Consider the following 55,546-nt stretch of genomic DNA (forward strand, 5'->3'; position numbering starts at 1 on the left):
CGTGCGGAGTAGTTGATTGCGCCGCCTGCGGCCCACGCACAATAGCGCTGCCCGTCTCAAGCGGCTCGGGCCACGTTAGGCGGTTGGCGACGCGGAGTCAAGTAGCGGTGGACGTGCGGCGTCGGCGGGGGACGTGCGGGCGGTAGGGGCTGACCGTGGGGTCGTCGGCGATCCAGTAGCGCCACGGGTGGTCGGCCCCGTCTCCGCCGACTCCGGTGCGCGGGCCGCTGCGCACCAAGTCCGGGGCCGGCGGGCGGCCGTGCAGCAGGGAGAGGGGGGCGTCGCCGCCGGCGCACAGGTCGGTGCCGTCGAGACCGCGGTCGATGTCGAGGGCGGTGGCCAGGCGGGCGGGGCCCTTGGCCAGTTCTCTGGTGTTGCGGGCCTTGGGGCGGCGGCCGGCGGCCAGCTCCGCGCCCGTGAGGATCTCGCCGGCCCGCAGCAGCACTCCGCTCGCCTTGCCCTCGGGGCAGCAGACCGCGTTGAGGCTGAACCACATCCCGTAGATGAAGTAGACGTACGCATGGCCGGGCGGGCCGAACATGGTGGCGTTGCGCGCGGTGCGGCCGCGGTAGGCGTGCGAGCCGGGGTCGTTCTCGCCGTCGTAGGCCTCGGCCTCGGTCAGCCGGAGTTCGATCGGACCGTCCGGGGTGTTGCGGAGAAGGGTGCGGCCCAGCAGATCGGGGGCCACCTCCACGACGGGACGGGCGAAGAAGTCACGGGTGAGGGGCATTCGTTCCGGTACGTCGGCCATGCGGACCGAGAGTAGTGCAGCTGCTCGGGAAGGCGGCTGGCCATGGGGGCGTCGCAGTTGGGAAGGTGTGGCCGTGGAACCGGGTCGCCTGGTTCCACGTTCGTAGGAAGCGCACCGGGAGCACGGTGCGCGACAGAAGACAGGCGTTCCGCCTGGGGAGGACGAGCATGGGATTCAAGAAGCTGCTGGCGAGCCTGGGGGCCGGGGGCGCGTCGGTGGAGACGGTGCTCTTCGAGGAGAACGTGGTCCCCGGCGGGGTCGTGCAGGGCGAGGTGCGGATCCAGGGCGGGTCCGTGGCACAGCAGGTCGAGGGGCTCTCGGTCGGGCTGCAGGCGCGCGTCGAGATCGAGAGCGGCGACGAGGAGTACAAGCGGAACATCGAGTTCACCAAGGTGCAGCTGGGCGGTGCGTTCGAGGTGCAGCCCGGCGCGGCGCACACCGTGCCGTTCGGGCTGGAGATTCCGTGGGAGACCCCGGTCACCACGTTCCTGGGGACGCATCTGCACGGGATGAACGTCGGGGTGACGACGGAGCTGGCGATCGCCCGCGCCGTGGACTCCAGTGACCTCGACCCGGTGAACGTGCACCCGCTGCCGGCGCAGCAGGCGATCCTGGACGCGTTCGGGCAGCTCGGGTTCCGCTTCAAGTCGGCCGATCTGGAGAAGGGCCACATCCGGGGGACCCGGCAGCGGCTGCCCTTCTACCAGGAGATCGAGTTCCACGCGCCGCAGCAGTACCGCGGGCTGAACCAGGTCGAGCTGTCGTTCGTGGCGGACGACCGGGAGATGGACGTCATCCTGGAGATGGACAAGAAGCCGGGGCTGTTCACCGAGGGGTCGGACACCTACCGGTCGTTCACGGTGGGGCTGAACGACTTCGAGGGGACCGACTGGGCGGCTTACCTCAACCAGTGGCTGGCGGAGGTCGGCGGTAAGCGGAACTGGCTCTAACCTGGCCGGACAGGTATCAGCAAGCGATCAGGAGGTGTTGTGGTGTCCGAGCTGAAGCGGCGGCCGCTCCCGCACGATTTCCATCCGCCGGTGCCGTCGTTCACGGTGCTGAGCGAGGAGATGGAAGAGGGCGGGGCGCTCCGTGCCGAGCAGGTCTTCGCCGAGGGGAACCGTTCGCCGCAGCTGCGGTGGGAGGGTGCTCCCACGGGGACCAAGAGCTACGCCGTCACCTGCTACGACCCGGACGCGCCGACGGGCAGCGGCTTTTGGCACTGGACGCTGTTCGACATCCCGGCGTCGGTGACGGAGCTGCCGGCCGGTGCCGGGTCCGGTGAGATGAAGGGGCTGCCCGAGGGCGCCGTGCACGTCCGTAACGACTACGGGACGCGCGACTTCGGGGGCGCGGCCCCGCCGCCCGGGGACGGTCCGCACCGCTATGTGTTCACGGTGTACGCGGTGGACCAGGAGAAGCTCGGTCCGGACGCGGATGCCTCGCCCGCCGTGGTGGGCTTCAATCTGCGGTTCCACACGATCGGGCGGGCCCAGCTGATCGCGGAGCACGAGGTGCCCGCGGCGGGCTGAGCGCCGTAATTCCGTTGCGCCCCGGCGCTTCCCCCACGCACAGTGGTGTCCGTGCCGCCGCCCCTCACCGGGACGGCGGGCAGTCGGTACCGCAGTGGCGGGAGCGGCGGGGCGCAGGTGTGTCGTCCGCCTCCCCCGTGCCCCGGGCACGGGAGGTGTCTCCACCCTGAGCCCGCATCGAGCCGGGCGTCCTCGCCGGCTGCCGTTCGCTCCGGGTCCCGTATGTTCACGGGGGTGGGACCCGGGGCGTACTCATGTCGTGATGCGCGCGTCGCCGCGGCACCTCCTTTTCATCTGCTGATCGCTCTCCATTTCCCTTGTGGCACACGGAAATTGCGTTGTTCGGGGAATACCTGCCGCTGCACAGTGGAGCAACTTCGCCACGGGGGCGGAGCGGTCCGGAAGGTGGACGGGATGCGCGAGACGCTGGTGCTGAATGCGAGCTTCGAGCCGCTGTCGACGGTCTCGCTGCGGCGCGCGGTGGTGCTGGTCATGCAGGACAAGGCCGTCGTCGAGCACGCGCATCCGGGGCTGCGCATCCGGGCCGCCGCGGTGGACGTCCCGGTGCCGCAGGTGATCAGGCTCAGCAGGTACGTACGGGTGCCGTTCCGAAGACGGGCGCCGTGGTCGCGCCGGGGTGTGCTGGTGCGTGACCAGCACCGGTGCGCGTACTGCGGGCGCCGGGCGACGACGGTGGACCATCTCGTGCCGCGGTCGCACGGTGGTGGGGACACCTGGCTGAATACCGTCGCCTCGTGTGCGGAGGACAACCACCGCAAGGCGGACCGCACGCCGGAGCAGGCGGGGATGCAGCTGCTGCGGCGGCCGTTCGAGCCGACGCCGGCGGACGCGCTGCTGTCGACGCTGGGGGTGTCGGTGCGCGAAGGGCTGCCGGAGTGGCTGCCGCTGCCCGCGTAGCCGTGGTGAGCCGTCGCCCGACTCGCCTTATTTCAGGACGAGTTGGGCGATGGCCAGCAGCCCGACGATGACGATGACGGCGCGCAGGGCGGTGGGCGGCAGCAGGCGGCCCACCTTGGCGCCGAGCTGGCCGCCGAGGGTGGAGCCGACCGCGATCAACGCGACGGCGGTCCAGTCGAAGTGCGCGACGAAGAGGAAGAAGACCGCCGCGACGCCGTTGACGATCGCGGCGAGGACGTTCTTGAGGGCGTTGACGCGCTGCAGGTCCTCGCTGAGCAGCAGGCCCATCAGGGAGAGGTAGAGCACGCCCTGAGCGGCGCCGAAGTAGCCGCCGTAGGCGCTGGCGAGCAGCAGCCCGAGCAGCAGGGCCCAGCCGCCGTCGCGGGCGGCGGTGGTGCCGTTGCGCTCGCGGCGGGCGCGGAGTGCGGCGGCGAGCCGGGGTTGGGCGATGACGAGCACCAGCGCGACGGCGATCAGCACCGGGACGATCGTGTCGAAGGCCTTCGAGGGCAGGGCGAGCAGCAGGATGGCGCCGCCCAGCCCGCCGATCAGTGCGGTGAGGCCGAAGCGCAGCACGCGGCCGCGCTGGCCGACGAGTTCCCGGCGGTAGCCGAAGGCGCCGCTGAGTGAGCCGGGCACCAGGCCGAGGGTGTTGGAGACATTGGCCGTGACCGGGGGCAGGCCGAAGGCGAGCAGCACCGGGAAGGTGATCAAGGTGCCCGAGCCGACGATGGTGTTGATCGTGCCGGCGCCGAGTCCCGCGGCGAAAACGGCTACTGCTTCCCAGATGGTCACGCGGGGTCCCCCTGTGCACGAGCGGTCCGGTTTCCCGGCCGATCATGCACCAGGGGGCGCGGGGTCAGTCGATCGGGGGCGACTCGTGGTGCGGCGAGCTGGGCTTGGGGATGGAGCCGCCGCCGGTCGGCGGGGTGAAGTTGCCGAGGGCGCCGCCGAGGCCCTTGAGGGCGTCGCCGATCTCGCTGGGCACGATCCAGAGCTTGTTGGCGTCGCCTTCGGCGATCTTCGGGAGCATCTGGAGGTACTGGTAGGAGAGCAGCTTCTGGTCGGGGTCGCCCGCGTGGATGGACTCGAAGACCACCCGGATCGCCTGGGCCTCGCCCTCGGCGCGCAGGGCCGCGGCCTTGGCCTCACCCTCGGCGCGCAGGATCGAGGACTGCTTCTCACCTTCGGCGGTGAGGATCTGGGACTGCCGGACACCTTCGGCCTGGAGGATGGCGGCACGCTTGTCACGGTCGGCGCGCATCTGCTTCTCCATCGAGTCCTGGATGGAGGTCGGCGGCTCGATGGCCTTCAGCTCGACGCGGTTGACGCGGATGCCCCACTTGCCGGTGGCCTCGTCCAGGACGCCGCGCAGCGCCGCGTTGATCTCCTCACGGGAGGTCAGGGTCCGCTCCAGGTCCATGCCGCCGATGATGTTCCGCAGCGTGGTGACGGTGAGCTGCTCGATGGCCTGGATGTAGCTGGCGACCTCGTAGGTCGCGGCGCGGGCGTCGGTGACCTGGTAGTAGATCACCGTGTCGATGTTGACGACGAGGTTGTCCTGGGTGATCACCGGCTGCGGCGGGAACGGCACGACCTGCTCGCGGAGGTCGATGCGGTTGCGGATCGAGTCGATGAACGGGACGACGATGTTCAGTCCGGCGTTCAGCGTGCGGGTGTAGCGACCGAAGCGCTCCACGATGGCGGCGCTGGCCTGTGGGATGACCTGAATCGTTTTGATGAGTGCGATGAACACGAGCACCACCAGGATGATCAGGACGATGATGATCGGTTCCACAGCGGCTCCCGTGCCCTTCGTTGCTGGTCCGTGCCGGCCGGCGACCGGCTTGCCGTTGATCAGTCTTTCAGAGACGTGGCGCGTCGCGCAGCGCGTTGGGGTCAGATGACGACGGCGGTGGCGCCTTCGATCTCGACGACGTCGACCTGCTGGCCGGGCTCGTAGACCTGGTTGCCGTCGAGCGCGCGGGCCGACCAGACCTCGCCGGCGAGTTTGATGCGGCCGCCCGTCCCGCCGTCGACGCGCTCCAGGACCGTGGCACTCCGGCCCTTCAGCGCGTCGATTCCGGAGGCGAGGGCGGGACTCTGGCCGCGGTGGCGGTTGGCGAGGGGGCGCACGACGGCGATCAGGGCGACCGATACCGCCACGAACACGAGGAATTGCGGCACGAGGCCGCCACCGATGCCCGCGGTGACGGCACCGGCGACGGCACCGACCGCGAGCATCCCGAATTCGGGCATCGCGGTCACGACCAGCGGAATGCCCAGTCCTACGGCGGCGATCAGCCACCACACCCATGGATCCACGGCTTCATGGTAGATCCGTGCGGCGGCGCGGGACAGGGGACGATCGGTCAGCGACCGGTGACGCGCGCCGAGATGGGCCGCCGGGCGGCGTGCGTTGACGGCACGTCGGGGGGCGGCCGGGCCGGGGGGCCGGCTCAGGTCAGGGGCAGGCCCTGCGCCGTCCAGCGGTCGTTGCCGTTGCGCTCGACGATGAGCGGGAGGCCGAAGCAGTGGGAGAGGTTGCTGGAGGTCAGTTCCAGGTCGAGCGGGCCGGCGGCCAACACCTTGCCCTGACGGATCATCAGGACGTGGGTGAAGCCCGGGGCGATCTCCTCGACGTGGTGGGTCACCATGATCATCGAGGGGGCGTACGGGTCACGGGCGAGGCGGCCCAGACGGCGCACCAGGTCCTCGCGGCCGCCCAGGTCGAGGCCGGCGGCCGGCTCGTCCAGCAGCAGCAGCTCGGGGTCGGTCATCATCGCGCGGGCGATCAGGGTGCGCTTGCGCTCGCCCTCGGAGAGGGTGCCGAACTTCCGGTCGAGGTAGGCGGTCATGCCGAGACGGTCGAGGAAGGCGCGGGCGCGCTGCTCGTCGATCTCGTCGTAGTTCTCCTGCCAGCTCGCGGTCATGCCGTACGCGGCGGTGAGCACGGTCTGCAGCACGGTCTGGCTGCGCGGCAGCTTGTCGGCGAGCGCGATGCCGGCGACGCCGATGCGCGGGCGCAGGTCGAAGACGTCGACCCTGCCGAGCTGCTCGCCGAGGATCGACGCGCTGCCGGAGCTCGGGAAGAGGTAGCTGGAGGCGAGGTTCAGCAGGGTGGTCTTGCCGGCGCCGTTGGGGCCGAGGATCACCCAGCGCTCCCCCTCCTTCACCGACCAGGAGACCTGGTCCACCAGAGCCCGTCCGTCGCGGACCACGGATACGTCCACCAGCTCCAGCACATCGCTCATGAGCGCGATCTCTCCCATTACTTCTCGGTCGTCGTGTGCACCGGTAGGCGCAGCCCCCCTGCAAACCTACGCCACTCGTTGTCGGTGCTGTTCCCTAGGCTGGGGGGCATGCTCGATGAACCTCGTTCGGGACGGCTGGCGGCATGGGGAAATGCCCTCTTGGCCGGACTTGTCTCACCTGATGAAGCCGCGGACCGTATCGCGGACGACGATGCGGTGCACCGCGTGGAGGACCTGCCCGGGGAGGACCAGCCGGTCGGGCTGACCCTCGCGCTGGGGCGGCTGCGGGCCCTGGGTGCGGTCGGCCTGCGGGTGGCACTGCCGGTGTCCGGCCATCCCCTGGGGCTGTGCGGCCCGCCGGAATTCAACGCGCGGGCGCTGGAGGCCGAGGAGGCGGTGCTCGCCTCGGGCGCCGGGCTCGGGCTGATCCCGGAGACGTACGAGGCCGGGCCGGCGGGCGGCGCCGGGCCGGATGTGCATGTGGAGGTGGTCTGGCGCTGTCTTCCGGTGCGCGAGGCGCCGCCGGCCGACGTGCCGTCGCTGGGCGAGGCCGAGCGGGAGCTGGCGGAGGCGCTGCGGGAGGCGACCGAGCTGCTCTCGGCACTGGACGTGGCCGGGGCCGGCCCGGTGGCGCAGGCGGCGCTGGAGGCGTACCGGGCGCGGGCGGAGGCCGGCCGGCAGATGCTGGCGCCCGGCTATCCGCCGCGGGCGGTGCGGGTGCTGGAGCTGGCGCAGCGCGTCGGTGCGCTCATCGCCATCGCCCAGCAGGCCGGCGGGGAGCACGGCGGGGCGGTCAGTTCCTCCCAGATCGCGGCCCGCGCCGAGGCGCTGCGGCCGGTGGAGCGTACGGCCCGGCGGGCGCAGGTGGCGGCGTACAACTCCGCGGTCGAGGAGCGCGAGCGTCACCGGGGCTGAATAACGGGACGGGCCCCGCCGGACCATTGTGTGGTCCGGCGGGGCCCTTGCCGACCGGGGCCGAACGCCTCTGGGCAGGCGAAGCCGTTCGGCCCGGGTCGGACAACCTCAGTTGTTCGTGGTGACGTTCCCGAAGGCGGGGTTGAGCGCACCGATGACGTTGACCGTGTCGCCGCCGACGTTCACCGGGACGTGCACGGGGACCTGGACGAGGTTGCCCGAGCCGATGCCGGGGGACTGCGTCGCCGCACCGGCGGCCTGCGGGCCGCTGGTGGCGAAGGCGGAACCGGCTGCCGCACCGAGGGCGAGTCCGGTGGTGGCGAGAACGAGGGCGGCCTTCTTGGCGGTGATCATGGTTCGTGTTCCTCACGTGGTGGCACAGTGCCGGAAGGGCGGTGTCTGAGGGAGGGGACCGGCCGCGCGCCCACGGAGGGACGGGGCCGGTCCGGCGTGACCCGCGCGCCCGAAGGCGCCGGGCGGGTCAGGCGGATGCTGCGGACGTGCCTGCGCTCAGTTGTTCACGCAGGGGTTGCCGAAGGTGGGGTTGAGCGCACCGATGACGGTGGCGGTCACACCGCAGGCGTTCACGGGCACGTGCACCGGAACCTGGGCGGTGTTGCCGGAGACGATGCCCGGGGAGTGCACCGCGCCGCCGACGGCCTGCGGTCCGGACGCCGAGGCCACGCCGGCGCCCGCGAGGGCGAGACCGCTCGCCGCCATGGTGATGGCCGCTGCCCGCTTGATGTTCTTCACTTCTGTCTCCTCCTTGCCGTTGCCGTGGCCAGCCGCCACGACTGCACTGGACAACGGCCGGGCGCGGGAAGGGATGCGCCGAACGGGCTACAGCTACACGACAGTATGAATCTCGGATCTGAAGACGACATTCCGCTTGTCGTCCCTGTACGGGGGCACAGGTCGAGGCGGTGCCCCCGTACGGAGTTCAGGCCCCGATGCCGTGCCGTACGGCCCACAGGGCGGCCTGGGTGCGGTCGGCGAGGTCGAGCTTCATGAGGATGTTGGAGACATGCGTCTTCACGGTCTTCTCGGACAGCACCAGGGCGCGGGCGATCTCGCGGTTGGAGCGGCCGTCCGCGATCAGGGCGAGCACCTCGCGCTCCCGGTCGGTCAGTGAGGTCCCGCGCCCCTGGCTGCCGTTGTTGCCCACCTCCTGGGTGAGCAGCGCGCCGGCGACCTCGGGCTGGAGCAGGACGTGGCCCGCGTGGACCGAGCGGATGGCACCGGCCAGCGCGTCCGGGTCGATGTCCTTGTAGACGTAGCCGGCCGCGCCCGCGCGCAGCGCCGGGACGACGGTGCGCTGTTCGGTGAAGCTGGTCACCACCAGCACCCGGGCGGGGTTGGCCAGTTCGCGCAGCTTGCGGAGCGCCTCGATGCCGTCCATGCCGGGCATCTTGACGTCCATCAGGACGACGTCCGGGTGCAGTTCCCCGGCGGCGGCGATGCCCTCGGCACCGTCGGAGGCCTCCCCCACGACCTCGATGTCGTCCTGGACCTCCAGGAAGGTCCGCAGCCCGCGGCGGACGACCTGGTGATCGTCCACGAGCAGCACCCGGATCACCGGGCCCGCGGCCCGTGCCCGACCGCCGCCGCTCCCCGGGGGACGCGTCCCCGCACCGTCCCGTTCCCTGTCAGCCACCGGGCACCTCCATCTCGACAGCGGTGCCCTTGCCGGGCTCCGACTCCACCGTGAGCCTGCCGCCGACACCGCCGGCGCGGTCGTGCATCGAGACCAGGCCGAGATGCCGGCCGGCCCGGCGGACGAGGGCCGGGTCGAAGCCGCAGCCGTCGTCGGCGATCCGCAGCAGCGCGCCCGGTCCGCTGCGGGTGAGGGTCACCTCGACGCGCCCGGCTCCGGAGTGCCGCAGCGCGTTGTGCAGCGCCTCCTGGGCGACCCGGAGCACGGCCTCCTCCTGGGCGGCGGGCAGGGCCCGGACGCTGTGGGCCGTGAAGGTGACGTGCGCGGAGTGGGCGCGGTCGAGGACCTGGACCTGGGAGCGCAGGGTGGCGATCAGGCCGTCCTCGTCCAGGGCCGCGGGCCGCAGCTCGACGACGGCGGCGCGCAGTTCGTCGGCGGCCTCCGCGGCCAGCGCGGCGACCTGGTGCAGCTCGTCCTTGGCGCGGGCCGGGTCGCGGTCGACGAGGGCGGTGGCCGCCTGGGCGGTGAGACGGAGCGAGAAGAGCTTCTGGGCGACCGCGTCGTGCAGCTCGTGGGCGAGCCGGGCGCGCTCACCGGCGATGGTCAGCTCGCGGCTGCGCTCGTAGAGACGGGCGTTGGTCAGGGCGATGGCGGCGTGCTGGGCGAGTATGCCGAGCAGCCGCTCGTCGTCCTCGGTGAAGCGGCAGCCGCCCTCGCGGGCGGGGCCGGACTCGGGGCAGCGCTTGTTGGCCAGGAAGAGGGCGCCGAGGATCTCGTCGCCGTCGGCGACCGGCAGGCCGAGGAAGTCGGACATGTCGGGGTGGGCGGCCGGCCAGCCGCCGAAGCGGGGGTCCTCGCGGACGTCGGCGAGCCGCTCGGGGGTGGCGTTGTGCAGCATCGCGGCGAGGATGCCGTGCTGGCGGGGCAGCGGGCCGATGGCCTTCCACTGCTCGGCGCTCACGCCGTCCACCACGAACTGGGCGAAGCCACCGTGATCGTCGGGCACCCCGAGGGCGGCGTATTCGGCGTCCAGCAGCTCGCGGGCCGAGGCCACGATCGTCTTGAGGACGTCGCGCACCTCCAGATGCCGGCTCATCGCCAGGATCGCGGTGCTCACCGCGGGGATCCCCGCTCCCGGTCCGTTGGTCATGGGATCACGGTACCGGCGGGGCGAGCTGCCCGTATCGGTCCGGCGGCGGCCGCCCCCTACGCCGCCGGGCCTAGGCCGAACGCCCTGGCCACGGCCGGTCCGGCGGCCGACGTACCGGGGGCTGCCGCGTTCCTACCGTGAGGGCGAGGGCCGGTGCGGAACCGGCCGGACAAGGGGACGTGATCATGCCGGTGGCGATCATCACGGGGGCATCGAAGGGTCTGGGCCGGGCGCTCGCCGGGGCGCTGGCCCGGCGGGGCTGGGACCTGGTCGTGGACGCCAGGTCGGCCGGGCCGCTGGCGGAGGCGGCGCGGGAGCTGCGCGGGGCGGGGGCACGGGTGGCGGCGCTGCCCGGGGACGTGACGGACGGCGCGCACCGGAGGGCGCTGGTGGCGGCGGCCCGGGAGCTGGGCGGGCTCGATCTGCTGGTGAACAACGCCAGCGCGCTGGGGGCCGAGCCGCTGGTGCGGCTGGCGGACCAGTCGCTGGAGGGGCTGCGGAGGGCGCTGGAGGTCAATGTGGTGGCGCCGCTGGGGCTCGTCCAGGAAGCATTGTCGCTCTTGCGTAGTTCCTCCTATCTGCCCTCGTATGAAGAAGTCGCCCCTTATATAGGTGAGTCTCCTTATATAGGGGATGCAGGGAATGAGGATACGTACGATCCGTACCCTAATTCCGAGAATTCCCAAAACGCCAGATTGTCCGATTCGCCCACTTATGTAGCGGCGGGTGGTGCGGTGCTCACCATCAGCTCGGACGCCGCCGTCGAGGCCTACCCCACCTGGGGCGGCTACGGTGCGGCGAAGGCGGCGCTGGACCAGCAGTCGGCGGTCCTCGCGATCGAGGAGCCGGCACTGCGGGTGTGGTGGGTGGACCCGGGCGACATGCGGACCGACCTGTACGCGGCCGCCGTCCCGGACGACGACGCCTCCGGGCGGCCGCTGCCGGAGACGGTCGTCCCGGCGCTGCTGCGCCTGCTGGACCGCGGCGCCCCCAGCGGGCGGTACACGGCGGCCGCGGCCGTACCCGAGGGGGCGGATCCCCGGTGACCGTGGCACCGCACGTCCCGCAGGAGCTGTCGGCCCGGATACCCGCCGAGCAGCGGGGCCCCGGGCTGGACCGGGACGCCGTACGGCTGCTGGTCAGCCGGGGGAAGGCCGAGCCCGGCCATCACGGCTTCGGCGAACTGCCCGAGCTGCTGACGGCGGGCGACGTCCTGGTGGTGAACACCTCACGGACGCTGCCGGCGGCGGTGGACGGCCGGATCGGGGACGGCCGGGGGCACGGCGAGCCGGTGGTGGTGCACTTCTCGACCCGGGCGGACCGGTGGCACCCGGCGGGCCGCGCGGTGGCCGGGTGCTGGGCGGTGGAGCTGCGGACCCCGGACGGGCGGGGCAGCACCCGGCCACGGGCGGGCGGCCCGGCCGGCCTGGAGGTGCGGCTGCCGGACGGGGCCCGGCTGACGCTGAGGGCCCCGCTGGACGCCGGGAGTGCCCGGCTGTGGTGGGCGCGGGTGACGGGTACGGGCGCGGCGGAGCTGATGCGGCGCCACGGGCGCCCGATCCGCTACGGCTACACCCGGTGCGACCAGCCGCTGGACGCGTACCGGACGGTGTTCGCGCTGGACGGGCCCGGCGGCAGCGCGGAGATGCCGAGCGCGGCCCGGCCCTTCACCGCGCGGACCGTGGCGCGGCTGGTGAGCAAGGGGGTGCAGTTCGCGCCGGTCTCGCTGCACACGGGGGTGGCGTCCGCGGAGGCGTTCGAGCCCCCGTATCCGGAGCGGTTCGTGGTGCCGCCGACCACCGCATGGCTGGTGAACGCGGTACGGGCGCGGCGGACGGCCGCCGGGCGGCACCGTGCGGCGCGCGGCGGGCGGATCGTGGCGGTGGGGACCACGGCCGTACGGGCGCTGGAGTCGGCGGCCGGCCCGGACGGGCGGGTGCGGGCGACGGCCGGCTGGACGGACCTGGTGGTGACGCCACAGCGCGGGGTCCGGGCGGTGGACGGCCTGCTCACCGGGCTGCACGAGCCCACCGCCTCGCACCTGCTGATGCTGGAGGCGGTGGCGGACGCGGACGGGCTGCGGCGCGCGTACGCGGCGGCGCTGGAGCGGCGCTACCTGTGGCACGAGTTCGGCGATCTGCACCTCGTGCTGCCGGACTGAGAACCGGGGGGCCGAGAACCGGGGCGGGCCGGAGACCGGGCCTGCCGGTGCCGGGGCGGGAGACCCGTCCCGGCACCGGCACGTCTGGGGGGCGCGGCGGCCCGGATGAGCGGCCGGTCACCCCCGGGATTCCGGGCCCGTTCCGCTGCCACGGAATGCGAAGTGCCCGATTTGCACCGAACGCCCCTCGACCTGGGCATGGTTGGGGATTTCGGTACACCGACTGTGCGGTGGCAATTACTTCCGGCGAGATAAACCCTGCAGCATTGTGACGCCGAACATAGGACGCAGGTCACTTACGAGCCGGGTTAGTGGACCCGTGAATAGTTCGTGAGCTGGGAATCTCTTATTCGGGACGCAATATTCCCGCACCTGGTTCCACTAACTCGGATCGTACGTCACACCTTTGCCGTGGGAATTTCCGGCCGCTAAGAATGGCTCCCGTCGCTCGGCGCCGTGACCAGAACTCGGCGTTTGCCGCCGCTCACAGGCCCGTGCGATGTCCCCCCATCGGAAGAGGTCGTCCCCGCCATGCCCAAGCACGCCAATTCTGGTCTCCTTCGCCTGACCCGGACCCACAAGCTCTCCGTAGCCGGTATTGCCGCCGCCGGTGCCGCCGCGCTGGCCGTTTCCGTCGTGCCGGGTACCGGCGCCGACCACGGCAAGACCCAGGCCGCCGCCGTCGAGAACGTGAAGCCGGCCGCCTTCAGCGCCGTCGACACCGCCGCCCGCACCCAGCAGGCCACGATCGCCCGGCAGGCCGACACCTCCGCCGCCAAGGGGAAGGCCGAGGCCGCCGCGAAGAAGGTCGCCGAGCAGAAGGCGGCCGCCGCCAAGGCCGACAAGGTGAAGGCCGCCGCGAAGGCCAGGGCCGACAAGGCGCGCGCCGTGAAGGCCGCCGCGAGCCGGTCCGCCGTGCGCACCGCGATACCCGCCGCCGCCCCGAAGCCGGCCGCCAAGCCCGCCGTCAAGCCGGTCGCCAAGACCTACCCGAACAACCTGGACGGCTGGATCCGCGAGTCGCTGGACGTCATGGCCAAGAAGGGCATCCCGGGCTCGTACAACGGCATCTACCGCAACCTGATGCGGGAGTCGTCCGGCAACCCGAACGCGATCAACCTCTGGGACATCAACGCCCAGAACGGCATCCCGTCGAAGGGTCTGCTGCAGGTCATCGACCCGACCTTCAAGACATACCACGTCTCCGGCACCTCGTGGAACATCTACGACCCGGTCGCCAACATCACCGCCGCCTGCAACTACGCGGCCGACAAGTACGGCTCGATGGACAACGTCAACTCGGCCTACTGAGCCGCGGGGACGCACCCACCGCGCAGCCGCGCGCACACCGCCGAGGGGCGGCACCCGCTGTCGGGTGCCGCCCCTCGGGCGTGGCGGTGCGGGGGTGCGCCTACTTGCGCATGACCTCCGGCTCGTGGCGGCGCAGCAGGCGCGCGACGACGAAGGCGAGCCCGACGCCCAGGGTGATCAGGATGATCATGTCCATCACGTAGACGCCGGTCTGGTGCTTCCACAGCGGATCCGGGTTGCCCGGCTCCCACGGCAGCAGGGTGTTCATGTCGGCGGTCGCGCCCATCGCGGCGACGGCCCAGCGCGACGGCATCAGCCAGGCGAACTGGGCGACGCCCACGGTGTCGAAGAGCTGGAAGAGCACGCCGGTGAAGACGACCTGGACGATGGCGAACATGACCAGCAGCGGCATGGTCTTCTCGGCGGTCTTGACCAGCGCGGAGATGATCAGGCCGAACATCATCGAGGTGAAGCCGAGCGCGATGATCGCCAGCGCCATCTCGACCGCCGGGGCCTTCGCCACGATGAGGCCCTCGCTGGGCATGTTCCGGGTGGAGAAGCCGATCGCCGCGATGATCACGCCCTGGAAGGCCGTGACCACCCCGAGCACGATCACCTTGGACATCAGATACGCCGACCGCGACAGGCCGGTGGCCCGTTCGCGCTCGTAGATGACCCGCTCCTTGATCAGCTCACGGACCGAATTGGCGGCGCCGGAGAAGCACATGCCGACCGCGAGGATCAGCATGATCGTGCTCGCATCGCGATTGGTGCGGTGCTTTTCCAACGGGCCGTATCCGAGGCCGAAGTCGCTGGGAATCAGCATCGAGACCACACCGAGCACCGCGGGCAGAATCAGCATCAGCCCCAAAAAGCCCCGGTCGGAGGCGAGTACCGAGACATAGCGGCGCATCAGCGTCCAGAGCTGGGAGCCCCAGCTCTGGGATTTCTGTATCCGGGCCGGCGGCGCCTGGACATTGACCGACTGCGGGGCGACGGCGTCGAAGTCCGCCGCGTACATCTGGAAATGCGGGGAGCCGCGCCAGCGTCCCATCCAGTCGTAGTCGCGGTAGTTCTCGAACGCGGAGAACACATCCGCCCAGGTGTCGTACTGGAAGAAATTGAGCGCTTCCTCGGGCGGGCCGAAGTAGGCCACACCGCCGCCCGGGGCCATCACCAGCAGCTTGTCGCACAGGCCGAGTTCGGCCACCGAGTGGGTGACGACCAGGACCGTGCGGCCGTCGTCGGCAAGGCCGCGCAGCAGCTGCATGACATCGCGGTCCATGCCCGGGTCGAGGCCCGAGGTCGGCTCGTCCAGGAAGATCAGCGACGGCTTGGTCAGCAGCTCCAGGGCCACCGAGACCCGCTTGCGCTGGCCGCCGGAGAGCGAGGTGACCTTCTTGTCCTTGTGGACGTGGAGCTTGAGCTCGTGCAGCACCTCGTCGATCCGGGCCTCGCGCTCGGCCTCCGCGGTGTCGCCGGGGAAGCGGAGCTTGGCCGCGTACTTGAGGGCCTTCTGGACGGTCAGTTCCTTGTGCAGGATGTCGTCCTGCGGGACCAGGCCGATGCGCTGGCGCAGTTCGGCGAACTGCTTGTAGAGGTTCCGGTTGTCGTAGAGGACATCGCCCTGGTTGGCGGGGCGGTAGCCGGTCAGCGCCTTGAGGAGCGTCGACTTGCCGGAGCCGGAGGGGCCGATGACCGCGATCAGCGACTTCTCCGGGACGCCGAAGGAGACGTCCTTGAGGATCTGCTTGCCACCGTCGACGGTGACCGTGAGGTGGCGGGCCGAGAAGGAGACCTCGCCGGTGTCGACGAACTCCTCCAGGCGGTCGCCGACCAGCCGGAAGGTGGAGTGGCCGACGCCGATGATGTCGTTCGGGCCGATCACCTTGGTGCCGGACTTGGCGACCGGCTGGCCGTTGACATAGGTGCCGTTGTGGCTGCCCAGGTCGCGGATCTCGAAGCGGCCGTCGGGGGTGGCGCGGAACTCGGCGTGGTGGCGGGAGACCTGGAGGTCGGAGACGACCAGCTCGTTCTCCAGCGCACGGCCGATGCGCATCACCCGGCCCGTGTCGAGGCGGTGGAAGGTGGTCGGGCTGCGGTCGCCGCCGGCCGGGGCGCCGCCCGCCTGCGGCCCGCGGGCCTGCTGCGGGGGCACGCCCTGCTGCGGCTGCGGGGCCTGCTGGGCCTGCTGGGCCTGCTGGGGCGGGAGGTAGGGCGGCCGGTCGCCCTGCGGCGGGGCCTGCCAGCCCTGCTGCGCGGGCGGCTGCTGCTGCCCGGGCGGCGCCTGCCGGCCCTGCGCGGCCTGCTGCTGCGCCGCCGGGGCCGGCTGCGCGCCGAAGCCGTCGGCGGCAGATGCGGCGGACAGGGTCACCCGGGGGCCGTCGGTGGCGTTGCCCAGATGCACGGTCGAGCCGGCACCGACCTCCATCTGGTGGATCCGCCGGCCCTGGACATAGGTGCCGTTGGTGCTGCCCTGGTCTTCGATGATCCAGCTCTGGCCGGCCCACCGGACGGTGGCGTGCCGCCAGGAGACCCTGGCGTCGTCGAGCACCATGTCGCCCTGCGGATCACGTCCCACGTTGTAGGACCGGGACGGGTCGAGCGTCCAGGTCCTTCCGTTCAATTCGAGTACGAGTTCAGGCACTCCACGCCCCATTACATAGTCCCCCGAGTGACGCCCTGTATGGGAATCCAGGGATGGCGAACATCGTAGGAACTATTTCAGGCTGAGCCCACCGACCGGAAACCGGGACGCGGCGGGGCCGCACGGGCCTCGCCGGCGCGCCCGCCGAACACTCCCGGAGCACCGGAAGAGCCCCGGAAAGGCGGAGACCGCCCGATTCCGGATGTTCCGGGCGGGCCGGCTCCCGTCCGGGCGCGGGCCGCCCGCGCCGGGATGCCGTGCGGGTGCGGGGCGCAGGCGGCATGATGGAGGGGACGGACACCTCCCGGCCAGGCGGTCCGTCGCGACCGTGGGGTACCGCCCGGCCGAACGCGGCGGCCCGGCAGGGGCGTTGGCCCGCCGGGCCGGTCCCGTGGGCCGGGAGACCGGACACGAGTGCATAACGATCAACGGGGCGCCCGCTGCCAGGGGTGCCGGGCGCGGGCCGGGCGGCCCGGCGCCGCGCCGTTCCGAACCCCGGACAGGCGTACGGAAGCGGCCGCCCGGCGGTTACCGTAAGGGCACCATGAGCGCATCGCAGATCACGCCTGCCACCGCCGTACCGGGCGATGACGTACCGACCCTGCTCGTAAAGATCTTCGGGAAGGACCGTCCCGGCATCACCGCAGGTCTCTTCGACACCCTCGCCGCCTACTCCGTCGATGTCGTGGACATCGAGCAGGTCGTGACCCGGGGACGCATCACGTTGTGCGCGCTGGTCACCGCCCCCTCCCCCGCCGAGGGCTCCACCGGCTCCGCCGAGGGAGACCTGCGGGCCACCGTGCACAGCTGGGCCGAGTCGATGAGCCTCCAGGCGGAGATCATCTCCGGCCGGGGCGACAACCGTCCGCGCGGCACCGGGCGTTCGCACGTCACCGTGCTGGGGCATCCGCTCACCGCGGAGACCACGGCCGCGATCGCCGCGGCCATAACGGCCACCGGCGGCAACATCGACCGCATCTTCCGGCTGGCCAAGTATCCGGTGACGGCCGTCGAGTTCGCGGTCTCCGGTGCGCAGACCGCGACCCTGCGCAGCGTGCTGGCGCCCGAGGCCGCACAGCTCGGGGTGGACATCGCGGTGGTCGCGGCCGGACTGCAGCGCCGGGCCCAGCGGCTGGTCGTGATGGATGTCGACTCGACGCTGATCCAGGACGAGGTCATCGAGCTGTTCGCGGCGCACGCCGGCTGCGAGGCCGAGGTCGCCGAGGTCACCGCCGCCGCGATGCGCGGGGAGCTGGACTTCGAGCAGTCCCTGCACGCCCGGGTCGAGCTGCTCGGCGGGCTGGACGCGTCCGTGGTCGAGGCGGTGCGCAAGGAGGTGCGGCTCACCCCCGGCGCCCGCACCCTGGTGCGGACCCTCAAGCGGCTGGGCTACCAAGTCGGGGTCGTCTCGGGCGGTTTCACGCAGGTCACCGACGCCCTCCAGGAGGAGCTGGGGCTGGACTTCGCCTCCGCCAACACCCTGGAGATCGTCGACGGCAAGCTGACCGGCCGGGTCACCGGTGAGATCGTCGACCGGGCCGGCAAGGCCAGGCTGCTGCGCAGCTTCGCGCAGCAGGCCGGGGTGCCGCTGGATCAGACCGTGGCGATCGGTGACGGCGCCAACGATCTCGACATGCTCAACACCGCCGGGCTCGGGGTCGCCTTCAACGCCAAGCCGGTGGTGCGGGAGGCGGCGCACACCGCGGTGAACGTGCCGTTCCTGGACACCGTGCTGTATCTGCTGGGCATCACCCGCGAAGAGGTCGAGGCGGCGGAGACGCACGTCGGCTGAGCGGGGGCGGGACGGGCTCGCACGGGCCGGGACGCGAGGCGGCTCGGCGGGGCACAGGTAGCCGGACGGACTCCCCGCCAATGCGCACACACGAGGGCCCCGGCAGCGGGACAGCTGCCGGGGCCTCGTCGCGTCGTCCGGCCCGCGCCGCGCGCGCGGCGCGGGAGGGCGCTTCGGGATCAGTCCTGCGGGGTCCAGTACGCGACCAGCCGGGCCGTGCCGTGCTCCACCGACTTCCAGGAACCGTGGAAGCTGAGCACGGCCAGCGAGGCGGTCGGGAATCCGCTGCGGTTCATTCGCGGCAGCAGATTGCCCTCGGCCTCGCCCGAGAGCGCCTCGGCGAGGGCGTGCACACCCGGGTTGTGGCCGACCAGCATCAGGTCGGAGACGTCATCGGAGGTCTCGTTGAGCAGCGCGAGGAGCTCCCCGAGGGAGGCCTCGTAGATCCGCTCCTCATAGACGGTCTTGGGCCGCTGTGGCAGCTCGTGGACGGCGAGCTTCCATGTCTCACGGGTGCGGGCGGACGTCGAGCACAGGGTCAGATCGGGGGTGATCCCGGCTCCGGCCAGCCAGCGGCCGGCGACCGGGGCATCCTTGCGGCCGCGCTCGGCGAGCGGCCGCTCGTGGTCGCTGGACTCCGACCATTCGGCCTTGGCATGTCGGAGGAGGACAATCCGGCGTGGTGTATCGGCGCTCATGCGTCCCAGCTTCGCACGAAAGGCGGCGCGGGGCGCGGGGTGTTGAACTGCTGATTCCGCCTCTTGGCACGGTCCGCGGACGGTCATCCGGCACCACTGCGGACAATCCTGGCCAAGATCTCCAGCAGCGGGCCCAGGCTCTGCGGCACCTCGGCGGCGCCGGCCCGGGGGGCGCCGGCGACGAGCGCCAGCAGGACCGCGAAGGAGACCACCGGCAGGGCCGGCGCCCACCACGGCAGCCGCGGCCGCGGACGCGGGGGTATCGCGGCGGGAGACCGGCGGAAGGCGGCGGGCATGGTGATCGCCTCCGTGGCGGCGCGACGGGCGGCGCGGCCGCGGGTCACGGTGCGCCCACCGCGGGATGCGGTGTGCTTCGACGCTACGGTTCCGCGTCCGCCGTTCCCACCCGGGAAACCACCCACTCGTCCCTGACGCCGGCCCCCTAGGGGAGGGTGGGGCGGCCCCCACCCTCGCGTCCCGGCGAGCCCTACGGGGCGGCGAAGCTCGCGATGATCGCGACGAGAACGGTCACCCCGAGCATGGCACCCAGCACGAGGAGCAGCTTCTTGTGGCTGTTCTGCGGATTCGGTTCGAGCACTGGCATGGGCCCAGTGTCGCACTCAGGCCTCGTCCTCGATGCGGCGGTCCCGGCCGGCCAGCACCCCCACCACGATCTGCGGCACCATCAGCCCCGCCATCAGGGCGATCGGCAGCCCCCAGCCGCCGCTGTGCTGGTAGAGCGCGCCGACCAGCAGCGGTCCGGGGAGGGAGAGCAGATAGCCCACGCACTGCACGAAGGCCGACAGCTTGCCGACGCCGGCGGCGCTGGTCGCGCGCATCCCGATCATCGTCAGGGCCAGCGGGAAGGCGCAGTTGGAGACGCCCATCAGCAGCGCCCAGGCCCAGGCACCGGCGGCCGGGGCCAGCCACAGCCCCGCGTACCCGGCCAGGCCGCACAGGCCCAGCAGCACCACGACCGGACCCTGGTGCGGCATCCGGGACGCCAGCCGCGGCAGGACGAAGGAGAGCGGGACGCCCACCGCCATGGTGACCGCGAGCAGCACCCCGGCGGTGCCCGCCGAGACCCCCGCGTCGCGGAAGATCTGCGGCATCCAGCCCATCGTGATGTACGCGGCGGTGGCCTGCAGGCCGAAGAAGAGGGCCAGCCACCAAGCGGTCGGTGAGGAGGCGATCCGCAGGGGGGCCTCCTCGGTGCGCACCGCGGCGCCCGCGGACGGTCCGGCGGCGGCTCCGCGCTGCCGTGCCACCACGAGCCAGGGCAGTACGGCGACGGCGGACAGCACCGCCCACCCCGCCAGCCCGAACCGCCAACTGCCGCCCAGCGCCCCGGTCATGGGCACGGTCAGCGCCGCGGCGAGCGAGGTGCCCAGGGCCAGCGCCATGGAGTAGAGCCCGGTCATCGAGCCGACCCGGTCGGGGAACCAGGCCTTGATCACGACGGGTATCAGCACATTGCTGACCGCGATGCCGGCCAGGGCGACCGCGCTGGCGGCGACGAAGCCGCCGGTGCCGCCGGCGAAGGGGCGCACCGCGACGCCCAGGGTGATCGCGGCCAGCCCGGCGCAGACGACCGTGCCGGCCCCCCAGCGCCTGGCCAGCCGGGGCGCGGCGATCCCGAAGGCCGCGAAGCACAGGGCGGGCACGGAGGTCAGCAGCCCGGCGACGGTGCCGCTCATGCCGAGGCCGTCACGGACCTCCTCCATGAGCGCGCCGAGGCTGGTGATGGGCGGGCGGAGGGTGAGCGCGGCGAGGACGAGGCCGGCCGTCAGGATCCGCAGCAGCCAGCGGGCGGCCGGTACGCCCGCCGCCGTGCCCGGCGGTTCACCGGACGCCGAGCCGGGAGGTCTGCCCCGGACGGCGCCGGACTCACCGTGGCCCGGGCGGTCGGCCGGGCGGGCGGAGGGGTTGGTGGTCGGCTCGGCGCCGGTGCCGAGGGTCGCGGTGTCGTCGTGTGCCATACACCCATCATAGAATCATGGGATGAATTCCTGTCCAGTGGAAATCGATACCCTCTGCTGGCCCGCCGCGGCGCCGGGGACCAGCCGGTTCCCCCGCGCCGCACGGCGACCGTCCGACTCCCCTGCCACCCCGGAGCGCCGCCATGCCCCTGTCCTCGCCCCACCGGTCCGCGCTGGCCGACCAGGTGATCTCGCAGCTGCGGGCCCAGATCACCTCCGGCGAGTGGCCGGTGGGATCCCGCATCCCGACCGAGCCGGAGCTGGTCGAGCAGCTCGGGGTGGCCCGGAACACCGTCCGCGAGGCCGTCCGGGCGCTGGCCCACAACGGGCTGCTGGACATCCGGCAGGGCTCGGGCACGTACGTGGTGGCGACCAGCGAGCTGGCCGGGGTGATGAACCGGCGCTTCGCGGCCGCCGAGCCCCGTCACATCGCCGAGCTGCGCAGCGCCCTGGAGGCGTCCGCCGCCCGGCTCGCCGCCCGCCGTCGCACCGATCATGACCTGCGGCAGCTCGACACCCTGCTGGAGCGGCGCGAGCGGGCCTGGGAGTCCGGCGCGGCGGAGGCCTTCGTGGAGGCGGACGCGACCTTGCACATGGCGATCGTGGCGGCCGCGCACAACGAGGTGCTGGCCGAGATCTACGCCGACCTCGGGGGCGTCCTGCGCGACTTCCTGCGGGCGGACGTGGGTGAGGAGCTGCGGCCCGAGGGGCACATGGACCACTCCCGGCTGGTGGCGGCGATCCGTGCGGGCGACGGCGACCGGGCCGCCGCGGAGGCCGGTGCGCACCCCTTCGGCTGCCGGCTCGCCGGCCCGGAAACGGACTGACCACCGGCCGGGGCGGCGGCCCGATCACCGTGGCACCCCGGCCGGACCGTCCGCGCCGCCCGGCCCGGAACCACGTACCGCCCCGCCCGGAAACCTCGTACCGCCCGCCCCGGCGAACCGGGACGGGCGGTACGAGGACGTACGGAGGACGTACGGGCGGGCGTCAGGCGCCCATCATGTGCACACCGCCGTCGACGTGCACGATCTCGCCGGTCGTCCGCGGGAAGAAGTCGGACAGCATGCCGACGACGCCGCGGCCGGCCGGCTCCGGGTCGGCCAGGTCCCAGCCGATCGGGGCGCGGTGGTTCCACACGTCCGCCAGCTCCTCGAAGCCGGGGATGGACTTGGCGGCCATCGACTTGATCGGGCCCGCCGAGACCAGGTTGCAGCGGATGTTCTTGGCGCCGAGGTCACGCGCGAGGTAGCGGTTGGTGCTCTCCAGCGCCGCCTTGGCCACACCCATCCAGTCGTACTTCGGCCAGGCGATCTGCGCGTCGAAGGTGAGGCCGACGACCGCGCCGCCGTGCTCCATGAGCGGCAGGCAGGCCATCGTCAGCGACTTGTACGAGTACGCCGAGACCTGGACCGCGGTGCCCACGTCCGACCACTCCGCCTCCAGGAAGTTGAAGGCGCCCTGCGGGCCGAAGGCGATGGAGTGCACGATGCCGTCGAGACGGGCGCCCTCGCCCTGGTGCTCGCGGATCTTGTCGGCCAGCCCGTCCAGGTGCTCCTGGTTGGTGACGTCCAGCTCGATGACCGGCGCGGGCTTGGGCAGCCGCTTGGCGATCCGCTCGACGAGCGAGAGCCGGCCGAAGCCGGTGAGGATGACCTCGGCGCCCTCGTTCTGGGCGACCTTGGCCGCCTGGAACGCGATCGACGACTCGGTCAGGACTCCCGTGACCAGGATCCGCTTGCCTGCGAGGATTCCACTCATGCTGATCAGTGACCCATGCCCAATCCGCCGTCGACGGGAATGACGGCTCCGGTGATGTACGCGGCCTCGTCGGAGGCCAGGAAGCGGACCGAGGCGGCGATCTCCTCGGGCTGCGCGTACCGCGCGAGCGGTACCTGCTTGACGATGCCCTCCCGCTGCTCATCGGTGAGCACACGGGTCATGTCGGTGTCGACGAAGCCGGGGGCGACGACGTTGACGGTGATGTTGCGGCTGCCCAGCTCCCGGGCGAGCGAGCGGGCGAAGCCCACCAGCCCGGCCTTGGAGGCGGCGTAGTTCGCCTGGCCCGGGGCGCCCATCAGGCCCACCACGGACGAGATCAGCACGACCCGGCCCTTGCGGGCCCGCAGCATCGCGCGGTTGGCGCGCTTGACCACCCGGAACGTGCCGGTGAGGTTGGTCTCCACCACCGAGGTGAAGTCCTCCTCGGACATCCGCATCAGCAGCTGGTCACGGGTGACGCCGGCGTTGGCCACCAGCACCTCGACCGGACCCTGCTTCTCCTCGATCTCCTTGTACGCCTGCTCGACCTGCTCGCTGTCCGTGATGTCGCACTTCACGGCCAAAAACCCCGCGGGCGGCTCGCCCGAGCGGTAGGTGATGGCGACCTTGTCGCCTGCCTCGGCGAAGGCACGGGCAATGGCGAGGCCGATGCCGCGATTACCTCCGGTGACCAGAACCGAGCGGCTCAAGAGATCACCCTTTCCGTTTTCTGTCCGTCCTGCGTTCGATACGAAACTATCGGTCACGAGGCACTTCCGTGGAATCGAGCACGGACAGGCGCGTGCGCCGGTGACTGTCGGGATCCCACAGAACCACGCCCCGGGCACCGCGTTCGCGGACCCCGCCCGGCCGTGTCGTACCGACCCCGGAGCCGCCCCGTCCGGCCGACGCACCCGCGCCCCGCTCCGCCGCGCACTGGGCCGCGGGCCCGCCGCAGGGCATGATGCAGGCGCCGACCACGGGAGGACTCCTTGCCTGCACGCCATGCCCTCGACGACTCGTTCCTGGCGCTGCCGCTGCGCGCGCTGGCCGACGCCGCGCTGGCCCGGGCCCGCGCACTGGGCGCCGACCACGCGGACTTCCGTCTGGAGCGGATCCGCAGCGCCGCCTGGCGGCTGCGGGACGCGCGGACCTCCGGAACCTCCGACACCACAGACCTCGGGTACGCGGTGCGGGTGGTGCACGGCGGCGCCTGGGGCTTCGCGTCCGGGGTGGATCTGACGATGGACGCGGCGGCGCGGGTGGCCGCGCAGGCCGTGGCGATGGCGAAGCTGTCGGCGAAGGTGAGCCGCGCGGCGGGCTCCGACGAACGGGTCGAGCTGGCGGCGGAACCCGCGCATCCGGACCGCACCTGGGTCTCCTCGTACGAGATCAACCCGTTCGACGTGCCGGACGCCGAGAAGACCGCGCTGCTGGCCGACTGGAGCGCGCGGCTGCTGGCCGACAAGGGCGTGGCCCACGCGGACGCCTCGCTGCTGACCGTCCAGGAGAACAAGTTCTACGCCGACACCGCGGGCACCGGCACCACCCAGCAGCGGGTGCGGCTGCACCCCGAGCTGACGGCCGTCGCCGTGGACCCGGTGAGCGGCGACTTCGACTCGATGCGCACGCTCGCCCCGCCGGCCGGACGCGGCTGGGAGTACCTGACCGGCGGCCACCACGACTGGGACACCGAACTCGCCCGCCTCCCCGAGCACCTCGCCGAGAAGATGCGCGCACCCGGCGTCGAGGCCGGCACCTACGACCTGGTGGTGGATCCCTCCAACCTCTGGCTGACGATCCACGAGTCGGTCGGCCACGCCACCGAACTGGACCGCGCGCTGGGCTACGAGGCGGCGTACGCGGGCACCTCGTTCGCCACCTTCGACCGGCTCGGCACGCTGGCGTACGGCTCCGCGCTGATGAACGTGACCGGCGACCGGACCGCCGAGCACGGCCTCGCCACGATCGGCTACGACGACGAGGGGGTGGCCGCCCAGTCCTGGGACCTGATCAAGGACGGCACCCTGGTCGGCTACCAACTCGACCGCAGAATCGCCAGGTTGACCGGCTTCTCGCGCTCCAACGGATGCGCCTACGCGGACTCCCCGGACCATGTGCCGGTCCAGCGGATGGCGAACGTCTCCCTCCAGCCGGCCCCCGACGGACCGTCCACCGACGAACTGATCTCGGGCGTGGAGCGAGGCATCTACGTCGTCGGCGACCGCTCCTGGTCCATCGACATGCAGCGGTACAACTTCCAGTTCACCCAGCAACGCGCGTACGCGATCCGGAACGGGCGCCTGGCCGGCCAGCTGCGCGACGTGGCCTACCAGGCGACCACCACCGACTTCTGGGGCTCCATGACCGGCGTCGGCGGCCCACAGACGTACGTCCTCGGCGGCGCCTTCAACTGCGGAAAGGCCCAGCCCGGCCAGGTCGCCGCGGTCTCCCACGGCTGCCCGTCGGCACTGTTCCGGGACGTGAACATCCTGAACACGGCGGCGGAGTCGGGACGTTCCTGAGCGGGAGCTAACTGAATCGAGGCAGCGCGTGCGAATGCCCCGGACGCCCGCGCGGGGTCAACGGGCAGCCGGGGCAGGGCAGGCGCGGCTGCGGCAGCGGCAGCGGCAGCGGCAGCGGCAGCGGCTGGTCAGACGGTGCCGAAGTCTCCGGCCTTGACACCGGCCACGAACGAAGAAAACGAGCCGGACCGGAAGCTCAGAACCGGCCCGCACGTGTCCTTGGAGTCACGGACGGGGACGACGTCACGCGAGGCCACGAGGTTGGCGGCGACCTCGATGCAATCGCCGCCGTTGCTGCTGTAGGAAGACTTGAACCAGCGGGGGGAGTCGCTCGTCACGGGGTGCCCTTTCGCAACTGCTCGATCACGGCCACTGAAACGCTCGGGACTGGGTCAGACTGCGCCGAACTCCCCCGCCTTGACGCCCGCCACGAAGGAAGAGAACGAGTCGGACCGGAAGCTCAGAACCGGCCCGCACGTGTCCTTGGAGTCACGGACGGGGACCACGCCACGCGAGGCGACGAGATTGGCGGCGACCTCGATGCAGTTGCCGCCGTTGCTGCTGTAGGAGGACTTGAACCAGCGGGGGGAATCGGCGGATTCGGTCGTCACGGGATGCCCTTTCGCAACTGCTCGATCACGGACACTGAAGCGCTTGGGACAGGGTCAGACGGCGCCGAACTCCCCTGCCTTGACACCCGCCACGAACGAAGAAAACGAGCTGGAAGGGAAGCTCAGGACCGGCCCGCACGTGTCCTTGGAGTCACGGACAGGGACCACGCCACGCGAGGCGACGAGATTGGCGGCAACCTCGATGCAATCGCCGCCGTTGTTGCTGTAGGAAGACTTGAACCAGCGGGGGGATTCGCTCGTCACGGGATGCCCTTTCGTACCTGCTCGATCATGGCCACGGACGCCGTCTGGGACATAGCTTCGGCCTGTAGCTGATGGTAAGCCGTCAGCATGGGCACCACGGATGCAGTCTCTCGGTCCAGATTTCCTTGCGCTTGGGACTCGGCGTAGCAGACCACGGCCCGGTCTGGCAGCGTCAACAGGTTCACGGGCAGGTCAAACGTGCGCCGCTCTCCTATCTCGTACGGAGCCACCTGGAGGAGGGTGTTAGGCAACTTGGCGAAGTCGACCAAGTGAGCCAACTGGGCGTCCATGACCGAGGCCCCGCCTACAGGTCGACGGATACAGCTTTCATCCATGGTCACAAACACCATGGGTGGCCGCGACTGCACAAGCGCTGCCTGTCGCTCAGCCAGGAACGAGACACGCTTCTGCGCCTGCTCGGAAGTGATGGCGCCCCGCCGCACAGCACTCTCAGCCAACACCCGGGCGTACTCCGGTGTCTGCAACAGACCGGGGACGATCCCAATGTTGTACAGCCGGATCTCCACGGCCCGACCCTCGTACTTAACGTACTCCGGGAAACCCTCAAGCAAGCTGCCGTTCCGGATCTCACCCCACGCGCGCTCGAACGAGTCTGCCGTCCCGGTGAGCTCGAAGGCAGTGTCTAAGCTGCGCGAGAAACGGCGAGTTGGCGGTTTGCGGCCCGTTTCGACCGCTGAGATATGCCGCCCCGAGTATCCCACCTGCTCAGCCAACTCATCCTGCGTCCAGCCGCGCGCCTCTCGCGAGCTGCGCACGCGCGCACCGTAGGCCGCTTGCGGTGATGCGTCCGGGTTCAGCTCCTTCAGGTTTACCAATGTGCCCTCCGCTTCTGGAACGTTGAAGACAGCCCAACTCTAGGCCACGCTGAGCCCCCTTGGTAGTTGAATGACTACAGAGAGGAGCGAGCGTGGGCACGGAAGCGCACTCCCCCACAGCCCCGCACCGCTCGGTGAGCGGCGGGCGAGGGGAGGACGAGTGACCCCGACTCCCGAACGCGGTGAGCCCCCGAGCGACTGCGGGCACCCGGGGTGTCCGTTCGCGAAGAGCCCGGATGACGGCGTACAGCCGGAGCACGAGCGAGCCGGCGACAACGACAGTGAGGCGTTGACCCGCCTTCGCGCGCGGATGCACCAGGACTACGAACGACGCCAACGGTACGGACCCCTGGGGCGCTCGCTATGACCTGCTTCGAATGCCAGAAGCATCGACCCGAATCGTCGGAAGCCAAACGGACCGGCGGCCCATCGAAAGCCACTCACTGCCTGGTCATGCGGGCATACCGGTTGGCCGCCGCCTTTACGGGGCCGTTGCTCATCATCATGGTCAGCAGCTCATGTGGATTCGTCCTCGGAGCCACCTTCCGCCTCTAGGCTCCCGCCCCCTCCGACGCCAAAGACTCCGCCCCTGCCACATTGATGCGCTCTGCGGCAGAGGCGGGCTCCACCCCGATCGGTCGCCCGAGTGACGGTCGGCGACCAACCGGTTCTGCAAAAGCACCGAATGACCTGACAACGCAAGGAGGAATGCGCATGACCACCGCTACCGCGACGCCCGTCCCGTTCGGCGTCCGGCACCTGGTGCCACCGGCTCCGATGAACAACGAAGCGCCCGTCCCCCTCTGACGACCGGACGCATACGGCCCGACCGGCGTCTCCCCACTCACAGGGCTGCCGGACGGGGCCTTGTTCCGCTGACCGAGAGGTAATCGTGGACCACTGCAACCTGTCCGCCCGCGCGCCGTGGATCGGGCTGCTGTACACGCGCCGGAACGACGATGCTCCGCTCGCGGGGTTCCCCGACCCTGAGCACCCCTACGCACAGGTGGTCTGCGAGTTGGCCAAGGGGCACGGCGAGGCGCACGCCGACTTCCTGGAGGAGATGGACGCCGATTACCAGGTCTGGGTCCGCTGGGAGGGCGAGCACTTCACGTACGTCTGCGTCAGACCGTGCGAGATGGTCGATCCCACCGTTGACCCCGTGAAGCAGTCGGCCTGCATGCTGTACGTGGAGCACCCCTCGCACCATTCGTGGCAGCTCACGGACCTGCCGCACGACTAGTCACGTCTTGCGGACGACCCTCGGCCTTCGCCCCTGCCACCCACAAGCAGCGGACCGGCCGAGCCGCCTTGACCGTACGAATCCCCTACCGGCAGGAGAGGCCAGTAGGGGATTCGTCGGGGTGTCAGAGGCAGAGCATGAGGATGTTGCTTGCGGTGAGGAAGCCGCCGGGGACGGGGGTGGTTGCGGTGTAGCCGAGGCCGCTCTCGACGGGGGTGATGACGCCCTTGCAGGTGGCGTTGCCGTACATGTCGGCGACGGCGGTGCACAGCACGCGTCCGCCTGCTCCGCCGGAGTGAAAGGTGATCGCTGAGCCGGGGGTTGCGCCGGTGGCGGTGAGGGTGGCGGTGGCGTAGGACCAGGGCAGCGGGGGGAAGTTGAGCCGGTAGCAGGCCGGCAACGCCGTCAGGGTGCCGGAGCCCGACGGCTGGACGGTGACGGTGGCCGGAGCGGAAACCACGTTCGTGCAGGCGCAGGTGCTGCCGGTCGCGGTGACCGTGGCGGTGAGGGTGTTGGCGCCGGGGCTGGTGAAGGTGACGGTGCCGGTGGCCACTCCGGAGGCGTTGGTGGTGGCGGAGCCGAGGGGGGCGCCGTTGCTGGTGAAGGTCACCGTCGCGTTGGGGACGGGTGCCCCGTTGCAGGTGACGGTGGCGGAGACGGTGGTGGGCTGGCCGACGGTGACCGTCCCTGACGGAGGCGCCAGCACGATGCTGCACGTGGAGGCCTGCTGGACGGTGACGGTGACCGGCCCGGACGTGATGTTGGTGCAGGGGCAGGGGGCGCCGGCCGCGATGACCGTGGCGGTGACGGTGTTCGTCCCCGGGGTGGTGAAGGTGGCCGAACCGGTGGCCACTCCCGAGGCGTTGGTGATCGCGAAGCCGATGAGGGTGTGGTTGCTGTTGAAGGTCACCACCGCGTTGGGCACCGGCGCCCCGTTGCACGTCACCGTGGCGGACAGCGTCGTGGGCCGGCCCACGGTCACCGTCCCCGAGGGCGGGGTTACGGTGATGTCGCAGGTGGAGCCGGGCTGCACCGTCACCGCCACCGAACCCGACGACGCATCGAAGCACCCCTGACCGCCGTAGGCCGCGCTGATCGTGCCCGACACCAGCGTGACCGACTCGAAGCAGGCCCTGCCCGTCGCATCGAGCGCGACGGTGTGACTCAGCGATCCGGCGCCGGTGAAGACGACACTGCCCGTCGGGACACCCGCTCCGGGGGTGGTGGCGGTGACCTGCGCACACACCGTGACCGTCTGACCGGGGTCGGAGGGGTTGGGGGTCGCGGTCACCGTCGTCGAGGTCGCGGCAGCGGTCACCGTCACCGGCGCAAGCCCGGAACTGGAGCCCAGGTAGTTGCTGTCACCGTTGTAGACCGCCACCGCCTGATGCACACCGGCACTGAACGACGCCGGCACCACAACCGTCGCCTGCCCGGAGGCGTTGAGCGTCGCGGTCACCGGCGGCCCGTCACTGGAGACGACGAACGACACCGTCCCCGTCGGAGTCGGAGCACCCGGCACCGCCGGCGACGCGGCCACCTGCGCGGTCAAGGTCACCGGCTGACCACACACCACCGGACTCGACACCACCGACACCGACGTCGACGAGGGGCGCAGGGCGAGGATCACGGAGACGTTGTTTGAGTTGGTGTTGGTGACGTACGCATTGCCGTTGGGTGCCACCGCCACCGCTGTGGGGCTGGAGCCCACGGGTACCGTGCTGATGAGGGTGTTCGTGACGCTGTCGATCACCGTCACATCATTCGAGCCGCTATTGGCGACATACACGCGGCCATTGGCCGATACCGCCACAGCTTCCGGGCGGGTTCCCGCCGGGAGGGTGGTGATGAGGGTGTTCGTGACGCTGTCGATCACCGTCACATCATTCGAGCCGCTATTGGCGACGTACACGCGGCCATTGGCCGATACCGCCACGGCTTCCGGGCGGACTCCTACCGACAGAGTGGTGATGATGGTGTTGCTGGTGCTGTCGATCACCGTCACGTCGTTCGTGTCACGGTTGCCGACGTAGACGTTGCCGTTGGGTGCAGCCGCCACAGCAAAGGGATCCAGGCTGGAGGGGAGCACGATGGTGGTGATTTGCGTGTTGGTGGCGCTGTTGATCACGTCTACTTCGTCGGCCGTTTGCGAGACGGTGACGTAGACATTGCCGTTGGGCGCCACCGCCGCACGCTGCGGGAAATTGTGCCCGGAAAAGAAGCGGTTTACTTGGTTGGTGGCACTGTTGATCGACGCCTTTCCTCGGCCCGTGGTGTAGACGTTGCCGTTGGGTGAAACTGCGGCCACATACGTAGGGTCGTCCAAGACCTCCACGGTGGTGATGACGGCATTGGTAGCGCTGTCGATCACTGTGACGCGGCCCGTGGTGTCGCTTCCGACGTAGACGTTGCCATTGGGGGCCACCACCACGCTGTTCGGGTTGGCCCCCACGGGAATCGTGGCGATGACAGCGTTGCCCCCGCTGTCGATCACCGTGACATCGTTCGAGCCCTGATTGACCACATAGACGTTGCCGTTGGGCGCCACCGCCACGGCCAATGGCTTGGTACCAGCAGGCAGAGTGACGGTGGCGAGTAGGCCCATGTCCAGCTGTGCCGCTGCGGTGGGGGCGGAACTCAACGCTGCCGGTCCCGGAACTCGTTGCCCTTGGGCGAGAAGACCGGAGATATGTGGCGACATCCAGGCCTGCGGGTGTGTGGTCATGGTGAGGGAGCCTCTCGATCGCTCTGAGGGGGCTCCCCACGCGGCTCGTGGCACGGTCGGCGTCAGATGACGCCGACACCACAACGCCTTGCTCCCGGAGGACCGCAACACACAGCAACAACAAACCGAATGACCGCATGGTGGGCTGCCCATCCAGGAGGGATGGGCAGCCCACCGGTTCGTCCCCCATTAGGCCCCCGGAACGAAAGTCATCCAACCCTTCAGACGCGCATTCACCCGCCCGGCCCACCCCTCCCGCCCGGCTCACTCGCGAGTCTCGGCTCCGAGATCGTGATCGTCCGTTCGCGGATGCGGCGCCCCTGGGGGAATGGCACGGTGGTGGGAGAGGCCGCGCCCGGCCCACCGAACTCCCCCCGAAGTCACCGGACGTGGACCTCGGGACCTGACAGGAACCGGTGGCCGAGGCCGTTCCTCCCGGGCGTCCTCCTACCTGGCCCCCTCACCGTGGAGGCGTTGTCATGACCGATGTGTACAGGGAAAGGGAAACCGCCACCCTCACCGCGCCGCCGGTGAATCTGTGCGGGGATCCGAAGGACAGTGGCGAGTTTCTGTGGGACATGGCGCGGGACTGCCGGGAGCGGCAGATCAAGGCGTTCTGGCTGGTGTCCTTGGGGGTGAAGGGATATCTCCTGGTCGCCACCGACCGCATCAAGGGAATCGAGTGCCCGGATCTGGTGTCCGGCGCCTACGCCAACAACAATTACTGGCAGATCGCCTGGCAGCGCGGCTACGACTGGTTCGGTCAGCAGGCGTGGGGAACGATCGGGCTGGGGGTCAATGCGGCCCACCACCGCTCCCACGAGCAATTGCATCTCCACATTTCCAAGGCCCGTCAAGGGAACCCCGGGACGGTGCCGGGAGTGAAGGCCCAGCTCGACAAGGCCGCCAAAGCCGGTGAGATCGCCAAGGACTGGAAGAGCTGGCCCGCCCACGTGATCGCGGTCACCGGGGAGGACCAGAGCGGGAATCCGCAGAAGCGGAACTACCGCGCGGTCCATATCGACAGCTTCGCGAACCTCAACCTCTTCAAGGCCCTCTACGACAACGTGGTCGTCCCCGGCAAGACCGAGAAGATGGAAGACCAGACGATGATTGTCATCGAGGCGGGAACGGGCGCGGCCGACGGATTCTACGTGTTGAACAGCTCGGACAAACTGCCGCAGGGAATCGGCGTCTGCGACAGCCTCCTTCTCTGCAAGTGAGGGGGAGGGGCTCCCGCAACCGTGTCATCTCCGGGGGACACGCCGCCCGCCCGAGCGAGAGCGGGCGGGCGGCGTGTCATAGATGGGGGTGGAGCGGCCGCCGGGGCCCGTGGAAGGTGAGGTGGCCGAGGTGGCCGAGGCTTCGGAGGGTGGCGGGGGCGGGCGGAGTTCCGTCGAACTCGGGGGGTATCAGCAGGAGCTGAAGCGGACGCTGGGCTCGTTCCAGGTCTTCGCGATCTCGTTCGCCTTCATCTCGGTGGCGGTCGGCATCTTCGGGACGTACGACGACGTGCTGCAGAACGCCGGGCCGGTCGGGCTCTGGCTGTGGCCGGTCGCGGCGGTGGGGCAGACGCTGGTGGCGCTGGTGGTCGCGCAGCTCGCGGCCCGCATCCCGCTCAGCGGCTCGTCCTACCAATGGGCCTCGCGGCTGGCCAACCCGAAGGTCGGCTGGGGCTTCGGCTGGCTGACCTTCTGTTACCTGGCGATCGCCGTCGTGGCGGTCGACAACGCCCTCGCCAGCCAGGCGCTCATGCCGCTGGCCGGCCTGCGGCCCGACGAAGGGACCGCGCGCGTGATCACGCTCGCGGTGCTGCTCGTCCAGGCCGTGCTCGCGATCGCCTCGACGCGCCTCGTCAGCATGATCAACGCCAGCGCGGTGGGTCTGGAGCTGGTGCTCGTCGTGGCGGTGGGGATCGCGCTGCTCGTCGCCGTGGCGATCACGGGCCACGGCGATGCCGGGAACCTCGTCTCGCGCGGTGTCACCGAGAACGCCCACGGCTATTTCGACGTGGGCGGCGGGCTGATGGCCGCGATGATCATGGGCCTGGCCACGCTCGTCGGCTTCGACGCCGCGGCGAACCTGGCCGAGGAGGCCAAGGACCCCTTCCGCAGCGTGCCGCGCGCGATCGTGGGGTCGGTCGTGGCCGCCGGGCTGCTGGGGCTGCTGTTCCTGATCGCGCTCACCGTCGCGATCAAGGACATCCCGCGGATCACCGCCAGCGGCTCCCCGGTCGCGGCGATCATGCGGGACCAGTTCGGCCCGGCGATGGAGCGGGTGCTCCTGGTCGCGATCGCGTTCGCGTTCTTCGGCGCCGGGATGGTGGTGATGACCGCGTGCTCGCGGATCGTCTTCGCGATGTCGCGCGACGCGCGCTTCCCCGCCCACCGGCTGATGCGGCGGGTCAGCCCCCGCACCCACACCCCGGTCCCCGCGACGGTCCTGATCCTGGCCGTGGGCGTCGTCCTGATGGTCGCGCTGCCGGGGGCCGCCCTGCTGAAGCTGATCACGGCCTCGACGATCCTTCCGGCGATCATCTACGGCGCGACGATCGTCCTCTACCTGGTGGTGCGCCGGCGGCTGGGCCGCCAGGAGGGCGCCTTCCACCTCGGGCGCTTCGAGCTGCCGGTCACGATCTGCGCGCTGGTCTGGTCGGTGGCCTCGCTGTTCGTGCTGGTGGCGCCCGAGGAGGCGCTGGTCCCCGCCCTGATCGTGGTCGGTCTGCTGCTCGCCGGCGGGCTGTTCTTCCTCGCCCTGCTGCGCTTCAACCGGGCGGCGCTGACGACCGAGCCCGGCGACGTGAACGTCTTCACGCACTGAGCCGGACCGGCGGCGCCGGCGTCTCCACCCGCGCGTGGGCCGCCGATAAGCTCTGCTCCCGGGTCGACACCGCAGCACCGCCGGAGCCCGCGGAGCCCGGGCACACCGGCCGGGACCGGGAGTGAGGGGAAACCATGACGAGCCGTCTGCGCCGCATGAGCCGCACGGAGGGCGGGCAGCGGGGTACTCCCCCGGCTCCGGTGGCGGCGTTTCGGGCCGTGCACCGCGTGACCATGCCGCACACGACGCAGGAGGCCGGCCGATGAGCCGTCGTACCCGTACGCCGCACGAGATCGTCGAGCGGGCCCTGGAACTCTCCCGGGCCGACGGCTGTGTGGTCATCGCCGACGAGCACTCCAGCGCCAATCTGCGCTGGGCGGGCAACGCCCTCACCACCAACGGCGTCACCCGCGGCCGCACCCTCACCGTCGTGGCGACCGTCGACGGCGGGCAGGGCACCGCCTCCGGCGTGGTGACGCGCTCCGCGGTGACGGCCGACGAGCTGGAGCCGCTGGTCCGGGCCGCCGAGGCGGCCGCCCGGGAGGCCGGGCCGGCCGAGGACGCGCAGCCGCTGGTGGTCGGCGAGAAGACCTCCGCGGACTTCACCGAGGCGCCCGCCGAGACCTCCTCGGAGGTGTTCGCGGCGTTCGCCCCGGCGCTGGGCGAGGCCTTCCGGCAGGCTCGCTCCGGCGGCCGGGAGCTGTACGGCTTCGCCCACCACGGCGTCGCCACGTCGTATCTGGGCACCTCGGCCGGGCTGCGGCTGCGGCACGACCAGCCCACCGGGACGCTGGAGCTGAACGCCAAGTCGGCCGGCGGCACGGCGGAGCCCCGCTCGGCCTGGGCGGGCCGGGCGACCCGTGACTTCACCGACGTCGACCCGCGGGAGATGGACACCGAGCTGTCCCGGCGGCTCGACTGGGCGCGGCGGCGGATCGAGCTGCCCGCCGGGCGGTACGAGACGCTGCTGCCGCCGACCGCCGTCGCCGACCTGCTGATCTACCAGATGTGGTCGTCCGGGGCCCGCGACGCCACGGAGGGCCGGACGGTCTTCTCCCGGCCGGCCGGGAGCGACGGCGCGGACGCGGCCCGGCCCGGCGCGGGCACCCGGCTGGGCGAGCGGCTCAGCGCGCTGCCGCTGACGCTGCGCAGCGACCCCCGGGCGGCCGGCCTGGAGTGCGCCCCGTTCGTACTGGCGCACTCCTCCGGGGACGACGCCTCGGTCTTCGACAACGGGCTGCCGCTCGCGCCCACCGACTGGATCCGCGAGGGCGTCCTGCACCGGCTGCCGACCACCCGGCACAGCGCCGGGCTGACCGGCCTCCCGCTGGCGCCCGGCATCGACAACCTCCTCCTGGAGGGCGGCGGTTCACGCTCGCTGGACGAGATGGTGGCGGCCTCCGGGCACGACGGCCCCACCCTGCTGCTGACCTGCCTGTGGTACATCCGCGAGGTGGACCCGGCGACGCTGCTGCTGACCGGGCTGACCCGGGACGGCGTCTACCTGGTCGAGAACGGCGAGGTGACCGGCGAGGTCAACAACTTCCGCTTCAACGAGTCGCCGGTGGACCTGCTGTCCCGGGCGGTCGAGGCGGGCCGCACCGAGCGGACCCTGCCGCGCGAGTGGGGCGACTACTTCACCCGCGCCGCGATGCCGGCCCTGCGGGTGGCCGACTTCCACATGAGTTCGGTCAGCCAGGGGGTGTGAGGGGCCGGGCGCGCCGGGTCCCGGGCCCGGCGCGCGCAAACCCGTGTGTGGGGCCCACCGCGCTGGCCATAGACTTCAGCGGTGTCCCTGACGGGGCACCCTGTCCTCCCTCACGGGAAATACCGATCGATCAGGAACGCCATGACACGCCTCGGCGAATCCGTCGCCCGCGCCAGCACGCTGCTCTCCGCCGACCTCTCCTCGGACGCCACGGTCCAGGAGCTGCTCCGGGAGACGGGCGCGCGGCGCTATCTCGACCTGACGGACCTGCCCGCCAAGGAGCAGGCGGAGCTGATCGCGGCCCGTACGGTCGAGGTCCTGCCGGGCGTGGCGGCGCTGGCCGAGCGGATCGAGGAGCGCCGGGCGGCCGGCGAGGGCCTGCACATCAAGCTGGGCATCGACCCGACGGCGACCGATGTGCACCTCGGGCACGCCGTCCCGCTGATCGTGCTGAGCCGGTTCCAGCGGCTGGGCCACGACGTCACGCTGATCATCGGTGACTTCACCGCCAAGATCGGCGACCCGTCGGGCCGTACCGCCGAGCGCCCGCCGCTGACCGACGAGGACATCGCGCACAACCTCGCCACCTACCGCGAACAGGTGCGCCCCTTCTTCGACTTCGAGAAGGTCAGCTTCCGGCAGAACAGCGAGTGGCTGGCGCCGTACACCTTCCCGGAGCTGCTCTCGCTGCTCGCCCAGGTGCCGGCCTCGCAGCTGCTGCAGCGCGAGGACTTCCGCAACCGGCTGGCCGCCGGTTCCGGGCTGACCATGACGGAGCTGCTCTACCCCATCGCGCAGGGCCTGGACTCGGTGGCGCTGGAGTGCGATGTGGAGCTGGGCGGCTCCGACCAGCTGCTGAACCTGCAGATGGGCCGCAAGCTGATGGAGCTGCGCGGGCAGCGTCCGCAGCTGGTGGTGACCATGCCGCTGATCGAGGGCACGGACGGCACCGGCGCCAAGATGTCCAAGTCCAAGGGCAATTACGTCGGGCTGGGCGCGCCCGCCGACGATGTCTTCGGCAAGATCATGTCCGTGCCGGACCGGCTGATGGAGCCCTACCTCAAGGCCTGGACGGAGTGGACCGACGAGGAGATCGCTCTCGTCCTGGGCCGGATCGCGGACCGCGCGCTGCACCCGATGGACCTGAAGAAGGTCCTCGCGGGCGAGGTCGTGGCCGCGCTGTACGGCCTGGAGGCGGCGATGGCGGCGCGCGCCGGGTTCATCGCGCAGTTCTCCAAGAAGTCGTTCGCCGATGTGGAGTCGCTGCCGTCGGTCGAGGTCGCCGCGCACGCCGCCGAGACGGTGGCGGCGGTGCTGACGAGCGTGCTGGAGTTCACCCCGAGCGCCTCGGCGGCCCGGCGGCTGGCCAAGCAGAACGCGCTGCGGCTGGTCGTGGAAGGTGCGGACGGTCAGCAGACCGTGGTGCTCGCCGAGGCCGACGCCGTCCGCCCGCTCGGTGAGGTGCTGGCCGAGAAGCTGGCGGACACCGCCGGGGTGGCGTACCTGAAGGCCGGACGGAAGCTGGCGCAGCTCGACGGCCGCTGAGCCGGTGGAGCAGTGGGCGGCCGGTGCGCGCGGGTGCGCGCCGGCCGCCCCTGTCGTGCCACCGGGTGCGCCCGGCCGTCGGGGCCGGACGCACCCGTCGGTGGTCCTAGGTCGCGTGTTTCTTGTGGCTGCGCAGGGAGACCCACAGCCGGTCCCCGAGGGCGACGATGATGACGGCGCCGGCCAGTTGCAGCAGGTGCCGGATCCAGTCGATGCCCCGGGTGTCGGCGACCCCGAGGCCGGTGGCGGCCCAGTTGCCCAGGACGCTGCCCAGCATGCCGAAGATCACGGTCAGCCAGAGCGGGATCTGTTGCTTGCCCGGGATGATGGCCTTGGCGATCAGGCCCAGCACCAGGCCCACGATGATGGCCCACAACCACGTCATGACGCCTCCTCTTGCGGCACGGTGCGGATGCTCGCCCCTCAGTGTCGCCCGCCGTCGCCCGGGCCGCACCCCGGAGCCGGGCAGGACGGCGCCGGACGGGGCGGCGCCGGGGCCACGGGAGGACGCCCCGGTCTCGTCGGCGGCGGGACCGCGGCGTACCGTGGGATCCGACCGGATATCGGGGAGAATCCGGCACGACTGAGCAGGTGGTGGAACGTGATGCGGAAGCAGAGCAGCGGCCAGGCCTTCCGGATCACGGGGGCCCGGCAGGGGCTGTCCGACGACGTTCGCGGGCGGCAGCGCCGGTATGTGATCTCGATGATGGTGCGCACGCTGGCCGTGGTGCTGACCGTGGTGCTGTGGAACGTCGAGCGGCCGGTGGCGATCGCGACGCTGGTGCTGGGTCTGGCGCTGCCCTATATCGCGGTGGTGATCGCCAACGCGGGCCGGGAGAACGCCACTTCACTGCCGAAGACCTTCATCGCGGCGCCGACCAGGCCGATGCTGCCGCGGGAGGGCTCCGACGCCCCCGCCCCGTCCGTTCCGAAGCGGCCGACGACGGGCACAACCGGCTCGCGGCCCGGTCCCGGCTGATCATCGAGCGGTCTGCAAAGCTCAAGAAAAGCTCAGATCAATCATGGAGTTCCGGTGCACCCGGCCCCCTACCCCGTGACATACTGCGTACGCGCTCCGCATCCCCCGTCGGAGCGACGGACCGACGCCGGGCGGCTCCCCCCGTGGCTGCCCGGCGTCGTCATGTCCGTGGCTCAGGAACGGCCACACGCAGGACGTAGGGTTGAGGCCGTGAACTCCCCGCATCCCCCGCACCCCGCCCCCCGGGACGACAGCGCCGTCATCTGCTCCGCCAAGGGCTGCCGCGCCGCCGCCGTGTGGGTGCTGGCCTGGAACAACCCGAAGCTGCACACTCCCGACCGGCGCAAGACCTGGCTGGCGTGCGAGGAGCACCGGGAACACCTGTCGCAGTTCCTCGGGGTGCGCGGCTTCCTGAAGGACGTGGTGACGCTGGCGGAGTGGGAGGCGGCGGCCGCCGGCCGCTGACCGCTCAGCCGCCGATCGCGGACATCGGGCGCTCGGGCTGCAGGAACGACGGGTCGTCCAGACCGGAGCCCGCCTTCTTCCCCCACATCGCGGTCGTCCACAGCCGGGCGATCTCGTCGTCGGGGGCCCCGGAGCGCAGCGCCGACCGCAGGTCCGTCTCCTCGGTGGCGAACAGGCAGGTGCGCACCTGGCCGTCGGCGGTGAGGCGGGTGCGGTCGCAGGCCCGGCAGAACGGGCGGGTCACCGAGGCGATCACGCCGACGCGGTGCGGTCCGCCGTCCACCAGCCAGCGCTCGGCGGGGGCGGAGCCGCGCTCCTCATTGCCCTCGGCGGTGAGCGTGAAGCGGGTGCGCAGCGAGGTGAGGATGTCACCGGCGGTGATCATGCCGTCGCGCTTCCAGCCGTGCTGGGCGTCCAGGGGCATCTGCTCGATGAAGCGGAGTTCGTAGTCGTGGGCGATCGCCCAGGCCAGGAGGTCGGGGGCCTCGTCGTCGTTGAGGCCCGGCATCAGGACGGTGTTGACCTTGACGGGGGTCAGCCCGGCGTCGCGGGCCGCCGCCAGACCGCGCAGTACGTCCTCGTGCCGCTTGCGGCGGGTCAGGGCCTGGAAGACGTCGGGCCGCAGGGTGTCCAGCGAGACATTGACCCGGTCGAGCCCGGCGTCGCGCAGCGCGGCGGCCGTGCGCTGGAGGCCTATGCCGTTGGTGGTCAGCGACATCTGCGGGCGCGGAGTGAGAGCGGCGACGCGCTCGATGATGCCCGGCAGGCCGGGGCGCAGCAGGGGTTCCCCGCCGGTGAAGCGGACCTCGTCGATCCCCAGGTCCCGCACGGCGAGCGTGATCAGCCGGACGATTTCGTCGTCGGTGAGCAGATCGGGCTTGGCGAGCCACTGCAGACCCTCTTCCGGCATGCAGTACGTGCACCGCAGATTGCAGCGGTCGGTGAGTGAAACGCGCAGGTCGGTGGCCACACGACCGTAGGTGTCGATGAGCACAGGGCCCCCTCCCCGAGAGATGTCGGCGCGAGAGTTCCGCCCGTGGCGGGCGGTCGCGTCGTCCGTGTCCTCTATGTGTTCTGCGTGGTGTCTCTTCTTCTCCGTCTTCGAGCCTACGCGATGGGTGTGACAGCGGAGCAGGGAGCGGAAGCACGAGGTGGGCGGGGTGGTGTCGTAGCTCTCTACGACACCACCCCGCCCACGCTCTGGAGGACGGCCCAGCGGTCCGGGTCAGTGCGCCCCGGTGCCGGTCAGCGACCGGACCTCCAGCTCGGCGTACTTCGCGGCGTCCGGCTCCTCCGCGGAGAGCACGGATCCCAGCCAGCCGAGGAGGAAGCCCAGCGGGATGGAGATCAGGCCGGGGTTCTCCAGCGGGAAGAAGGCGAAGTGGGCGCCGGGGAACATCGAGGTCTCCTTGCCGGAGACGACCGGGGAGAAGAGCACCAGCAGCACGGAGGAGGCGAGGCCGCCGTAGATGGACCAGAGCGCGCCGCGGGTGGTGAACCGCTTCCAGAAGAGGCTGTAGAGGAGGGTGGGGAGGTTGGCGGAGGCGGCGACCGCGAAGGCGAGCGCCACCAGACCGGCGACGTTCAGCCCGCGGGCGAAGACCCCCAGGACGATGGCGGCGCCGCCGATGCCGACGGTCGCCCAGCGGGCCGCGCCGAGCTCCTCCTTCTCGGTGGCCCGGCCCTTGCGCAGCACGTTCACGTACAGGTCGTGGGCGAAGGACGAGGAGGAGGCGAGGGTGAGTCCGGCGACCACGGCGAGGATGGTGGCGAAGGCCACCGCGGAGATCACGGCGAGCAGGACGGCGCCGCCGGTGGAGCCGGGGCCGCCGCCGATCGCCTCGGCGAGGAGCGGGGCGGCGGTGTTGCCCGCCTTGTTGGACGCGACGATCGCCCCGGGCTTCAGGAGCGCGGCGGCGCCGAAGCCGAGCGCGATGGTCATCAGGTAGAAGCCGCCGATGATGGCGATCGCCCAGTTCACGGACTTCCGGGCGGCCTTGGCGGTGGGCACCGTGTAGAAGCGGATGAGGATGTGCGGCAGGCCCGCGGTGCCCAGGACCAGGGCGAGGCCCAGCGAGATGAAGTCGATCTTCGAGGTGGCGGTGGCCCCGTATTTGAGGCCGGGCTCCAGGAAGGCGGAGCCCTTGCCACTGTTCTCGGCGGCGGCGCCGAGCAGCGCGGAGACGTTGAAGTGGAACTTCAGCGCCACCAGGAAGGTGATCAGCAGGGTGCCGGCGATCAACAGCACCGCCTTGACCATCTGGACCCAGGTCGTACCCTTCATCCCGCCGATGGTGACGTAGAGGATCATCATGACGCCGACCAGCACGACGACCAGGATCTTGCCCGCCTCGCTGGTGATGCCCAGGAGCAGGGTGACCAGGGCGCCCGCGCCCGCCATCTGGGCGAGCAGGTAGAAGATCGAGACGACGATGGTGGAGACGCCGGCGGCGGTGCGGACCGGGCGCCGGCGCATGCGGTAGGCGAGGACGTCGCCCATGGTGAACCGGCCGGAGTTGCGCAGCGGTTCGGCGACCAGCAGCAGGGCGACGAGCCAGGCGACCAGGAAGCCGATGGAGTAGAGGAAGCCGTCGTAGCCGAAGAGGGCGATGGCGCCGGCGATGCCGAGGAAGGACGCGGCGGACATGTAGTCGCCGGAAATGGCCAGGCCGTTCTGGAAGCCGGTGAACTGCCGGCCGCCGGCGTAGAAGTCCTCCGCGCCCTTGGTCTGCCGGCCGGCCCAGACCGTGAGGCCCAGGGTGGCGGCGACGAAGACCGCGAAGAGGGTGATGATCAGGCCGCGGTGCTCGCTCGCGCCGGCGGCCGCGAGCGGGAGGGCGAGCGCGTCGGGGGAAAGGTTCATACGTCGCCCTCCAGGCGGGACTTGATGGCCTCGGCCCGGGGGTCGAGTCGGGCGGCGGCGTGCCGGGAGTACCACCAGGCGATGAGGAAGGTCGTCGCGAACTGGGCGAGGCCGAGGACGAAGGCGACGTTCAGATGGCCGAGGACCTTGATGGCCATGAAGCCGCCGGCGTAGCTCGACAGCAGCACGTAGCCGAGGTACCAGGCGAGGAAGGCGACGGTGACCGGAAAGGCGAACGAGCGGTGTGCGCGGCGGAGTTCACCGAATTCCGCGCTCGACTGCACCAGTGGGTAGTCGGGCGGCTCGTGTGTCCCCGGGTCGAGGGTCGGTGCGGCGCTCACGGAGTCTCCTGACGCGAAGAGGCGGGTTCCCGGTGCCGGTCCGGCGGCACTCCACCCAGGGAGCCGGGACGGCGGTAAAGCTCAGGTAAGTGAGGTAGATCACGCATGGTAGAGGTGCGTCATACGATGCGACAGGGGTTCGTTGGTTGAATCGCAGAAGAATCCGCGCAATGGCCGCAGCGACCGCCACCGCGCACGGGGCGCTTCGTTGAGCCCGGTGTGAACCCGCCGCCACAGCAGGCCCCGCAGCCCCCCGCTCCCCGCCGGCGCCCCTACGGCAGTGTCCGGCTGCCGGCGCCGCTCCCCGTCGCGCCGCCGGAGCCGCACTCCGGCCCGAGCGCCGCCGCGCCCCGCTGGTTCGGCCCGCGGGTCACCCTGCCGCTGCTGAGCATCGCGGCCCTGCGGCGCGACGCCTGACCCGCCGGCGGGCGCCGTGGCGAAACCGTCGCGGTGCGGACTGACACCCCCTCAATTCGCCACTCCTGACAGGTTTTCTCCCCGTTCCATTGCTGTCGGCCGGTGATCGCCGATAACTTCACGTCTCATGTATCCGCCCGTGCGCAATCCGTGCACGGGCGGTCTCACGGATGATGTGGAGTACCCATGGCTCATCCCCGTTCCAGACGCATGCGGGCGCTGGCCGTTCCGCTCGGACTGGCCCTGACGGCGTCCCTCGGTTTCCTGCCGACCGCGGCCACCGCCGCGTCCGCGGACACCACCCCGGCCGCCGCCGCCTCGGACAGCGGCCCGCTGCTGTCGTACGTCGTGAACGCCACGCCCGGCCACACCATGGCCGGCCGGATCGCGAAGGCGATATCCAAGGCCGGCGGGAAGGTGGTCATCGCCCATGAGCGGATAGGCGTGACCGTCGTCCACTCGGCCAACCCGCAGTTCGCCACCGTGATGCGCGCGGTGCCGGGCGTGCAGTCGGCGGGCGCGACCCGCACCGCGCCGCTGAAGGCGCAGGGCACCACCGACATCGGCAAGCCGCAGAAGATCGACCTGTCGAAGTCGCAGCTCACGGCGGCCGGCAAGGCGGCGAAGGCGAACGGCGAGGAGCCGCTCGAACCGCTGCAGTGGGACCTGCCCGCCATCAAGGCCGACCAGGCCGCGAAGGTGAACCCCGGCAGCCGGAAGGTCACCGTCGGCATCATCGACACCGGGGTGGACGACACCCACCCCGATCTGAAGCCCAACTTCTCCGCGAAACAGTCCGCCAACTGCGTGGGCGGCGTGGCCGACACCTCCAAGGGCGCCTGGCGTCCCTGGAACCCGGACGAGGACTACCACGGCACCCATGTCGCGGGCACCATCGCCGCGGCCCGCAACGGTGTCGGCGTGGCGGGGGTCGCCCCGGGCGTGAAGATCGCCGCCCTGAAGGTCAGCGAGCCGGAGACCAGCCTCTTCTACGCCGAGAGCGTGGTGTGCGCCTTCGTCTTCGCCGCCGACCACGGCATCTCGGTCACGAACAACAGCTACTACGTCGACCCGTGGATGTTCAACTGCAAGGACGACGCCGACCAGGCCGCCATCATCGACGCGGTCGGCCGTGCGGCGAGCTACGCCCAGCGCAAGGGCGTGCTGAACATCGCCGCGGCGGGCAACTCCGGCCTCGACCTGGCGGCTCCCCAGCTGCCCGACGCCTCCAGCCCGAACGACTCCACCCCGGTCGAGCGCACCGTCAACCCCAAGACCTGCTGGGACGTGCCCACCCAGCTGCCGGGCACGGTGACGGTCGCGGCGACGGGTGTGCACCAGCTCAAGTCGTACTACTCGAACTACGGCCTGGGCCAGATCGATGTGGCCGCACCGGGCGGTGACTCCCGGCAGGTGCCGGAGCTGCCCGCCAAGAACGGCAACATCCTCTCCACCATGCCGGGCGGCGACTGGGCCTACCTGGCCGGCACGTCCATGGCGACCCCGCATGTCGCCGGCGTCGCGGCGCTGCTCAAGAGCGCCCACCCGAAGTCCAGCCCGCAGGAGATCCAGTGGCTCCTCAAGGAGCAGGCGGACAACCCCGGCTGCCCCACGGGTGACGCGACCTGCACCGGCACCAAGCATGTCAACAGCCACTTCGGCTACGGCATCGTGGATGCGCTGGACGCGGTGAAGAAGTAACTTCCGGGCCGGTCACGGCCGTTGCGGGAGGGGCCGGGTGGCGCGGGCGCCACCCGGCCCGCCGTTGCCGCGGGGCGCGCCGGGCCGCCGGTCAGGCCGGGTCGCGGCCGAGGAAGGCCGCCAGCCGGTCCGCCGCGCTCGCGCCGGGCGGGGCCGGCCGCTCCGGGGCGAACGAGCCGCCCGCGGTGCGCGGCGCGGCCCCGTACATCCGGCGCGCGGCCACCAGGGTCTCCTCGGCGACCTCCGGCGCCAGCGTGGTCGGCGCGCCCGTCGCCCGCGCCATGTCCCAGCCGTGTGCGAGGAGTTCGACCACGACCTGCTGGACGAGCATCGCGCCGGGGGCCTCGTAGGGGCCGAAGGTGCGGTGGAGCATCCCGCTGCCGGTGAACGTGGCGAGAGCGGCGCGGGCGGAGTCCTCGAAGGCGGCTCGGTGATCGTCGCCGAGGTGGTCGGCGGTGAGGTCCTCGCGCGGGGCGTCCTCGGCGATCGAGGCGGCCATCAGGTTCTCCCACACCATGTGGTCGAGCAGCTGCCGGACGGTCCACCCCGCACACGGTGTCGGCAGGTCGAGGTCCTCGGGCCGTACGGCGGCCACCACCGCGGACACGGCCCGGCTCACCTGCGCGTAGGCGTGCAGCACCCGGGCCGGGTCGGTGCCGTCGAACGCGGAGCGGTCCAGGCGGTACGGCCGGGGGTGGGCGCGCAGCGCGGCCGTGGTCCAGGTGCCGGCGGTGTCCCAGCGGGGCGGGGCGGGCCGGCCGGTGAGGGTGCACAGCAGCTGCCAGTAGCGCGCGACGGCCGGCTCGGCGGCGGTCTCCAGCTGCTCCAGCAGCCGCCCGCGGGCCCGCGGGCCGTCCTCGGCGGGCGGGTCGGGGGTGGCGGCCTGGGTGGGGAGCCAGGCGGCGATCAGCTCGGCGAGGACGTGCTCCGCGGCCGGGGAGTCGGGGGCGATGCCGGCCGCGACGGCCTCCTCACCGCGTACCCGCATCAGCTCCGCGACGCGCACGGCGGCCCGATCCTGCTCTGCCGGGTCCGTCTCCCCCACGGGCCGCTCCCCCGCCGCCGGTGCGGTGCGCGCGCTGTACTCGGCCAGCCGGCGCAGCGCCGCCCGTAGTTCCGGGTCACGGACCAGTTCGGCCAGTTCGATCCAGGCGCCGAGCTGTTCGGGGGTGGGGTCGTCGGGCAGGTCGGGGGTGGCGGCCAGCAGGCCGCTGCGGTAGGCGGGGGCGTCCACCCCGTCGAGGGCGTCCTCGACGAAGTCCGCGAGGATCCGGCGGCGTTCGCGGGCCGACAGGCGGGCCAGTTCGGTCATGTGCGGCAGCTCCTCTGCTGCGCTGCCCCGCGCGGCCACCGCACGCAGCACGGCGCGCTGCAGCCGGAGCGTACGGATCTGCGCGTCGAGCGCGTCCGCCCACCGGGCGGCCGTCTCGGCGACCGTGCGCTCGCGGTGCAGCACCGACCGGATCGCCGCCAGCCCGATGCCCAGGTCGCGCAGGCTGCGCACGACCTCCAGGCGGGCCGGGGCCTCCGGGCCGTAGAGCCGGTAGCCCGCGGGGGTGCGGGCGGCGGGCGGCAGCAGGTCCTGGTCGGACCAGTTCCTGATCGTCTTGACCGGAACGCCGGTCAGGCGCGCCAGCGCGCCGATGGTGAGCAGGCCCGTGCCGTCCTCGTACATGCCGTCCACTGTCGGGTCTCCCACGGGGGGAGACACAAGCGGCGACCGCTCCGGTTGCCGCGCGCCGGGCCGCTCCGGCCGGTGGTTCAGGGCTTGACCAGTACCTTCAGTGCCGTGCGGTCGTCCATGGCGCGGTAGCCGTCGGGGACGCCGGCGAGGTCGACGGTGAGGTCGAAGACCGGGGCGGGGTCGAGGGTGCCGTCCAGGATGTCGGGGAGCAGCTCGGGAATGTAGCTGCGGACCGGGGCGACGCCGCCGCGGACGGCGATGTTGTTGTTGAAGAGGGCGCGCATGTCCAGGCCGTTGCCGCTGCCGTGCGGGACGCCGACCCAGCCGATGGCGCCGCCGGGGCGGGTGATGCCGACCGCGGTGCTCATCGACTGCTCGGTGCCGACCGCCTCGATGACGGCGTGGGCGCCCTGGCCGCGGGTGAGTTCGCGGACCGCGGCGACGGCCGCCTCGCCCCGCTCGGCTACCACGTCGGTGGCGCCGAAGGTGCGGGCGATGTCGGTACGGGCCTGATGGCGGCCGAGGGCGATGATCCGCTCGGCGCCCAGCCGCCGGGCGGCCAGCACCGCGCACAGGCCGACCGCGCCGTCACCGACCACCGCGACCGTGGAGCCGGGCCGCACGCCCGCGCCGAGGGCGGCGTGGTGGCCGGTGCCCAGGACGTCGGTGAGCGCCAGCAGGCCGGTCAGCAGCCGGTCGTCGCCCGCGGCCTCGGCGGGCAGCTTGACGAGGGTGGCGTCGGCGTACGGCACCCGGACGGCCTCGCCCTGGCCGCCGTCGGAGCCGGGGTCGCCCCAGAAGCCGCCGTCCACGCACGAGGTGGTCAGGCCGTCGGCGCAGTACTCGCACTCGCCGTCGGACCACATGAAGGGGGCCACGACCAGGTCGCCCACCGACAGGCCGGTGACCTCGGCGCCGGTCTCGGCGATCACCCCGAGGAATTCGTGCCCGATGCGCTGGCCCTTCTCGCGCGCCGCCGAGCCGCGGTACGCCCACAGGTCGCTGCCGCAGATGCAGGCCCGCAGTACCTGGACGACGGCGTCGTGGGGCTTGCGGACTGCGGCATCGGGGACGTCGTCGACGCGTATGTCATGGGCGGCGTGGATGGTGGTGGCGCGCATGCGGGGCGTTCCTCGTATCGCTCGGGGTCGGTGGACGTACCCGGCGTACGCTACGCCGGTGCTACCGGACGCCTGCCCCCGGGAGCGCCGGGGCCGGCCGGGGTGCGGGCCGGCGGGCCGCGTCCGCGAGCTTGCGCAACACGCCCTCGGCCAGGGCCCACTGGGCCGCGGCGTAGGTGAACATGATCCAGAACTGGGGCAGCGGCAGCTGCGGCCAGTGAGCGATGCCACTGGCGATGAGGGTGTCGGAGAGCAGGAAGAGCAGTCCGCCGAGCGCGGCCGGCCAGCCGGCCCGCAGCGCCCCGAACGCCATCGCGGTGAGCAGCAGGCTGTAGCCGGCGACCGGGATCCGCAGCTCGGCCGGGAGGTCGGGCCACAGCAGGACGACGGTGACGACGAGCACGGCGCCGTACCCGGCGGCGAGCGCGGGCATGCGTCCGGGCCGGCCGCCGCCGGGCGCCGTCCCGTGCCGGACGAACAGCAGCAGGTAGCAGACGTGCCCGGCGGCGAAGGACCCCATGCCGACCAGGAAGGCGAGGTCCCCGCCGATCTGGAGGAAGGTGTCGCCGCCGCAGCCGAAGAGCAGGGCGCCGGCGAGCAGCGGCGGGCCGCCGCGGGCCAGCGCGTAGCCGGTGAGCACCGGCATCAGTGCGGGCTTGGTGAACTGGGCGACGGCGCTCACGCCGCAGAGCAGGGCGCCGAGGTGCACCAGGGCCAGCGCGGCGAAGAGCCACAGCAGGGGCCCGGCGGCCCGTGGCCGGCGTGCGGTCACGCGGCGGGCTCCTCGACGGAGGCGCGCGCCTGCGGGCCGGGGCCCGCGGCCGGTGCGCCCGCGGCGGTCCGCTCGGCCGGCTGCCAGCCCGGTCCGCCGAAGACCCGTCCGGCGCGCTCGCGCCAGCTGTCCGCGGCGCGCAGGTCGCGGGCGATGGCGGCGTACTCGTGGGTGGCCACCCGCAGCGGGTTGAAGCTCTCGACGTTCTTGGTGAGCCCGTACACCGGCCGCTCGGTCTCGGCGACGAACGAGCCGAACATCCGGTCCCAGATGATCAGGATCCCGCCATAGTTGCGGTCCAGGTAGCCGCCCTGTGAGGCGTGGTGGACCCGGTGGTGGGAGGGGGTGTTGAGGACGAACTCGATGGGGCGGGGCAGCTTGCCGACCCGTTCGGTGTGCACCCAGAACTGGTAGACGAGGTTGGCCCCGGAGGTGAAGGCGATCGCGGCCGGGTGCACGCCGAGGGCGATCATCGGGACGTAGAAGGGCCAGACGGTCCAGGTCGTCCAGGGCTGCCGCAGGGCGGTGCTGAGGTTGAACTTCTTGCTGGAGTGGTGGACCACGTGGCAGGCCCACAGGATGCGGATGACATGGTGACCGCGGTGCGACCAGTAGTAGAAGAAGTCCTGGGCGAGCAGCATCAGCGGCAGCGTCCACCACAGCACGGGTATCCGCAGCGGGGTGAGTTCGTAGACCGTGGCGTAGATCGCCACGATGGGGATCTTCCACAGCGCGTCGAAGACCAGGCTGCCCAGACCCATCCCGATGCTGGTGGCGGCGTCCTTGGCCTCGTAGCCCTCCGCCTCCTCGTCGGGATGCAGGCGGTAACTCACCATCTCGATCACGGCGAGCAGGACGAAGGCCGGGATGGACCACAACAGGACATCGGGCAGGTGCGGCATGCCCCGCACCATAAAGGCGTGGACGGCGGTGCCGCTAGGGGTTGTTACCGAGAAGTATGTGAGACGCATCGTCAGCTGCGGTGTGACGGCGCTCTCCCCCGCACCTCCACGACGTCCCGAATCGAGGTCCGATGCCCCCCACCCCCACCCCCGCCCTCGTCCTGCTCGGCGGCGGCTTCTCCCACGACTCCGACCCCCTGCTCGACGACTTCGTGCTGGCCGCCTCGGGGCGGGCGCGGCCGCGGATCTGCTTCCTGCCCACCGCGAGCGGCGATGCGCCCGGCTACGTCGAGAGGTTCCACACGGCGTTCGGCGGGCGGGACTGCGAGCCGAGTCATCTGGAGCTGTTCCACCGCACGGTGGGCGATCTGCGGGCATTCGTCCTGGCGCAGGACATCGTCTACGTCGGGGGCGGCAACACCGCCAACATGCTCGCCGTCTGGCGAGCGCACGGCCTCGACTCCGTCCTGCGCGAGGCCTGGGCGTCGGGGGTGCTGCTGTGCGGCATCAGCGCCGGGGCGTGCTGCTGGTTCGAGAGCGCGTTCTCCGACTCCTTCGGCCCGCCCGCGCCGCTCGCCGACGGGCTGGGGCTGCTGCCGGGCAGCCTGTGCCCGCACTACGACAGCGAGCCGGAGCGCCGTCCCGGCTATCTGGCGGCCGTCGGCAGCGGTGCGCTGCCCGGCGGCTGGGCGGTCGACGACGGCGCCGCCGCGCTGTTCGCCGGCGGCCGCCCGGTGGAGGTGGTCACCCGGAAACCGGGCGCCACCCTCCACCGGGTGAGCGCCGGCGCGGACGGCGCGGCACGGGAGGAGGCGCAGCCGGCCCGGGTGCTGCGGGATCGGGGCGGGGCGGGGGCGTGAGGCCGGGGCGCCGTCACCACACCCGTACCGACCCGCCGGGTGCGAACGCCGGGCTGGTGGCGTCCTCGGGGACCGTGTCCAACGGCTCGGCGATCTCGGCGACGGCCGGGCCGACGCGGGCGGCGAGCGGGGCGAGGAAGTCGAGGTCGAAGCCGTAGACCCGGGCGGCGTTGGTGCCGAGCAGGGCGGCGACCTCCTCGTACGGCAGGCCGGCGTAGGCCAGGCGCAGGGCCTCGCGGGTGTAGGGGTGGGTGCCCTCGTCGTGGGGGTAGTCGCTGCCCCACATGATCTTGTCAAGGCCGATCCGGTGGCGCAGCGGGACCTCGTGCGGGCGCATGAAGCTGGCGCCGACGAAGCAGTGCTCGCGCCACAGCTCCGCCGGGGTGTTGCCCATGGCCTCGGCCAGCCCGGCGCCGAACTTGGCCTCGGCGGTGGCGGCCCGGGACGCGGCCAGCCGGCCGTGGTAGTAGTCCAGCATGTCCAGCACGCCGGGGATCCAGCCGGAGCCCTGTTCGGTGAGGACGAGCCGGAGCCCGGGGTGGCGGCGGAAGGCACCGCCGAAGATCAGGTGCCACAGCGCGCGGTGCGAGAACCAGGTCGTCTCGACCATGAACACGGCACGGGCGGCGGGTTCGTCGCCGAGCGGCGGGGAGGCGGAGCCGCCGTGGTGGTTGACGGGGACCTCCAGTTCCGCGCAGACCGCCCAGAGGGGGTCGTAGACCTCGGAGTGGAGTTCGGGCAGGCCGGAGCCGGGCGGGGTCCCGGGGAGCAGGATGCCGCCGGTGAGACCGGCCTCCTTGGTGCGGCGGACCTCCCGTACGGCCTCGTCGACGTCGTGCAGGAGGATCTGGGCGACGCCGGCCCGCCGACCGGGCGCCCGGCCGCAGAAGTCGGCGAGCCAGCGGTTGTGGGCACGCAGGCCCGCCCAGCGCAGCGCCCGCTCCTCGCCGGTGGGCGCCGGGGCCACCAGGGACGCGGAGGGGAAGAACGGCGGGATGGTGTTGGGGAAGACGACCTCGGCGACGATGCCGTCGGCCTCGAGTTCGGCGAGCCGGCGCGCGGAGTTCCAGTTGCGGTCGGCGGTGTCGGCCAGCAGGTCCTCGTACGGATTGACGTAGGCCGCCGCCCAGGCGTCGAAGGCCTCGTGGTGCCGGGAGGCCAGATATGGCCGGTAGTCGAGGAGGTCGGCGCCGGCGTGGCAGTCGGCGGAGATGACGGTGTGGCGCTCCGCGGTCCGGCGCTCCTCGGTCATCGGTCGGCCCCCAGTACCGGGAAGTCGTGGTCGGTCAGCCAGTGGCGGCCCGTCTCGCGCGAGCGGGCCCACGAGGCCTCGACGGCCCGCTGGTCGGCGGACTGGCCGAGTCCGGCCGGGGTGGGGCCGATGCGGCCGGCCAGCGGGGCCAGGGCGGCGGTGTCGAAGCCGAAGACCTCGGCGGCGGACAGGCCGAGCATCCGCCGGGTCTCGGCCACCGGGATGTCGTGGAAGGTCTTCGTCAGCCAGCCGCGGGTGTCGGGCCAGGTGCCCTCGGGGTGCGGGAAGTCGCTGCCCCACAGGATGTTGTCGACGCCGATCTCGTAGCGCTGGGCGAGTTCGCGGCGCTTGGTGTTGGTGGCGCAGACGAAGACCTGCCGGTCGAGGTACTCGTGCGGCGGGCGGGTGAGGGCGGCGAACGGGGAGAGCTTCTTGCCGCCGTGGGCGCCCAGGTAGAGGCGGTCCATGAACCACAGGAGGTTGGGGAGCCACCAGCAGCCGGATTCGGCGATGCCGAACCGCAGACCCGGGTGGCGCTCGAAGACGCCGGACCACAGCAGGAACCACAGCGGGCGGGCCGGCCACCAGGTCACCTCGGAGACGAAGATCCCCAGGTGGTCCCCGTACTCGTGGCGGGGCGAGGACCCGGAGTGGGTCAGCACCGGCATCGCGCACTCGGCGGCCGCCGCCCACACCGGGTCGTAGCGGCGGTCGTGGTACGGCGCGTGGGCGCCCCACATGGCGGGGATCATCAGGGCGCCGAGCCCGGACTCCCGGGCCCGGTGGATCTCCTCGACGACGGTGCCGTCCTCGGCCGTGACCGGCAGCAGGGCGACGCCGCAGTGCCGTTCGGGGTGCGCGGAGACGAAGTCGGCGAGCCAGCGGTTGTGCGCCCGGGCGCCCGCCATGCCCAGATCCGGGTCCTGGTCGCCGGAGAGGCCCAGGCCCACGCCGAAGGGGGCGGCCGTCCCGCTGTCGACGGCGTCCGCGTCCGGGAAGACGACCTCCGCCGCCACCCCGTCACCGTCGAGCTCCTTGATCCGCTGCGCGGGATCCCAGCCGCCGCGCAGGCCCTCCTCGTGGTCACGGAACCAGCGCTCGGCGAAGGCGTCGTTGCGGATGCCCAGGCGGGTGGCCTCCGCGCGGCGGGCGTCGCGCTGCCCGAGGAACTCGTCGAAGGCGCGGTGGAATCGGGTCTCCAGATAGGGGCGGTACTCCTCGGTGGGGAGTCCGGCGTGGCAGTCGGAGGAGATGATCAGGTACGGCTCGTCCGGGCCTTGCCGCGCACCGGCGCGCGGGTGGGCCGGGCGCTGGCCCTGCCCGGCGTCCTGGCGCTGCCCGGGGAGCCGGCCCCGCTCGGGGAACGGCCGGTCCGGGGAACCCTGCGGGTCCGTCATGGCGGAACCTCCCTCAGTCGTCCGGGTCGAGGATGAAGTGCTCCAGATACGCCGGGGCGGAGCGGTCCAGCATCGAGGCGGACCGTGCCCTGATCTGCGCGTCGGTGTGTGCGGCGGGCGGCAGCAGCCAGAAGCGGCCGGCGCGGACGCCGTCCACGACCTGCTCCGCGACGTCCTCCAGGGGCGTGAAGGCGACCTCGCGGCCGGCCTCCTTCATCGCCGCCTCCCACTGCGCCAGGCTGCGGTAGGGGGTGCGGCGCGGCCGGGTCTTGGCGTAGCGCTCGGGCCGGTTGCGGTGCGACTCCCACAGGCCGGTGCGCAGCATGTGCGGGCCCGGGAAGAGCACCGAGGCGCCGACGGAGGCGCCCTCGGCCGTCAGATGCGCGTACAGCGACTCGGTCATGGTCACCACGGCCGCCTTGGTGACGGCGTAGACGGACGCGGTGGGCAGCGGCGCGACCCCGCCGTCGGTCGAGGAGGTGTTGACGACGTGACCGGGCTGCCCGCCCGCCAGCATCCGGGGCACGAAGCACTGCACGCCGTGGAAGACGCCCCAGATGTTGACCGCGAACGCCCATTCCCAGTCGCGCGGGTCGTGCTCCCACATCCGCCCCTCGGCGCCGGAGCCCACCCCCGCGTTGTTGCACAGCAGATGGACCGCGCCGAAGGCGTCGTACGCGGCGTCGGCGAGCGCCTCGACCTCGTCGCGGACACTGACGTCCACGGTGTGCGCCAGCACCCGGGCGCCCTGTGCCGCCAGTTCGTCGGCGGCGGCGCGCAGCGGCTCGCGCGCCACGTCCGCGAGGACGACGCTCAGCCCCTCCGCGGCGAAGCGGCGCGCCATGGCCAGACCGATCCCGCTCGCGGCGCCGGTGACGACCGCGACCTGTCCCGCCCGCAGTTCCATCAGGCGCTCCCCTCGGGCGGGCCGTCGAGCAGCTGCTGCGGATCGTCGTAGCGCTGGTGGACGTAGGGCAGCAGGTCCCGGGCGTCGACCCGCTCGACGACCCGGCCCCGCTGGTCGCTGGTCTTCTCGCCGAGGGTGAGCTCGACCAGGCTGCGGACGGGGAGGTCGGCGACGGGGTCGTAGCGCGACTCCCGCAGGACGACCTCACCGGTGACCTTCTCCAGGGTGCGCACCTTCTCGTGGCGCAGGCAGTGCACCAGCACCGGGTCGGCGTCGAACCCCGAACCGTCCACGCCGGGCAGGAACTTGAAGTAGAAGTCCGTCTTCGCGGCGGGCTCCGGCACCGGCAGCGGGCCGCTCACCTCGCCGCGTATCTCGACGAAGGCGATGCCGTGCCGGACGAGCGCGGCGCGCACCGCCCGGCCGTCGCGCTCGACGGTGACCTCGCCCAGCTTCTTCGGCTCGCCGAAGACCTCACGGCCGCCGGTCAGGGCCCGCTCGTGGGTCATCGGCATGACGAGCGGATACCAGCCGGCGGTGCCGCGGTGCGCGGCCGCGACGGCCACCGAGCCCGCGCCCAGGGGGTAGCCGGGCAGCTCGACCCGGCTGATGGTGGCCCGGACCAGGGGGCGTCCGGTGGGGACGAGCGGCGGCGGCAGCACGGCCGCGACCGCCTCCGGGTCGCTCTCCCATACGGCGACCACGCCGGTGGACCAGATGTCGGGAATCCGCGAGCCGGCGCTGCGCGCCGCGGTCATCTCCGCCTCGGTCCGCGCTCCGTAACGTACGCGTGCCATGAACTACCACCCTTCGCCGTCGTGACTTACGGGGGTCGTGCCAGGCGCCTGTAACACTGTTACACCGCGCCGCGCGAAGGGTAAAGAGGAAAGAAGGAAAGGGAGTTGGGGACATGACACGCAGCGCGCTGACCGGCGAGGAGGTGCTGACGGCCGCCGCCCGGCTGGTGCGGGCGCACGGGCCCGCGGCGCTGACCATGCGCCGGCTCGCCACGGAGCTGGGCACCGCCGTCACCTCCATCTACTGGCACGTCGGCAACCGCGAGTCGCTGCTGGACGCGCTCGTGGAGCGCACCGTGCGGGAGATGGGCGAGATCCACCCCACGGGACGCACCCCGCACGCGCGCGTCGTCTCGGTCGCCCGGGCGCTGTACACGGCGCTGCGCGAGCGCCCGCAGCTCATCGCGATGGTGCACGAACGCGGCCTGACGGAACGGATGTTCCTGCCCGCGCAGCAGGCGCTGGTCCACGAGATGCACGCCGCCGGACTGTGCGGCGAGACGGCCGCCGAGGCGGTGCGGGCCGTCCAGTTCCAGGTCGTCGGCTTCGTCCTGGTCGAGCGCAACCGGGAGCGCTCGCCGCAGCAGCACCCGAGCGAGGGCGAACTGTGGGACTCCCCCACCGCCGGCCACGATCCGGCACTGGCCCGCGCACTGGCCGGCCCGGTCGACACGGAGCGGCTGTTCGGCGTCGCACTGGAGGCCCTGGTGCGGTCGCTGCTACTCCGCCCCGGCGGAGGCTGAACGAGAGGTACCTGACGGTTCGCCGTAACCGGTGGCCGAGCATGGAGCGGCCCGCCGGATTGTGGGATTTCTTCCGCGGGGCCCCGTAGGTGGGGATTTCCTTCGGGCGGTGGGCGGGTGAGGAGCGCAGCCTCAGGCCTCCCAAGCCCGTCCCCCGGCCCCTGTCCGCCCCCTTCCGGCCCTCCGTCAACTCGTGCTCCCGTCCGGGATTTGTGGTGGTGTCGGGTGTGCGGTGGGGTGGTAGGGGTGATGGCGGTTCGGTGGCTGTCGGTGTCGGCCCGTATCCTCAGTGACCATGCTCGAAGACCGCATGGCAGCAGCCGACCCGATCGCGCCGAAGATCGGGCAGCAGCCGGGCCCGCAGACGCCGCCGGCTCACTGGCCGTCCGCGTATCCCCAGGGGTACGCGGTGGTCGACGTGGAGACCACGGGCCTGGCCCGGGACGACCGGATCATCTCCGCCGCCGTGTACCAACTCGACGCCCAGGGCGAGGTCCAGGACCACTGGTACACGCTCGTCAACCCGCAGCGGGATCCGGGGCCGGTCTGGATCCACGGGCTGACCAGCTCCGTGCTCGCCGACGCCCCGCTCTTCCCGGACATCGTCCCCGAGCTGTCCCAGCGGCTGGAGGACCGGGTGCTGGTCGCCCACAACGCCATGTTCGACTGGTCGATGATCGCCCGTGAGTACGCCCGCGCCGCGGCGACCGCCCCGGTGCGCCAGCGGCTGTGCACCATCGCCCTGTCGAAGGAGCTGCGGCTGCCGCTGCCCAATCACAAGCTGGAATCGCTCGCCTCCCATTACGGCGTGGTGCAGCAGCGCGCCCACCATGCGCTGGACGACGCCCGGGTGCTGGCCGAGGCGTTCCGGCCCAGTCTGCGGCGGGCCGCGCGGGAGAATCTGCGGCTGCCGCTGCTGACCTGCCAGCCGCTGACGGAATGGTCGGACGCCCCCGCGCCCCGGCAGCATCCCACCACCTCGTCGTACCGCCCCACGACCTGGCGGCCGTCCCGTAAGCGCCCGGCGTGCCCCTACCCCAACCCGGGGCGCTACGAGGAGGGCGGCCGGCTCGTCCAGGGGATGCGGGTCGCCTTCTCCGGCGACACCTCCGTGGACCGCGAGCTGCTGGAGGACCGGGCCGTCGAGGCGGGGCTGCATGTCGCCACGAGCGTGTCCCGGCTGACCAGCCTGCTGGTGACCAACGACCCCGACGCCCGGACGTCCAAGACCGCCAAGGCCGCCTCGTTCGGCACGGTCGTGATCGACGAGGCGGCCTTCATGCAACTGCTCCAGGACGTGGCACCGGCGCCCGCGTCCGGGTGAAGCCCGGTCAACACACCCGCCACCGCCTCGCCCGGCGCGAGTGACGCCCGCACCCTGTGGCGCATGGCACGTTGTGAGGTCTGCGGAAACGAATACGGCATGACGTTCGAGGTGCACGCGCAGGGCGCGGTGCATGTCTTCGACTGTTTCGCCTGCGCCATCCACCGCATGGCGCCGATCTGTGAGCACTGCCGATGCCAGATCATCGGCCAGGGCGTCGA

The 55,546-nt window shown here is 71.8% G+C and carries 56 protein-coding genes (1 of these 56 only partly in view); 23 read left to right on the plus strand and 33 right to left on the minus strand.

Translation table 11 applies throughout. The annotated features are described in order from the left end of the window. Positions 1-97: 97 nt before the first annotated feature. Positions 98-751, minus strand: a complete 654-nt coding sequence (locus ACQP17_RS08455; RefSeq protein ID WP_433855709.1) for a DNA-3-methyladenine glycosylase — start codon at positions 749-751, stop codon at positions 98-100. Between the two features lie 167 nt (positions 752-918). On the opposite strand from ACQP17_RS08455, the gene ACQP17_RS08460 reads away from it, so the two are divergent. From ACQP17_RS08460 to ACQP17_RS08470, 3 genes are all read left to right on the plus strand, one after another. After that, positions 919-1,701: a sporulation protein gene (locus ACQP17_RS08460; RefSeq protein ID WP_364884324.1), complete on the plus strand. Its 783-nt coding sequence runs from the start codon at positions 919-921 to the stop codon at positions 1,699-1,701. Positions 1,702-1,743: 42 nt separating this feature from the next. Beyond that, a complete protein-coding gene (locus ACQP17_RS08465; protein ID WP_433855710.1) occupies positions 1,744-2,283 on the plus strand; it encodes a YbhB/YbcL family Raf kinase inhibitor-like protein in 540 nt (179 codons plus the stop codon). A 414-nt stretch (positions 2,284-2,697) separates the two neighbouring features. Then, positions 2,698-3,201 (plus strand): HNH endonuclease, encoded by a 504-nt coding sequence (locus tag ACQP17_RS08470; protein ID WP_433855711.1) that lies wholly within the window; start codon positions 2,698-2,700, stop codon positions 3,199-3,201. Between the two features lie 27 nt (positions 3,202-3,228). Here ACQP17_RS08470 and ACQP17_RS08475 read toward each other — a convergent pair whose 3' ends face one another. The 4 genes from ACQP17_RS08475 to ACQP17_RS08490 form a co-directional block, all read right to left on the minus strand. Further along, a complete protein-coding gene (locus ACQP17_RS08475; RefSeq protein ID WP_433855712.1) occupies positions 3,229-3,996 on the minus strand; it encodes a sulfite exporter TauE/SafE family protein in 768 nt (255 codons plus the stop codon). A 64-nt stretch (positions 3,997-4,060) separates the two neighbouring features. After that, positions 4,061-4,999, minus strand: coding sequence for an SPFH domain-containing protein (locus ACQP17_RS08480; protein ID WP_433855713.1), 939 nt, complete (start codon positions 4,997-4,999; stop codon positions 4,061-4,063). A 101-nt stretch (positions 5,000-5,100) separates the two neighbouring features. Further along, positions 5,101-5,514, minus strand: coding sequence for an NfeD family protein (locus tag ACQP17_RS08485; RefSeq protein WP_364884335.1), 414 nt, complete (start codon positions 5,512-5,514; stop codon positions 5,101-5,103). Positions 5,515-5,660: 146 nt separating this feature from the next. Then, positions 5,661-6,455: an ABC transporter ATP-binding protein gene (locus ACQP17_RS08490; protein WP_433855714.1), complete on the minus strand. Its 795-nt coding sequence runs from the start codon at positions 6,453-6,455 to the stop codon at positions 5,661-5,663. Positions 6,456-6,563: 108 nt separating this feature from the next. Here ACQP17_RS08490 and ACQP17_RS08495 point away from each other — a divergent pair, with 108 nt between their 5' ends. Further along, the gene (locus ACQP17_RS08495) at positions 6,564-7,370 is read left to right on the plus strand and encodes a hypothetical protein (RefSeq protein WP_364884310.1); all 807 of its coding nucleotides are present in this window, start codon (positions 6,564-6,566) and stop codon (positions 7,368-7,370) included. A 108-nt stretch (positions 7,371-7,478) separates the two neighbouring features. On the opposite strand, the gene ACQP17_RS08500 is transcribed toward ACQP17_RS08495, so the two are convergent. From ACQP17_RS08500 to ACQP17_RS08515, 4 genes are all read right to left on the minus strand, one after another. Next, positions 7,479-7,724 (minus strand): chaplin, encoded by a 246-nt coding sequence (locus ACQP17_RS08500; protein ID WP_189102743.1) that lies wholly within the window; start codon positions 7,722-7,724, stop codon positions 7,479-7,481. Between the two features lie 156 nt (positions 7,725-7,880). Further along, positions 7,881-8,123, minus strand: a complete 243-nt coding sequence (locus ACQP17_RS08505; protein ID WP_433859853.1) for a chaplin — start codon at positions 8,121-8,123, stop codon at positions 7,881-7,883. A gap of 187 nt (positions 8,124-8,310) precedes the next feature. After that, positions 8,311-8,946, minus strand: coding sequence for a response regulator (locus ACQP17_RS08510; RefSeq protein ID WP_433859854.1), 636 nt, complete (start codon positions 8,944-8,946; stop codon positions 8,311-8,313). Positions 8,947-9,016: 70 nt separating this feature from the next. After that, complete coding sequence (locus ACQP17_RS08515) at positions 9,017-10,174, minus strand: GAF domain-containing sensor histidine kinase (RefSeq protein WP_433855715.1); 1,158 nt, start codon at positions 10,172-10,174, stop codon at positions 9,017-9,019. A gap of 185 nt (positions 10,175-10,359) precedes the next feature. On the opposite strand from ACQP17_RS08515, the gene ACQP17_RS08520 reads away from it, so the two are divergent. The 3 genes from ACQP17_RS08520 (at position 10,360) to ACQP17_RS08530 (ending at position 13,646) form a co-directional block, all read left to right on the plus strand. Next, positions 10,360-11,220 (plus strand): SDR family NAD(P)-dependent oxidoreductase, encoded by an 861-nt coding sequence (locus ACQP17_RS08520; protein WP_433855716.1) that lies wholly within the window; start codon positions 10,360-10,362, stop codon positions 11,218-11,220. Beyond that, on the plus strand, positions 11,217-12,335 hold the full coding sequence (locus ACQP17_RS08525; protein WP_433855717.1) for an S-adenosylmethionine:tRNA ribosyltransferase-isomerase: 1,119 nt from the start codon (positions 11,217-11,219) through the stop codon (positions 12,333-12,335). Before ACQP17_RS08520 ends, ACQP17_RS08525 begins: the two co-directional genes overlap by 4 nt. Before the next feature lie 531 nt (positions 12,336-12,866). Continuing rightward, complete coding sequence (locus ACQP17_RS08530) at positions 12,867-13,646, plus strand: transglycosylase SLT domain-containing protein (RefSeq protein ID WP_433855718.1); 780 nt, start codon at positions 12,867-12,869, stop codon at positions 13,644-13,646. A 100-nt stretch (positions 13,647-13,746) separates the two neighbouring features. Here ACQP17_RS08530 and ACQP17_RS08535 read toward each other — a convergent pair whose 3' ends face one another. Next, a complete protein-coding gene (locus ACQP17_RS08535; protein ID WP_433855719.1) occupies positions 13,747-16,305 on the minus strand; it encodes an FHA domain-containing protein in 2,559 nt (852 codons plus the stop codon). A 532-nt stretch (positions 16,306-16,837) separates the two neighbouring features. Between ACQP17_RS08535 and serB the strand changes: the two genes are divergently transcribed. Beyond that, a complete protein-coding gene (gene serB, locus ACQP17_RS08540) occupies positions 16,838-18,085 on the plus strand; it encodes a phosphoserine phosphatase SerB (RefSeq protein ID WP_433855720.1) in 1,248 nt (415 codons plus the stop codon). A 179-nt stretch (positions 18,086-18,264) separates the two neighbouring features. Here serB and ACQP17_RS08545 read toward each other — a convergent pair whose 3' ends face one another. The 4 genes from ACQP17_RS08545 to ACQP17_RS08560 form a co-directional block, all read right to left on the minus strand. Then, positions 18,265-18,783: a SixA phosphatase family protein gene (locus tag ACQP17_RS08545; protein ID WP_433855721.1), complete on the minus strand. Its 519-nt coding sequence runs from the start codon at positions 18,781-18,783 to the stop codon at positions 18,265-18,267. Positions 18,784-18,866: 83 nt separating this feature from the next. Next, positions 18,867-19,127 (minus strand): hypothetical protein, encoded by a 261-nt coding sequence (locus tag ACQP17_RS08550; protein ID WP_433855722.1) that lies wholly within the window; start codon positions 19,125-19,127, stop codon positions 18,867-18,869. Between the two features lie 143 nt (positions 19,128-19,270). After that, a complete protein-coding gene (locus ACQP17_RS08555; RefSeq protein ID WP_283782259.1) occupies positions 19,271-19,387 on the minus strand; it encodes an SGM_5486 family transporter-associated protein in 117 nt (38 codons plus the stop codon). 16 nt (positions 19,388-19,403) lie between these two features. After that, positions 19,404-20,762, minus strand: coding sequence for a CynX/NimT family MFS transporter (locus ACQP17_RS08560; protein WP_433855723.1), 1,359 nt, complete (start codon positions 20,760-20,762; stop codon positions 19,404-19,406). 143 nt (positions 20,763-20,905) lie between these two features. On the opposite strand from ACQP17_RS08560, the gene ACQP17_RS08565 reads away from it, so the two are divergent. Further along, positions 20,906-21,589, plus strand: a complete 684-nt coding sequence (locus ACQP17_RS08565; RefSeq protein ID WP_433855724.1) for a FadR/GntR family transcriptional regulator — start codon at positions 20,906-20,908, stop codon at positions 21,587-21,589. Between the two features lie 163 nt (positions 21,590-21,752). Here ACQP17_RS08565 and fabI read toward each other — a convergent pair whose 3' ends face one another. Together fabI and fabG are read right to left on the minus strand one after the other, a co-directional pair. Then, positions 21,753-22,523, minus strand: a complete 771-nt coding sequence (gene fabI / locus ACQP17_RS08570; protein WP_189102722.1) for an enoyl-ACP reductase FabI — start codon at positions 22,521-22,523, stop codon at positions 21,753-21,755. Positions 22,524-22,528: 5 nt separating this feature from the next. Further along, positions 22,529-23,233: a 3-oxoacyl-[acyl-carrier-protein] reductase gene (gene fabG / locus ACQP17_RS08575; protein WP_433855725.1), complete on the minus strand. Its 705-nt coding sequence runs from the start codon at positions 23,231-23,233 to the stop codon at positions 22,529-22,531. Positions 23,234-23,515: 282 nt separating this feature from the next. Between fabG and ACQP17_RS08580 the strand changes: the two genes are divergently transcribed. Beyond that, a complete protein-coding gene (locus tag ACQP17_RS08580) occupies positions 23,516-25,048 on the plus strand; it encodes a TldD/PmbA family protein (protein ID WP_433855726.1) in 1,533 nt (510 codons plus the stop codon). Positions 25,049-25,176: 128 nt separating this feature from the next. On the opposite strand, the gene ACQP17_RS08585 is transcribed toward ACQP17_RS08580, so the two are convergent. From ACQP17_RS08585 to ACQP17_RS08600, 4 genes are read right to left on the minus strand one after another with little or no spacing between them, the layout of a single operon-like run. After that, positions 25,177-25,386 carry a DUF397 domain-containing protein gene (locus ACQP17_RS08585; RefSeq protein WP_433855727.1) on the minus strand — a complete coding sequence of 70 codons (210 nt, stop codon included), beginning with the start codon at positions 25,384-25,386 and terminating at the stop codon, positions 25,177-25,179. A gap of 54 nt (positions 25,387-25,440) precedes the next feature. Continuing rightward, positions 25,441-25,659: a DUF397 domain-containing protein gene (locus tag ACQP17_RS08590; RefSeq protein WP_433855728.1), complete on the minus strand. Its 219-nt coding sequence runs from the start codon at positions 25,657-25,659 to the stop codon at positions 25,441-25,443. A gap of 54 nt (positions 25,660-25,713) precedes the next feature. Next, positions 25,714-25,923 (minus strand): DUF397 domain-containing protein, encoded by a 210-nt coding sequence (locus ACQP17_RS08595; protein ID WP_433855729.1) that lies wholly within the window; start codon positions 25,921-25,923, stop codon positions 25,714-25,716. Continuing rightward, positions 25,920-26,759, minus strand: a complete 840-nt coding sequence (locus ACQP17_RS08600) for a helix-turn-helix domain-containing protein (protein ID WP_433855730.1) — start codon at positions 26,757-26,759, stop codon at positions 25,920-25,922. Before ACQP17_RS08600 ends, ACQP17_RS08595 begins: the two co-directional genes overlap by 4 nt. 892 nt (positions 26,760-27,651) lie before the next feature. Here ACQP17_RS08600 and ACQP17_RS08605 point away from each other — a divergent pair. Continuing rightward, positions 27,652-28,002, plus strand: coding sequence for a hypothetical protein (locus ACQP17_RS08605; protein ID WP_433855731.1), 351 nt, complete (start codon positions 27,652-27,654; stop codon positions 28,000-28,002). A gap of 124 nt (positions 28,003-28,126) precedes the next feature. On the opposite strand, the gene ACQP17_RS08610 is transcribed toward ACQP17_RS08605, so the two are convergent. Next, positions 28,127-30,643 (minus strand): Ig-like domain repeat protein, encoded by a 2,517-nt coding sequence (locus ACQP17_RS08610; RefSeq protein ID WP_433855732.1) that lies wholly within the window; start codon positions 30,641-30,643, stop codon positions 28,127-28,129. Between the two features lie 563 nt (positions 30,644-31,206). Between ACQP17_RS08610 and ACQP17_RS08615 the strand changes: the two genes are divergently transcribed. The 4 genes from ACQP17_RS08615 (at position 31,207) to tyrS (ending at position 36,800) form a co-directional block, all read left to right on the plus strand. Continuing rightward, entirely contained in the window at positions 31,207-31,950 is a 744-nt protein-coding gene (locus tag ACQP17_RS08615; protein WP_433855733.1) for a CDP-diacylglycerol diphosphatase, read from the plus strand. A gap of 130 nt (positions 31,951-32,080) precedes the next feature. After that, the gene (locus tag ACQP17_RS08620) at positions 32,081-33,547 is read left to right on the plus strand and encodes an APC family permease (RefSeq protein ID WP_433855734.1); all 1,467 of its coding nucleotides are present in this window, start codon (positions 32,081-32,083) and stop codon (positions 33,545-33,547) included. Between the two features lie 262 nt (positions 33,548-33,809). Beyond that, a complete protein-coding gene (locus ACQP17_RS08625) occupies positions 33,810-35,255 on the plus strand; it encodes a metallopeptidase TldD-related protein (RefSeq protein ID WP_433855735.1) in 1,446 nt (481 codons plus the stop codon). 141 nt (positions 35,256-35,396) lie between these two features. Beyond that, positions 35,397-36,800: a tyrosine--tRNA ligase gene (gene tyrS, locus ACQP17_RS08630; protein WP_433855736.1), complete on the plus strand. Its 1,404-nt coding sequence runs from the start codon at positions 35,397-35,399 to the stop codon at positions 36,798-36,800. A 106-nt stretch (positions 36,801-36,906) separates the two neighbouring features. Here tyrS and ACQP17_RS08635 read toward each other — a convergent pair whose 3' ends face one another. After that, complete coding sequence (locus ACQP17_RS08635) at positions 36,907-37,185, minus strand: GlsB/YeaQ/YmgE family stress response membrane protein (RefSeq protein ID WP_433855737.1); 279 nt, start codon at positions 37,183-37,185, stop codon at positions 36,907-36,909. Positions 37,186-37,404: 219 nt separating this feature from the next. Here ACQP17_RS08635 and ACQP17_RS08640 point away from each other — a divergent pair, with 219 nt between their 5' ends. Together ACQP17_RS08640 and ACQP17_RS08645 are read left to right on the plus strand one after the other, a co-directional pair. Then, on the plus strand, positions 37,405-37,779 hold the full coding sequence (locus tag ACQP17_RS08640) for a DUF3099 domain-containing protein (RefSeq protein WP_433855738.1): 375 nt from the start codon (positions 37,405-37,407) through the stop codon (positions 37,777-37,779). 210 nt (positions 37,780-37,989) lie between these two features. After that, positions 37,990-38,244, plus strand: coding sequence for a hypothetical protein (locus tag ACQP17_RS08645; protein ID WP_433855739.1), 255 nt, complete (start codon positions 37,990-37,992; stop codon positions 38,242-38,244). Positions 38,245-38,248: 4 nt separating this feature from the next. Here ACQP17_RS08645 and moaA read toward each other — a convergent pair whose 3' ends face one another. The 3 genes from moaA to ACQP17_RS08660 form a co-directional block, all read right to left on the minus strand. After that, positions 38,249-39,238 (minus strand): GTP 3',8-cyclase MoaA, encoded by a 990-nt coding sequence (gene moaA, locus ACQP17_RS08650; RefSeq protein WP_433855740.1) that lies wholly within the window; start codon positions 39,236-39,238, stop codon positions 38,249-38,251. Positions 39,239-39,469: 231 nt separating this feature from the next. Further along, positions 39,470-41,107, minus strand: coding sequence for a solute symporter family protein (locus ACQP17_RS08655; RefSeq protein WP_433855741.1), 1,638 nt, complete (start codon positions 41,105-41,107; stop codon positions 39,470-39,472). Beyond that, positions 41,104-41,448 (minus strand): DUF485 domain-containing protein, encoded by a 345-nt coding sequence (locus ACQP17_RS08660; RefSeq protein WP_433855742.1) that lies wholly within the window; start codon positions 41,446-41,448, stop codon positions 41,104-41,106. The genes ACQP17_RS08655 and ACQP17_RS08660 overlap by 4 nt, the downstream gene beginning before the upstream one ends. Before the next feature lie 219 nt (positions 41,449-41,667). Between ACQP17_RS08660 and ACQP17_RS08665 the strand changes: the two genes are divergently transcribed. Both ACQP17_RS08665 and ACQP17_RS08670 read left to right on the plus strand, forming a co-directional pair. Then, positions 41,668-41,865 (plus strand): hypothetical protein, encoded by a 198-nt coding sequence (locus tag ACQP17_RS08665; protein WP_433855743.1) that lies wholly within the window; start codon positions 41,668-41,670, stop codon positions 41,863-41,865. Positions 41,866-42,051: 186 nt separating this feature from the next. Then, on the plus strand, positions 42,052-43,566 hold the full coding sequence (locus ACQP17_RS08670; RefSeq protein WP_433855744.1) for a S8 family serine peptidase: 1,515 nt from the start codon (positions 42,052-42,054) through the stop codon (positions 43,564-43,566). A gap of 91 nt (positions 43,567-43,657) precedes the next feature. On the opposite strand, the gene ACQP17_RS08675 is transcribed toward ACQP17_RS08670, so the two are convergent. The 4 genes from ACQP17_RS08675 to ACQP17_RS08690 form a co-directional block, all read right to left on the minus strand. Next, complete coding sequence (locus ACQP17_RS08675) at positions 43,658-45,241, minus strand: TIGR03086 family metal-binding protein (protein ID WP_433859855.1); 1,584 nt, start codon at positions 45,239-45,241, stop codon at positions 43,658-43,660. Between the two features lie 86 nt (positions 45,242-45,327). Further along, positions 45,328-46,371: a zinc-dependent alcohol dehydrogenase family protein gene (locus tag ACQP17_RS08680; protein WP_433855745.1), complete on the minus strand. Its 1,044-nt coding sequence runs from the start codon at positions 46,369-46,371 to the stop codon at positions 45,328-45,330. A 61-nt stretch (positions 46,372-46,432) separates the two neighbouring features. Beyond that, entirely contained in the window at positions 46,433-47,143 is a 711-nt protein-coding gene (locus ACQP17_RS08685; protein WP_433855746.1) for a lysoplasmalogenase, read from the minus strand. After that, positions 47,140-48,045 carry a sterol desaturase family protein gene (locus ACQP17_RS08690; protein WP_433855747.1) on the minus strand — a complete coding sequence of 302 codons (906 nt, stop codon included), beginning with the start codon at positions 48,043-48,045 and terminating at the stop codon, positions 47,140-47,142. The genes ACQP17_RS08685 and ACQP17_RS08690 overlap by 4 nt, the downstream gene beginning before the upstream one ends. Positions 48,046-48,176: 131 nt before the next feature. Here ACQP17_RS08690 and ACQP17_RS08695 point away from each other — a divergent pair, with 131 nt between their 5' ends. Continuing rightward, complete coding sequence (locus tag ACQP17_RS08695; RefSeq protein ID WP_433855748.1) at positions 48,177-48,905, plus strand: Type 1 glutamine amidotransferase-like domain-containing protein; 729 nt, start codon at positions 48,177-48,179, stop codon at positions 48,903-48,905. A 13-nt stretch (positions 48,906-48,918) separates the two neighbouring features. On the opposite strand, the gene ACQP17_RS08700 is transcribed toward ACQP17_RS08695, so the two are convergent. From ACQP17_RS08700 to ACQP17_RS08715, 4 genes are read right to left on the minus strand one after another with little or no spacing between them, the layout of a single operon-like run. Beyond that, positions 48,919-50,157: an amidohydrolase family protein gene (locus ACQP17_RS08700; RefSeq protein ID WP_433855749.1), complete on the minus strand. Its 1,239-nt coding sequence runs from the start codon at positions 50,155-50,157 to the stop codon at positions 48,919-48,921. Next, a complete protein-coding gene (locus ACQP17_RS08705) occupies positions 50,154-51,554 on the minus strand; it encodes an amidohydrolase family protein (RefSeq protein ID WP_433855750.1) in 1,401 nt (466 codons plus the stop codon). The genes ACQP17_RS08700 and ACQP17_RS08705 overlap by 4 nt, the downstream gene beginning before the upstream one ends. A 13-nt stretch (positions 51,555-51,567) precedes the next feature. Further along, positions 51,568-52,461, minus strand: coding sequence for an SDR family NAD(P)-dependent oxidoreductase (locus tag ACQP17_RS08710; protein ID WP_433855751.1), 894 nt, complete (start codon positions 52,459-52,461; stop codon positions 51,568-51,570). Then, a complete protein-coding gene (locus ACQP17_RS08715; RefSeq protein WP_433855752.1) occupies positions 52,461-53,258 on the minus strand; it encodes an acetoacetate decarboxylase family protein in 798 nt (265 codons plus the stop codon). Before ACQP17_RS08715 ends, ACQP17_RS08710 begins: the two co-directional genes overlap by 1 nt. 113 nt (positions 53,259-53,371) lie before the next feature. Here ACQP17_RS08715 and ACQP17_RS08720 point away from each other — a divergent pair, with 113 nt between their 5' ends. The 3 genes from ACQP17_RS08720 to ACQP17_RS08730 all read left to right on the plus strand — a co-directional run. Continuing rightward, a complete protein-coding gene (locus ACQP17_RS08720) occupies positions 53,372-54,001 on the plus strand; it encodes a TetR/AcrR family transcriptional regulator (protein ID WP_433855753.1) in 630 nt (209 codons plus the stop codon). Between the two features lie 295 nt (positions 54,002-54,296). Next, the gene (locus tag ACQP17_RS08725; RefSeq protein WP_433855754.1) at positions 54,297-55,325 is read left to right on the plus strand and encodes a DEDDh family exonuclease; all 1,029 of its coding nucleotides are present in this window, start codon (positions 54,297-54,299) and stop codon (positions 55,323-55,325) included. A gap of 63 nt (positions 55,326-55,388) precedes the next feature. Next, positions 55,389-55,546: the 5' portion of a hypothetical protein gene (locus ACQP17_RS08730; RefSeq protein ID WP_006606380.1), read on the plus strand. 76 nt of this gene lie beyond the right edge of the window; the window shows 158 of its 234 coding nt (coding positions 1-158); its start codon is at positions 55,389-55,391; its stop codon lies off the right edge, out of view.

It is taken from the genome of Streptomyces kronopolitis (genome assembly GCF_050953795.1).
In the GTDB taxonomy this organism is placed as follows: domain Bacteria; phylum Actinomycetota; class Actinomycetes; order Streptomycetales; family Streptomycetaceae; genus Streptomyces; species Streptomyces kronopolitis_A.

Excerpts from the sequence above, each read along its gene's own strand:
- ACQP17_RS08720 (WP_433855753.1), top strand. The coding sequence starts at position 53,372 with ATGACACGCAGCGCGCTGACCGGCGAGGAGGTGCTGACGGCCGCCGCC.
- ACQP17_RS08455 (WP_433855709.1), bottom strand. The coding sequence starts at position 751 with ATGGCCGACGTACCGGAACGAATGCCCCTCACCCGTGACTTCTTCGCC.
- ACQP17_RS08560 (WP_433855723.1), bottom strand. The coding sequence starts at position 20,762 with ATGGCACACGACGACACCGCGACCCTCGGCACCGGCGCCGAGCCGACC.
- ACQP17_RS08555 (WP_283782259.1), bottom strand. The coding sequence starts at position 19,387 with ATGCCAGTGCTCGAACCGAATCCGCAGAACAGCCACAAGAAGCTGCTC.
- fabI (WP_189102722.1), bottom strand. The coding sequence starts at position 22,523 with ATGAGTGGAATCCTCGCAGGCAAGCGGATCCTGGTCACGGGAGTCCTG.
- ACQP17_RS08675 (WP_433859855.1), bottom strand. The coding sequence starts at position 45,241 with ATGTACGAGGACGGCACGGGCCTGCTCACCATCGGCGCGCTGGCGCGC.
- ACQP17_RS08635 (WP_433855737.1), bottom strand. The coding sequence starts at position 37,185 with ATGACGTGGTTGTGGGCCATCATCGTGGGCCTGGTGCTGGGCCTGATC.
- ACQP17_RS08535 (WP_433855719.1), bottom strand. The coding sequence starts at position 16,305 with ATGGGGCGTGGAGTGCCTGAACTCGTACTCGAATTGAACGGAAGGACC.
- ACQP17_RS08515 (WP_433855715.1), bottom strand. The coding sequence starts at position 10,174 with ATGACCAACGGACCGGGAGCGGGGATCCCCGCGGTGAGCACCGCGATC.
- ACQP17_RS08700 (WP_433855749.1), bottom strand. The coding sequence starts at position 50,157 with ATGACCGAGGAGCGCCGGACCGCGGAGCGCCACACCGTCATCTCCGCC.
- tyrS (WP_433855736.1), top strand. The coding sequence starts at position 35,397 with ATGACACGCCTCGGCGAATCCGTCGCCCGCGCCAGCACGCTGCTCTCC.
- ACQP17_RS08705 (WP_433855750.1), bottom strand. The coding sequence starts at position 51,554 with ATGACGGACCCGCAGGGTTCCCCGGACCGGCCGTTCCCCGAGCGGGGC.
- ACQP17_RS08460 (WP_364884324.1), top strand. The coding sequence starts at position 919 with ATGGGATTCAAGAAGCTGCTGGCGAGCCTGGGGGCCGGGGGCGCGTCG.
- ACQP17_RS08615 (WP_433855733.1), top strand. The coding sequence starts at position 31,207 with ATGACCGATGTGTACAGGGAAAGGGAAACCGCCACCCTCACCGCGCCG.
- ACQP17_RS08655 (WP_433855741.1), bottom strand. The coding sequence starts at position 41,107 with ATGAACCTTTCCCCCGACGCGCTCGCCCTCCCGCTCGCGGCCGCCGGC.
- ACQP17_RS08495 (WP_364884310.1), top strand. The coding sequence starts at position 6,564 with ATGCTCGATGAACCTCGTTCGGGACGGCTGGCGGCATGGGGAAATGCC.
- ACQP17_RS08625 (WP_433855735.1), top strand. The coding sequence starts at position 33,810 with ATGAGCCGTCGTACCCGTACGCCGCACGAGATCGTCGAGCGGGCCCTG.
- ACQP17_RS08690 (WP_433855747.1), bottom strand. The coding sequence starts at position 48,045 with ATGCCGCACCTGCCCGATGTCCTGTTGTGGTCCATCCCGGCCTTCGTC.
- ACQP17_RS08710 (WP_433855751.1), bottom strand. The coding sequence starts at position 52,461 with ATGGAACTGCGGGCGGGACAGGTCGCGGTCGTCACCGGCGCCGCGAGC.
- ACQP17_RS08680 (WP_433855745.1), bottom strand. The coding sequence starts at position 46,371 with ATGCGCGCCACCACCATCCACGCCGCCCATGACATACGCGTCGACGAC.
- ACQP17_RS08470 (WP_433855711.1), top strand. The coding sequence starts at position 2,698 with ATGCGCGAGACGCTGGTGCTGAATGCGAGCTTCGAGCCGCTGTCGACG.
- ACQP17_RS08715 (WP_433855752.1), bottom strand. The coding sequence starts at position 53,258 with ATGGCACGCGTACGTTACGGAGCGCGGACCGAGGCGGAGATGACCGCG.
- ACQP17_RS08530 (WP_433855718.1), top strand. The coding sequence starts at position 12,867 with ATGCCCAAGCACGCCAATTCTGGTCTCCTTCGCCTGACCCGGACCCAC.
- ACQP17_RS08500 (WP_189102743.1), bottom strand. The coding sequence starts at position 7,724 with ATGATCACCGCCAAGAAGGCCGCCCTCGTTCTCGCCACCACCGGACTC.
- serB (WP_433855720.1), top strand. The coding sequence starts at position 16,838 with ATGAGCGCATCGCAGATCACGCCTGCCACCGCCGTACCGGGCGATGAC.
- ACQP17_RS08490 (WP_433855714.1), bottom strand. The coding sequence starts at position 6,455 with ATGAGCGATGTGCTGGAGCTGGTGGACGTATCCGTGGTCCGCGACGGA.
- ACQP17_RS08565 (WP_433855724.1), top strand. The coding sequence starts at position 20,906 with ATGCCCCTGTCCTCGCCCCACCGGTCCGCGCTGGCCGACCAGGTGATC.
- ACQP17_RS08640 (WP_433855738.1), top strand. The coding sequence starts at position 37,405 with ATGCGGAAGCAGAGCAGCGGCCAGGCCTTCCGGATCACGGGGGCCCGG.
- ACQP17_RS08670 (WP_433855744.1), top strand. The coding sequence starts at position 42,052 with ATGGCTCATCCCCGTTCCAGACGCATGCGGGCGCTGGCCGTTCCGCTC.
- ACQP17_RS08545 (WP_433855721.1), bottom strand. The coding sequence starts at position 18,783 with ATGAGCGCCGATACACCACGCCGGATTGTCCTCCTCCGACATGCCAAG.
- ACQP17_RS08520 (WP_433855716.1), top strand. The coding sequence starts at position 10,360 with ATGCCGGTGGCGATCATCACGGGGGCATCGAAGGGTCTGGGCCGGGCG.
- ACQP17_RS08695 (WP_433855748.1), top strand. The coding sequence starts at position 48,177 with ATGCCCCCCACCCCCACCCCCGCCCTCGTCCTGCTCGGCGGCGGCTTC.
- ACQP17_RS08725 (WP_433855754.1), top strand. The coding sequence starts at position 54,297 with ATGCTCGAAGACCGCATGGCAGCAGCCGACCCGATCGCGCCGAAGATC.